This window comes from Actinoplanes sp. NPDC051859 (assembly GCF_044452725.1).
Classification (GTDB): domain Bacteria; phylum Actinomycetota; class Actinomycetes; order Mycobacteriales; family Micromonosporaceae; genus Actinoplanes.
This window is the reverse complement of the sequence record NZ_JBITBX010000001.1, coordinates 272,345-330,015: the sequence shown is the minus strand read 5'-3', so window position 1 is coordinate 330,015 and position 57,671 is coordinate 272,345. Positions and strand designations below refer to the sequence as shown.

The window sequence follows — 57,671 nt, the reverse complement described above, 5'->3', positions numbered from 1 at the left end:
ACAGTCCGGTTTCCGGGTCGGAGTAGCCTGCCTGCCCGGCCGCAAGCGCCGCAGAGTGTGCAGCCAGAATGTCCGATCGGCGCGGATGCCCGGGGGCGAGTCGGGACGGATGCGGCTCGGTGAGGGGTCGTGCCGCCGGCTGGTCCACGGTCCGACCCTAATGGGTGAGCCGATCAGGCTGGCGCCGCGCAGGGCGGTCGCGCCGGCGCCAAGCAGGTCGGTCGCGCCGGCGCCAAGCAGGTCGGCGCACCGCTGCAGCAGCCCGGCGAGCAGCGCGACCGACACCGTCCGCCCATCCGTCGATCTACTTGACATTGCGCGTCAAGTAGTCGAGGGTTGCGGAGTGCCCACCCGCGCAGACCTTGCGGAGCAGATTGTCCGACTGCTGGATATCCGGCTGCTCGACCCGCTCGAGATCCTGCTGGAAGGCGACGACACCGTGCTGGCCTTGCGTGAGATCATCCGCGTGCGCGCCGGCGGCTGGGCTGATCTGCTCCGTTCGGCTGACGATCGAGTCGCTACCGGGACGGTGATCCGCCTGGTCGCCACGCTGTATCCCGGTGACCGCGCCTTCGATCCGCCGGTCGATTGGTGGCGGACCCCGCTGGGGCGGGTGGTGGCGACCAGGGTGGGTCATCCGGCTGCGGAATCGGTGACGTACGCGACGGCGGGAGCAATGCTCGGCATCACCCGTCAGGGAGTGCACGACTTGGTCCGCCGCGGCAAACTGCCCCGACACCCCGACGGTGGCGTGCCGTCTGCCGCCATCCGCGACCGGCTCCGCTCCGCCGCACACCAGAGCGAAGCCGCCGCACACCAGAGCGAAGCCGCCGCGCATCAGAGCGACGCCGCCACACACCAGGGCAAAACCGCCACACACCAAAGCGACGCCGCCACACACCAGGGCAAAACCGCCACACACCAAAGCGACGCCGCCACACACCAGGGCAAAACCGCCACACACCAAAGCGACGCCGCCGCACATCAGAGCGAAGCCGCCGCTCACCTAAGCGACGCCGCCGCACATCAGAGCGAAACGGCCGCGCACCAAAGCGTCCACGACCGTCAGCACCGACGCGACCAGCACACCGACCTCAACGACCAGGGAGAAAATCGATGATCAATGACCGACTGGTCGACGCTGGGGAGCTGCCGGTGGCGGTTCGGGACTTCGGCGGTGATCAGCCTCCGGTGCTGCTCCTGCACGGTGCCGGCGGGAATTTGGCGACGATGACGACGTTGGCGCGGGCGCTGCGGCCGCGGCACCGGGTGATTGCGATGGATTTGCGGGGGCACGGGCGCTCCGGGGATGGCCCTTGGTCGTGGGATGCCGCGCTGGGGGATGTTGCGGCGGTGACCGTACAGCTGGAATTGGATCGTCCTGCGGTTGTTGGGCATTCGCTGGGTGGGATGTTGGCCGTGTTGTGGGGGCAGCGGCATCCGGAGACGCCTGGGGTGGTCAGTTTGGACGGTAATCCGCCGCCGACGCGGGCTGAGCAGCTGCCGGGGTTGGCGCCGGACGAGGCTGCCGCGGAACTTGCCCGGCTGCACGGGGTGTTCACCGCGGTGCAGGCGCAGCTGGCGCAGCCGATCACGGCCACTGAGCTGCCGGATCTGGTGGAGCGGCAGCGGATGGCCGCCCGGGACATGGGTGCCAACGAGAAGGTGTGGATCGAGGGATTTCGGCGCAACCTGGTGCAGAAGGACGGGGAGACGTCGGTGCGACCGGATGCGGGGACGGCTGCTTCGCTGCGTACGCTGATGAATGAACTTGATCTTGGTCCGGTGTTTGCCTCGACGCCCACGCCGACGCTGTCCGTGCTCGCCACGCGAAACCTGCCGGAACAGGAGCCGTTCGCCAAGCTCTATGCCGCGCATCGCCGCTACCTGCTGGAACAGGCGGAAACCGGGGCCAAACTGAATCCGCGGATGAGCCATTTGCAGCTGGCGGACGCGTCGCACGCCATGGTGCTGGAGCGGCCGGACGTTCTCGCATCGGTGATCGGGGACTTTCTACAGCGCTGAGGGTCGGGCGGCGGCCGACGCGAGCACACCGAGTGCGATCGCCGCACCGACCACGAGCAGTGCGCGCAGCACACCGAAATGCTCAGCTAGCAGGCCGATGAGCGGCGGACCGGCTAGGAACGCGCCGTAACCGATGGAACCCGCCACCGACACCCGGATCGCCGCCCGCACCGGGTCGTCGGCCGCGGCGCTCATCCCGATCGGGAAGCCCAGCGACGCACCGCCGCCCCACAGCAGCGCGCCGGCGAGGACCGCCGGCACGCCGAAGCCGGCGACCACCAGGAGCAGACCGGCCAGTGCCGATGCTGCGGTCAGTCGGAGCGTGCGGACGCGACCCCACCGCTCGATCGCCACGCCACCGAACATGCGGCCGAACGTCATCGCCGTCACGAAGAAACCGAAACCGACCGCGCCGACCGTCTCGCTCGCCCCATAGCCATCCACGAGCCCGATAGCGAGCCAGTCGTTCGCCGCGCCCTCCGTGAAGCCGAAGCCGAGCATGATGAGACCGATCAGAAGCGTCCGCGGCTCCCGCCAGGCGTCCCGGACCCGGCCCCCGGCCGGTCGCTCACCGTCCTTCTCGGGTACGGGCAGGAAGCGCCGCACGGTCAGCACCATCACCACCGCCGCCACGGCAGCCATCAGGAAGACCTGCACAGTCACGGTTATGTCGGCGGCGGCCGCACCGGCACTCACCCCCGCCCCGGCCACCGTGCCGAGGCTGAAACCGGCATGAAAGCGTGGCATCAACGTGCGGCCGAGCCGCCGTTCCACGTCCGCGCCCTCGACGTTCATCGCCACGTCCCACGTGCTGTTGCCCATGCCGATGAACACCAGCCCGGCTCCCGCCAGGACCACCGAACCAGCCGCCGCGCCCACGCCGAGCCCCACCAGGCCGAGCACGACGGACATGCTGCCGAGCAGCACCGCCCGCGCCGGACCGATCCGCTGCACCACCGGCCCCGACAACGGAATCGCGGCCACCGCCGCCCCGGACAGACAGAGCAACAACAAACCGAAACCCGCCGGCGAAAGACTCAGATCATCACGTACGGCCGGAGCCCGCGCCAGCCATCCCCCGAACGCCAGCCCGTTCGTAGCGAACGTGACGCCGACAGCAACCTTGGCACGCTCCAGCCGACGGCGATCCAGCACCACGGAGGTCATCACTCGACGGTAATGCGCAACCACCTCCGGCGCCGCCCTTCACTCTGAGGCACCGTCTACGTTCGGCGAATGCGTATCCGATCCGACTATTCCCTGCGCCTGCTCCTCAACAAGTCCATCGATCTCGGGCTCTCGACACATGTCCGGAATTTGGTGGAGGACGTGCTGCGGCACATGGGTGATCGCAGCCCGTATCGCGGCGGCAAGGTACTCACCGATCTGCTGCGCCAAGCACACGCCGCCGCCCGTATGGAAGAGGACGAGGACACTGCCGAACGTCTGGAAGACGCACTCTCCTATGCGATGAACGTCATGCTCAGTCCCGACCTCGAGGTCAAATATCAACTGCTCGGGAACGCACGGCGCAGAAACGGTCAGTTCATCGGTTCGATCGCTACACAGGCCGCGGCCTTCGTCGCCACGGAAGCGCGCTCATTCGTGGCGGAACATTCGCAGGTCTCCGTCGACGAGCTGTTGGCGCACCTCGACAGCCTGCAAGGCTTGGTGGTACGCATGCAACCCGAAGCTCCCGGAGTCTACGAGGCCCTTCGCGGCACTCGCGAGAGAGTCGCTTGGATTGACGAGGTGTTCCGGGACCGTCTCCAAGTCACCGACGCTGACACTGCAGTCCCTGGCGACGACCCGCACATCGGTACAGCTTCCGCCGTGGAACTTGCCGATGCGGTACTGCTGAGGGCCCGCCGCAGCGCGCTGGATGATCTCGCGGCGGTCGTCCTCAACCGCCACAGCAGCGAGCGGGACCTGCAGAGCGCCATCGAAGCTAACCTGTGGATCTTCGGTGGCCGACAGCTGTCAGGTCTCGGTCCTCGCCGGATCAGTCTCGGTATCGAGCTGGACCTCACGCTGCTTCGACCAGACGGCACAGTGCACGTCGTCGAACTCAAGCGAGCCTGCGTGCCGGTGCTCACCCATCAGCGCCGCCGCAACGTCCCGACGAACGACGTCCACCGGGCGGTAACCCAGGCGATGAACTATCTGGTGGTCCTGGACGAGGACCGGGCTCGGCTCGCCGGACTCGGACTCGACGTCCGGCGAGCCTCGGCCACGGTCATCATCGGCCACGCCAGCTTTGAGCGCGGCGCAGGAGAAGCCGAAATCGACGAAGCGCTGCGTGTCTACAACAGACAGCCACCTGTCGCGAGTGGAGGTGGTGACCTACAAACAGGTTCTTGACCGGGCGGCCCGCTCGCTGGATCTCGCCTAAGCCCGGCTCCTACGGCAAGGTGCCTCTACCCGCAGAGAGAGGCACCTTGCAATTCACCGTCAGCTGCAGCCGGAAGTTGAGCCGCAGCCCTCGCACACGTAGCAGCTGCCGGCCGGGCGCATCTTCGTGCCGCAGGTGAAGCACAGCGGCGCGTCCGCGGACGTGCCGAGCACGATCTCGAGCAGCTCGGTCGACGAGTGTGCCGGCTTCTCGACCTCGGCCGCCGGGACCTCGACGGACTTCACCTCGGCCTTGACCTCGGCAACCGGCGCTGACGCGGCCATGCCGGCCAGGTCGACGTTCCCGGCTTCCGCGGCCGCCTCGGCGGCGACCTGGGCCGCGCGCTCCTTGGCGGTGAAGATGCCCAGCTCGGCCCGGGTGTCGTAGGGCAGGAAGTCCAATGCCAGGCGACGGAAGATGTAGTCCATCACCGAGGCGGCCATGCGGACGTCCGGGTCGTCGGTCATGCCGGCCGGCTCGAAGCGCATGTTGGTGAACTTGCTGACGAACGTCTCCAGCGGCACGCCGTACTGGAGCCCTATCGAGATCGCCACCGAGAAGGCGTCCATGACGCCGGCCAGGGTCGAACCCTGCTTCGACATCTTGAGGAAGACCTCGCCGAGACCGTCGTCCGGGTAGGACGACGCGGTGAGGTAGCCCTCGGCGCCGCCGACGGAGAAGGACACCGTCTCCGACGGGCGCTTCTTCGGCAGACGCTTGCGAACCGGCCGGTACTCGACGACCTTCTCCACGACCTTCTCGACCTGCGCCGGCGCCTCGGCCGGGGCCGCCGCCTTGTTCGGCTTGGCCGCGGACAGCGGCTGGCCGACCTTGCAGTTGTCGCGGTAGATCGCGAGCGCCTTGAGGCCCAGCTTCCAGCCCTGGAAGTGGATGTGCTCGATCTCCTCGACGGTCGCCGACTCCGGCATGTTGACCGTCTTGGAGATGGCACCCGAGATGAACGGCTGCACGGCCGCCATCATCCGGACGTGACCCATCGGGGCGATGGTCCGCTCGCCCATGGCGCAGTCGAACACCGGGTAGTGCTCCGGCTTGAGGCCCGGCGCGTCGACGACGTTGCCGTGGTCGGAGATGTGCTCGACGATCGCCTCGACCTGCTCCTCGGGGTAGCCGAGGCTGCGCAGGGCGCGCGGGACCGTCTGGTTGACGATCTGCATCGAGCCGCCGCCGACGAGCTTCTTGAACTTGACCAGGGCCAGGTCGGGCTCGATGCCGGTGGTGTCGCAGTCCATCATCAGGCCGATGGTGCCGGTGGGCGCGAGCACGGACGCCTGGGCGTTACGCCAGCCGTTCTTCTCGCCGATCTTGATGCCGTCCTGCCACTGCTTGGTGGCTTCCTTGACCAGCGCGGTCGCGACCGGACCGTTCGGGCGGATCTCGTCGTTCGCGGCGGCGTGCTTACGCATGACCCGCTTGTGCGCCTCGGCGTTGCGGGCGTACCCGTCGTACGCGCCGACGACCCCGGCGATCTCCGCGGAGCGACGGTAGGCGGTGCCGGTCATCAGCGAGGTGATGGCGGCGGCGACACCCCGGCCGGCCTCCGAGTCGTACGGCTGACCCGACGCCATCAGCAGCGCGCCCAGGTTCGCGTACCCGATGCCCAGCTGGCGGTAGGCCCGCGTGGTCTCGCCGATCTTCGGGGTCGGGAAGTCCGCGAACGCGATGGAGATCTCCATCGCGGTGATGACGAACTCGACGCTCTTGACGAACTTCTGCACCTCGAAGCCGCCGTCGGCGTTGAGGAACTTCATCAGGTTCAGCGAGGCCAGGTTGCAGGACGAGTCGTCCAGCGACATGTACTCCGAGCACGGGTTCGACGCGGTGATCCGGCCGGTCTCGGGGTTGGTGTGCCAGTCGTTGATGGTGTCGTCGTACTGCATGCCCGGGTCCGCGCACTCCCACGCGGCCTTGGCGATCTGCGTGAAGAGCTTCTTCGCGTCGATGGTCTCGATGACCTCGCCGTGCAGGCGGCCGCGCAGGTCGAACGTGCCACCCTCCTCGACGGCGCGCATGAACTCGTCGCTGACCCGCACCGAGTTGTTCGCGTTCTGGTACTGCACGGACACGATGTCGCTGCCGCCGAGGTCCATGTCGAACCCGGCGTCCCGCAGCGCGCGGATCTTGTCCTCTTCGCGGGCCTTGGTGGTGACGAACTCCTCGATGTCCGGGTGGTCGACATCGAGAATGACCATCTTGGCCGCACGCCGGGTGGCGCCACCGGACTTGATCGTCCCGGCGCTCGCGTCGGCGCCGCGCATGAAGCTGACCGGGCCGCTGGCGGTGCCGCCGGACGACAGCAGCTCACGGGAGGAGCGGATCCGGGACAGGTTGACACCGGAGCCGGAGCCGCCCTTGAAGATCAGCCCCTCCTCCTTGTACCAGTCCAGGATGGAGTCCATCGAGTCGTCCACCGACAGGATGAAACACGCGCTGACCTGCTGCGGCGACGTGGTGCCCACGTTGAACCACACCGGCGAGTTGAAGCTGAACACCTGGTGCAGCAGCATCCAGGTCAGCTCGTGCTCGAACACCTCGGCGTCCTCGGGCGAGGCGAAGTACCGGTGGTCCTCGCCGGCCTTGCGGTAGGTCTTCACCACCCGGTCAATGAGCTGCTTGAGCGTCCACTCCCGCTCCGGCGTGCCGACCGCACCCCGGAAGTACTTGGTGGTGACGATGTTCGCGGCGTTGACGCTCCACGACGTCGGATACTCCACCCCACGCTGCTCGAAGTTGATCGAGCCATCCCGCCAGTTCGTCATCACGACGTCGCGGCGTTCCCACTCGACCTCGTCGTAGGGGTGGACACCCTCGGTCGTCCAGACCCGCTCGACGCGCAGTCCGCCGACCGCGGCGCCCCCGCCGCTGCCCGCCCGGCTGCGCTGCCTACCTGCTGTCATGCCGTCACCGGCCATGTTGATGCTCCCCCTCGAACGACCGCGGCTTCCCCACCGCAATCCACTTCCCAATGACTTCAAGCCCGTTTTTCCGTACGCGCGGCGCCCCGTTGCTGCGGTTCGTCTCTCGCGCAAGTCCTTGCCGTGGCAACCCGATGTTTCTGGGCGGCCCACTGTGTTGCTGTCCCGGTCGCCTTGGCCCCGTCCCGGCCATCCGGGCCATCTCGCCTAACTCACCCTCGCTCTGTGCACCGACGCTCCGGCTCGTCGACACTCTCGACGGCTCGTCGGCAGTCTCGAGGGTCGAGGCGCCGGCCGACGCACGGGCGCCGGGCGCTCCGCCTCGCCTCGCTTCGCCTCGCGAGATTGCGCGTTCGCTCCCCCGCTAGTTGGAGCAATCGCCTCCCGCTGGGGACACGATCACCTCCCGCTAGGGGACACGATCACCTCCCGCTAGGGGACAGGGTCGCCTCCCGTCAGGGAGCACGATCGCTGACCTTGGGCGGTCGGCCGCCGGACCGGGGAGCGACGACATGCCGCACCGCCGGCTCCAACTCCTCCAGGGTCGTCGCGGACTCCCGGAGCTCGCTGATCTCCCGCTCGAACTCGTCGAGCGAGTCGAACGCCTTGTAAACGCTGGCGAACCGCAGATAGGCCACCTGGTCCAGTTCGCGCAGCGGAGTGAGGATAGCCAGCCCCACGTCGTGGCTCGGCACCTCGGCCGCGCCCTTGGCCCGCACGGTTTCCTCGACGCGCTGAGCCAGCAACGCGATGGAGTCCTCGTCGACGGGGCGGCCCTGGCAGGCTTTGCGGACCCCACTCATGATCTTGGTCCGGCTGAACGGTTCGGTGACGCCGCTCCGCTTCACCACCGCGAGCACCGCCTCTTCCACGGTGGTGAACCGCTTACTGCACTCCGGGCAGGACCGGCGGCGACGGATCAACTGACCGTCGTCGGCCTCCCGCGAGTCGACCACGCGGGAATCCGCGTGCCGGCAGTAAGGGCACCGCACCGCATACCTCCCTGTCCCCGGGCCGCCGCACACCCTGCGGTCGACCGCGGCCTCCCCGTGATCCAGGCACGCCAAACCCGACCCCGCGGTGATCATTTTCCGCCGCGACGCCGAAGCTGAACCTGTGGAAGACGGTGGGCCAAACCCCAACCAGTGGCGACTTACACCGTTGTAACTACTAGATGTTGGGGTCGACGTTAGGCCGCCACCGACCCCGACGCAAGTTCACCGGCGCGTCGGCGCGCCGCATTTCCTACCTCAACACGACCGGTGCCGCAGCGGTCACGGCCAGCACAGCACCACCTTGATCCACAACGCCGAAAAAGCCGCCCAGACCCCACCAACACCACCACGATCGTGAATGGCATCACCCGCAAGCCGGGCCAATCACCTCGGCCGTCATGCGCCCACCGCACGAGGTGAGGCACAACACCCCGATCACCTCGCCCCCGGCAGCACGCACCGCCACGGCAAGCCGACACCACCTGAACGCAAGCAGACACCGCCTGCAAGGTGACGCGTCCACCCTCCGCGGGACCAGTAACCGGCCGCCCCCGCCCCGGCCGCCCCAACCCCGACCGCCCCGACCCCGACCGCCCCAACCCCAGCCGCCCCAACCCCAGCCGCCCCAACCCCAGCCGCCCCAACCCCAGCCGCCCCAACCCCAGCCGCCCCAACCCCAGCCGCCCCAACCCCGGCCGCCCAAACCCCGGCTGCCCCCACCCTCGCGACACGGGCAGGCGACCGGCACCATCGGCCATCAACCTTTACGAGGCCGACCGCGGTGTCGCGACACCCTCTGATCCATCGCTGAACGCGCCGTCCCCGGCCGAGCGCCACGCGAGGTGATCGCCGAGATTCAAGCAGCCCCGCGCGAGACATTCCATCGCCGAGCTGAGCTGGTCGCGAGCCTGGCGTCGCATCCATGCGAGCGAGGCGTCAACGTTCTCACCGCCGCCGTGGTAGTCACCGACACGGTCGCATCCACGGGTGCCAGGCGTCGGCGATGCTGATGGGGGATGTGCGACGTGGGCGGTCGCATCCATGTGCGCGAGGCGTAGGCAGCGCAGCGGCGACCCCACCACCTGACGGACTGATCGGCGAGGCCGCAGGACGGCCGCGGTGACCTTGCGGCAAGTGGAGGACCGTGGCGGCGGACCTACCAGCCGCAGCGCGCACCTCCGCTCCAGAGAACCCAATACGGCGCACCGTCAGAGGTTGTGGGGAACGGTGAGCTCTTCGCCGGCGTACACATAGCGGTGTTTGATGCCGTTGAGGGCTTGAATCTCGGCGATCACCTCGCGTGGCGCTCGGCCGGGGACGGCGCGTTCGGCGATGGACCAGAGGGTGTCGTGGGGCTGGACTATGACGGTGGGGAGCGGGTGGGCGGGAACGGTCAGCGCGCCGCGGCGATCGTCGGAGGCGGCGCGGGAGGCTGTGGTCCACAACACTGCGCTCGCAACAGATGCCAGCACGAAGAACAGGGTGAGGAGGACGATCCGACCGCGCCGGGTCAACCGGAGTGGGACCGGCTGGGTCGGGCGTACACCGGTTGCGACCACGGCATATTCCTTTCCTGGCACATCGCGTTCGTACGGGCGTTCGATCGAACGCTCGTACGAAGATGTATCAGAACACGCGTACGGAAGTCGAGTACTTCCGAGCGACACGCCGAAGGAATGTCGTACAGATGTTTGAATCTGTCGTACCCCGCCGATACGGTTCTCCGCTAAGAGGGGTCAGCCGGACTGACGTCATCCCCACGGCGCATGGTCCGGCTCCGCGAACACGCCATGGGCCTGTGAGGCCGTGGCCGACGAGGAGGGCGGACGTGTCGACCGACGACCGGACCAGCCGGCAGGATCACCAGGACTCGAAGCCTGAGGCCACGAACGTCAAAGCCGCCCTGCGGCGCCGGAGCCCGGCCCGGGCGCGCAGCGCCGACGCGCCACAGCTCCGCTCGGTCACTCCGGTGGTCAGTCAGTTCCCCGACCAGATCACCGCTGACCTGACCGCCCGGCAGCGACGCATTCTCGAGTTCATCAAGGACTGGGTGGAGCGCTACGGATACCCCCCGAGCGTGCGGGAGATCGGTGAGGCGGTCGGGTTGGTTTCCCCGTCCAGCGTCGCCTACCAGCTGAAGGAGCTCGAGAAGAAGGGCTTCCTGCGCCGCGACCCGAACCGGCCGCGGGCGGTGGACGTCCGCTCGCCGAGCGACATGGTTGACGACGAGGCATTGCGCTCGGCCCGGCCCGCCCCCGCCTACGTGCCCCTGGTCGGCCGGATCGCCGCCGGTGGGCCGATCCTGGCTGAGCAGGCCGTGGAGGACTTTTTCCCGCTGCCCCGCGAGCTGGTCGGCGAGGGCGAGGTTTTCATGCTGGAGGTCAAAGGCGACTCGATGATCGACGCAGCGATCTGCAACGGCGACTGGGTCGTGGTGCGCCAGCAGCCCACGGCGAACGTCGGCGACATCGTCGCGGCGATGATCGACGGCGAGGCGACCGTGAAGCGCTACCGGCAGCGGGACGGGCACGTGTGGCTGATGCCGGCGAACCCGGCCTTCGATCCGATCCCGGGCGATGACGCAACGGTGATGGGCCGGGTCGTGGCGGTGCTGCGGCGGGTGTGACAGCTTCGGCGCCCGGCCGTCGGCGGTGAGAGCCGCGCCGGCGCTCGGACCCTACGGATAAGGCGCCCCGGAAATTCGGAGCGCCTTATCCAGGAAGCCGTTCAGCTGAGCGGTGGCTAGGTGGTGGTGGTCAGTTGCTCTGCGGTGGACGGCCGTAGATCGGGTGGCCCTCGCCGACAGGCTGAGCGCTGGTCATGGCGCCGGCGGGAAGGCCAGGTGTAACCGGCGCACCCGCGAAAGGACCGGTGGGACGGCCAGGCACAACCGGCGCACCTCCGGAAGGACCGGTGGGACGGCCAGGCACGACCGGCGCACCTGCGGAAGGACCCGTGGGACGGCCAGGCACGACAGCCGCACCTGCGGAAGGACCGGTAGGACGGCCAGGCACGACCGCCGCACCTCCGGAAGGACCGGTAGGACGGCCTGGCGCACTTGCGGAGGAGACGGTAGGAAGATTCGGCGCACCGGCCGAGGAGCCGGAAGGACGGCCCGGAGTGACCGGCGCACCGGCGAAGGGGCCGGTGGGGCGTGCCGTTGCGGTCGGGCGGCTGCCCCCGTCGCCGCCTCCGGAAGGAGAGGATGAGGGCGGGGCGCCGTAAACGCCACCGGAGGGCCGAGAGGCGGGTTGACCGCTCTGGACCTGGTGAGCCGGCGCCACAGCTCCTCGTCCGCTCGGCGCAGCGCCTGCGGGACGACCGAGCTGCGCCGCACCAGACGGACGGCCTGACTGTGCGGCATCCGGACCACCAGGCTGAACAGGACCAGAGCGGCCGGGCTGAGCAGGGCGAGAGCGACCGGAGTTGCCGGGCTGAGCAGGGCCAGAGCGACCGGAGCTACCGGGCTGAGCAGGGCGAGAGCGACCGGAGTTGCCGGGCTGGGCCGGGCCAGAGAGACCGGAGTTGCCGGATTGAGCTGGGCCAGAACGGCCAGGCGGCATAGCGGCGGGGTAGCTGGGTTGGGCTGCGCCGGGCGGGCCTGCGGGGACGCCGTTGGGGCGGCCGGGCTGCGCCGATCCGGTCGGCCGGTCGGGTTGGACCCCGCCGGGGCGACCCAGTGGAGCGGAGCCGCCGGGCCGGCCCGGTTGTCCGACACCGGGGCGGTTCGCCGGGGCCCCAGCCGGCCGGCCGGGCTGGCCGCTAGTGGGATGCGCAGGCTGACCGCTGGTGGGGTGCGCAGGCTGACCGCTGGTGGGGTGCGCAAGCTGACCGCTGGTGGGGTGCGTGGGCTGACCGCCCGAGGGCCGGACCGGGACCTGGCCGGGGCGCCCCTGGATGGATTCGCCCGGACGGCCCGGCTGAGCTGCGTTGGGCAGGCCGGGCGCAGCGGCGACACCGGGACGGCCGGCAGAGGCGGAACCGGGTCGGCCGGCAGTGGCGGAACCGGGTCGGCCGGCCTGACCGGGGCGACCCTGGGGACCAGTGTCCGGCGGCCGGGCGGACGCACCGCCATAGACGCCGCCTCGGGCGGGGCTGGCGCCGGGCCGGCCGGCGGCGGCTGCGCCGCTCGTTCCGTAGCCGTGGGGGCCGTCTTGCGGACCGCCGACGGTGAGGAGTTCGGTTTCCGCGTCGGTCGGGTCCGGGCGGGTCGGGTCGGTGCCCTTGCCTACCGGGGTGGGCGGTGGGGGCTTCTTGCGGGAGCGGGCGATGCCGAAGACGCCCGCGCCGACCAGGAGGGCGCCGAGGATGCCGACGCCGCCGACGAGCCAGGTGATGTCGGAGAGGCTGAGGTTGGAATACCAGGCCGGGCTCGACTTGGCCGCCGCGGCGGACTTCACGTTCGCCTGGACGGTCGTGGTGGCCGGCGTGTAGCGCAGGATGTTGTTGACCGCTTCCGGGTCGTCGACCTGGCCGAAGTCGGACACGGTGGCGAAGGACTTGCCGTCGTCGGTGTAGGTGATGGCTTCGCCGAAGGGCTCGTTGGGCAGGCCTGTGTTGCGAGGTTCCTTCTTGAGGGCGGCGATGACGTCACCGTTGGCGACATCCCATTCGAAGGCGTCCAAATACGTCCGGATCACCACCTTTTCGCCACCGGGGGCAACCGCCGCGCCGGTGACGACACTCATGGCGAGGCGGGCGAAGGGGGTGCCTGCGGTGTCTGTCCGCGGCAGTTCGAGCTGGCCGACTTTGGTGAGCGGTACGCCTTCGGTGTTGTTCGTCTTGAGCTCGGCGGCCGGGGTGTAGAGCTGGGCCGCGCCGGTGACCTCTTTGGTGATGATGATGGGTTTGCCGGCGCCATCGATGAGGAGGGCTTCGGCGTCGTGTTTCTGGCCGGCCGGGTAGGCCAGCCGGTGAATCTTGGGCTTCTTGCTGCCGTCCGCGGGCATCGACCAGAGGCTGATCGTGGCCCGGGCTTCGGCCTGCTTGAGGCGGACGCTGTTGTCGCCGATGTCGGCGATCCACAGGGTCTTGCCGTCCGGCGACAGGACCATGTCCTCGGTGTCGCGCGGGCCGTCGCCGCTGTACTCCACCGTGTTGGCGACGGCGCATTCCTTGTCGAGGAAGAAGATTTTGCGGCGCTCCGGGTCGTCGGAGCCGTCGTTGATCACGGCGTAGCCGTCGTTGAGCGCCACGATGCCGGACAACTCGCCCAGCCGCGAGTCGGTGATCTTGCACACCTTCTTGCCGGCCGCGGCCTTCGCCGAGGTAGCCGCGGGGGCTGGTTCGGCGGAGGCGGGCACGGCCCCCACCAGCACCAGCCCGGAGGCCAGGAGGGCCGGGAACACGTAACGCCGCATCCGATCAGTGTCGCATGCGGCGTCGCGAACTGGCGTGACGCGTGGATCACGCCTGGTCAGTCGGGGCGCGCCGCGGAACAGCGAGATCAGCGCGGCGCACCAAGCTGGCTACGGTGCGTGATCATGGCCCGGGGATTCCATCGTGGAACGCCATTGACGATCCGAAATGTCGCGACCCGCACAGCTCGCTCACGCACCCAAAAGTTCACCGATCACGCTCGGAACTGCGCCAGTTCCGCCGCCAACTGCTCGTCGACACGGATGCGAAGCTCGGTGCCCTCCTCGGTGTGCCGGGTGTCCAGCACCTGGCCCTTGCGGTGGATCCGCGCCACCAGGTCACCCCGGTCGTACGGCAGCAGCACCCGCAGGTCGACGGCCGGACGCGGCAGCCGCTCGGCGATGGCCGCGTGGAGGCCGTCGATGCCCTGACCTGAGCGGGCCGAGACGAACACGGCGTCGGGCCAGATCCGTTTGAGCCGCAGGATCGTCTCCTCGTCGGCCGCGTCGGTCTTGTTGACCACGAGCAGTTCGGGCAACCGGTCGGCGCCGACCTCGCCCAGCACCTCGCGAACCGCGGCGACCTGGCCCTCCGGGTCGGGGTGGGCGCCGTCGACCACGTGCACCAGGAGGTCGGCGTACGAGACCTCCTCCAGGGTCGAGCGGAACGCCTCGACGATCTGGTGCGGGAGGTGGCGAACGAAGCCGACCGTGTCGGAGAGGGTGAAGACGCGACCGTCCTCGGCCGCGGTGCGCCGGGTTGTCGGGTCGAGGGTGGCGAACAGCGCGTCCTCGACCAGGACACCCGCCGAGGTCAGCCGGTTGAGCAGGCTGGACTTGCCCGCGTTGGTGTAACCGGCGATAGCCACGGCCGGGATGCCGCTGCTGGCGCGGCGGGACCGCTTCGTCTGGCGTACGGTGCGCATGGCTTTGATCTCACGACGCAGCTTGGCGATCCGCTGGTTGATCCGCCGCCGGTCGGTTTCCAGCTTCGTCTCACCGGGACCACGCGTGCCCACACCGCCACCGGAGCCGCCGCCGGCGCCACCGCCCTGCCGGGAGAGCGAGTCACCCCAGCCGCGCAGTCGCGGGAGCAGGTATTGCAGCTGGGCCAGCTCGACCTGCGCCTTACCTTCCTTGCTCTTCGCGTGCTGGGCGAAGATGTCGAGGATCAGCGCGGTCCGGTCGACGACCTTGACCTTGGTCTGCTGCTCCAGGTTGCGCAGCTGGGACGGGGACAGCTCGCCGTCGCAGATGACGGTGTCCGCGCCGGTGGAAATGACCACGTCGCGCAGTTCCTCGACCTTGCCGCGGCCGATGAAGGTGGCCGAGTCGGGGCGGGAGCGGCGCTGGATGAGGCCTTCGAGCACCTCGGAGCCGGCGGTCTCGGCCAGGGCGGCGAGCTCGGTCAACGAGTTCTCCGCGTCGGAGACGCTGCCCTCGGTCCAGACGCCGACCAGGACGACGCGCTCGAGCCGCAGCTGCCTGTACTCGACCTCGGTGACATCGGTGAGCTCGGTGGACAGGCCCGCGACCCGCCGCAGCGAGTGACGTTCCTGAAGTTCCAGCTCGCCGGTGGTGACGTCGGATTCGAAAAGCTCTGTTCGCAAAAGGTGACCCTCCTCAGCCCGATCGTGACACGCCGGGCGTGCCGGCCGCATCCACATAACCCGGCTGAGCGTTGTCGTACGGTGCCTGACTCACCAGTAACCACCGCGACGACCGCCGAGATTCCCGAAGCGGAAGAATACGGGTACTCACCCGCCAACGACGGAGGGATTCCCGTGGTGACCACCCGCCTGCCCAGCGCAGGATTCTCGATCACGATCCGCATCGCCGTGACCGCCGACGCCTCGTCCATCGGCCGGCTCACCACCTGCGTAGGTGAGGCGGGCGCGATCGTGACCGCGCTCGACGTGGTGGACTCCGACCCCACCCGCGTCCTCGTCGACCTCACCTGCGACACCGCCGACTCGACGCACGCCGACCAGGTCGTCAAGAACCTGGAGGAGCAGGACGGCGTCGACGTCCGCAAGGTCTCCGACCGCACCTTCCTGCTGCACCTGGGCGGCAAGATCGAAGTTTCCTCGAAGGTCGCCCTGCGCAACCGCGACGAGCTGTCCCGGGCGTACACGCCGGGTGTGGCTCGGGTCTGCATGGCGATCGCGGAGAACCCGAAGGACGCGCGGCGGCTGACTATCAAGCGCAACACGGTTGCCGTGGTCAGCGACGGCTCGGCCGTGCTCGGCCTGGGCAACATCGGCCCGGCGGCCGCCATGCCGGTCATGGAGGGCAAGGCTGCGTTGTTCAAGCGGTTCGGCGGCGTCGACGCCTGGCCGGTCGTGCTCGACACCCAGGACACCGACGAGATCGTCGCCATCGTGAAGGCGATCGCGCCGGCGTACGGCGGCATCAACCTCGAGGACATCGCGGCGCCGCGCTGCTTCGAGATCGAGTCGCGGCTGCGCGAGCTGCTGGACATCCCGGTCTTCCACGACGACCAGCACGGGACCGCGATCTGCGTGCTGGCGGCGCTGACGAACGCGCTGCGGGTCGTGGGCAAGGACCTGGCGGACGTCAAGGTTGTCGTCTCCGGCGCGGGGGCCGCGGGTACGGCGATCATGAAACTGCTGCTGCGCCAGGGCGTGGGCGACATCATCGCGTACGACCGGAAGGGTGCCCTGCACCGTGGCATGGCCGAGCTGACCCCGACCTGGGAGTGGCTGGCCGAGCACACGAACAAGGAGAACTACTCGGGCGACCTGCCCGGCGCGATCGTCGGTGCGGACGTGTTCATCGGGGTCAGCGCCCCGAACCTACTGACCGGTGACGACATCGCCAAGATGGCCGACAAGTCGATCGTGTTCGCGCTGGCCAACCCGGACCCCGAGGTGGACCCGCGGGAGGCCCGGCAGCATGCGGCGATCGTGGCGACCGGCCGCTCCGACCAGCCCAACCAGATCAACAACGTGCTGGCGTTCCCCGGCGTGTTCCGCGGCATGCTCGACGTGAGCGCCGAGGAGTTCACCGAGGAGATGGCGTTGGCTGCAGCGATGGCCATCGCCAACACCGTCGGCGAGGACAAGATCAACCCGACCGTGATCATCCCCAGCGTGTTCGACGCCCGGGTGACGCCCGCGGTGGCGGCGGCGATCCGCGCCACGGTCAAGGGCACTCCCCCGCCGCAGAACGCGGCCGCGGTGCCCGCCACCGAGATGGATCAGGCACCCGAGGTGACCTACTAGCTGTCGCGCGGCCGCGGAACGTTCAGCGGTGGCGGGCCCAGCCGGTCAGCTCTCCGGTGTGGTCGGTGATCAAACCGGCCACACCGGCCCGGACCAGGTCGGGCCAGAGCGTCAGGTCGTTGGCGGTCCACGGCATGACCGCCACCCCCGCATCCGCGAGGGCCGCGACGGTCTCCGGCGAGCCGAGGACCGCGTTCACCGACGGGTTGCAGTAGCCGACGCCCAGCTCCGCGGCCACCTCGACCTGCGCCGGGTCGAAAGCGTCCCGCAGGAAACCCCGGCGCACGTCGGGGGCGGCCTCAGCGACCAGGCACACGATCGCGGGATCAAAACTCTGCACGACGGTACGGTCCAGCAGCCCGGCATCCGCCACCTGGCCGATGATGTTCTTGACCTGCGCAAGGTCGGCCGGCGGCTTGATCTCCAGCAGCACCTCGACGCGGGGCGCCGCCACTGGCACGATCCCGGCGGCCCCGGCCGAGTCTGCGAGGACGGCGTGCGGGTGGAGCAACGCCAGCGCATCGGTGAGGCGGGGCACCCGGACTCCGGTGAAGGCCGGGGAGAACCAGGATCCCGCGTCCAACCCCGCGATCTCGTCGAAGGCCAGCTCCCAGACCTTGCCGGAGCCATCCGTGGTCCGATCGACAGTGCGGTCGTGGATGACCACCGGCACGCCGTCCGCGGTGGTACGCACGTCGAACTCGATGAAGGTGGCTCCCGAGAGAACACCGGCGGCGAAGGCGGGCAGCGTGTTCTCGGGCGCGACGGCGGAGTAGCCACGGTGAGCGACGCGGTGCAGCGCGGCCTTGCCGTGCATGCCAGCGACAGCTGCCTTGTCGTGCGTGCCCGCCATCAGCTGAGCGCCGCCACGTCGATCTCGCCGGTAGCCACGAGAACCGCCGGGCCGGCGAGGAACCATCGGCCGTGCTCGTCGGCGGTCACGAGCAGACGACCGCCGGGGACGTCCACCGCGACCATGCCTGTCGCCAGGCCCGCGTCGCGCAGAGCCACCGCGCCGACAGCCAACGCACCCGAGCCGCAGGACAGGGTCTCGGCCGAGCCGCGCTCGTACACCCGCATGTGGACGTGCAGGTCGGCGCCGGTGACCGGGTCACCGGGGATGGTGAATTCGACATTCACCCCGTCGGGGAACAGGCCGGTGTCGTGGCCCGGTGCCACGGTCAGGTCCAGGGTGGCGAGGTCAACGCCGTCGTGCAGGCCGGTGACCAGGTGCGGGTTGCCGCAGTCCACGGCCACGCCGGGCATGGTGAGGGGGCCGATGGTGGCAATGCTGGCCGCGTACACCCGGGGGGTGGTCATGTGGACCGAGATGAGCGAGTCGCTGACGACCGCTCGCACGACGCCGGCTCGCGTCGCCACCGGAAGGCCCTCGGGGCCGGCGGTCGCAAGGCCGCGGGTGAGCAGGTAGCGGGTGAAGACCCGCACGCCGTTGCCGCACATCTCGGCGGACGAGCCGTCGGCGTTCCAGTAGTCCATGAACCACTCGGCGTCGTCCGCGAAGTCGGCGCCGTCGGGGTGCTTGGCACTGCGCACGACTCGGAGAACGCCGTCTGCGCCGAGGCCCCGGCGGCGATCGCACAGGGCAGCGACCAGCGCGGGCGTCAGATCGAGCGCGCCGTCGGGGTCGGGCAGGATGACGAAGTCGTTGCCGGTGCCGTGGCCCTTGGTGAACAACACGCGGTCCATCATCGCGCAAGCACGCCGCAGGCCGACAACGCGTCCTCCATCAGAGTGCTCGACGCGCCGTCCAGCCAGGTGATCCGCGGATCGCGCCGGAACCAGGATCGCTGCCGACGGACGAACCGGCGGGTGCCCTGCACCGTGTCGGCCTTGGCCTCGTCCTCGGTCAGTGCGCCGTCGAGCTGCGCGAGGGCCTGCTGGTAACCGAGGGCGCGGCTCGCCGTCCGCCCCTCGCGCAGGCCTTCGGCGTCGAGCTGGCGTGCCTCGTCGATCAGACCGGCCGCCCACATGAGGTCGACCCGGTCGGCGATCCGCTGGTCGAGCTCGGCGGTGTCCCGATCGACGCCGATCTGCACGCTGGCGTAGTACGGGATTGGCTCGGGCAGGGCCGCCGTGAACGACGCGCCGGTCAGCTCGATGACCTCCAACGCCCGCACGATGCGCCGCCCGTTCGACGGCAGGATCTTCTCGGCGGCGGCCGGGTCGGCCTGTCGCAGCCGCTCATGCAGCTCTGCGGGGCCGGATTCGGCCAGCTCAGCCTCCAGACGTTCCCGAATGACGGGATCGGTACCCGGAAAGGCGAAATCTTCGAGTACGGCGCGTACGTACAACCCCGAACCGCCCACCAGGATGGGTACGCGTCCCCGCCCCGCGATCTCGTCGACGGCCGCCCGGGCCCGCTCCTGATACTCCGCGACATTCGCCGGAAAGGTGACATCCCACAGGTCGAGGACGTGGTGCGGGACCCCGTCGCGTTCGTGGGCTGGGAGTTTGGCCGTACCGATGTCCATGCCCCGATAGAGCTGCATCGAATCGGCGTTGACGACCTCCCCGTCGAGGGCGTGGGCGAGGGCGAGACTGAGCGCGGTTTTCCCGGCGGCGGTCGGCCCGACCACGGCGACGACTCCGGGGGGTGGGAGCAATGGCACGGAGCCACCGTAACGGGCTGGTCACGGTCATCCGTGGGCGCTTCCCCGGAACCGGGTTGGACCTGTGACAATGCGCGAGAAAGAATGCCGATGGAAAGATGGCATTCGACTGCGCTATGGCGGCGGTCGCGGGCATCGAGGCTCGGCGACGCCGGGAGAACGAGGATGGGCTCATGATTGACTGGACGACCTTCGGGCGCGTGGATGCCGACGGCACCGTTTATGTGAAGACGGCCGAGGGCGACCGGGTGGTCGGCTCATGGCAGGCGGGCACCCCCGAGGAGGGCCTGGCCCACTTCGCCCGCCGCTTCGCCGACCTGGTCACCGAGGTCGACCTCGTGGAAGCCCGGCTCAAGTCCGGCGCGGCCGACGCGGCGCACTCCCTGACCACCATCAAGCGGCTGCGGACCACCCTCGACGAGGCCCACGTCGTCGGCGACATCGACGGTCTCGCCGCCCGGCTGGACCGGCTCACCGCGATCGCCGACGAGAAAGCCGGCGAGGCCAAGGCCGCCCGCGAGGTGGCGCGCACCGAGGCGCTGGCCCGCAAGACCGCCCTGGTCGAGGAGGCCGAGACGATCGCCGCCGAGGCGACCGGCTGGAAGACCGCGGGCGACCGGCTCAAGGAGATCCTCGACGAGTGGAAGACGATCCGCGGCGTCGACAAGAAGACCGACGGTGAGCTGTGGAAGCGCTTCGCCACCGCCCGGGACGGCTTCACTCGCCGCCGCGGCGCCCACTTCGCCACCCTCGACGGCCAGCGCAAGCAGGCGCAGACCGCCAAGGAAGACCTGGTCAAGGAGGCGGAAACGCTCGCCGAGTCCAGCGAGTGGGGCCCGACCGCGGCCCGGCTCAAGGAGCTGATGAACGAGTGGAAGGCGGCGCCGCGCGCCGCGAAGGAGGCCGAGCAGCGCCTCTGGGAACGCTTCCGTGCCGCACAGGACAGCTTCTTCACCCGCCGCAGCGAGGTCTTCTCGGCCCGGGACGCCGAATACAAGGGCAACCTTGAGAAGAAGCAGGCCGTCCTCGCCGAGCTCGAAGCGGTCGACGTCGACGCCGACCCGCGCGGCGCGCAGAACAAGTTGCGGGACCTTCAGGCCGCCTGGCACGACGCGGGTCGGGTGCCGCGCGAGTCGGCGGCTTCCCTCGACCGGCGCTGGCGTGCGGCTGAGGAGCGCATCCGGATCGCGATGGATTCGGCGTGGCGCAAGACCACCCCGCAGGACAACCCGCTGCTCAAGCAGATGCGCGAGCAGGTCGCCGAGGCGGAGGCACGACTCGCCCGCGCCCAGGCGGCCGGCGACAGCCGCCGGGTCAAGGAGGCCGAGCAGGCCCTCGCGACCAAAAAGCAGTTCTTGGCGCTGGCCGAGCAGGCCAACTGACGGTTTCTTTCGTACGGCCCCGTCTGGTCGGCGGGGCCGTACTCATGCGTGGGCGAGGCTGAGCTCACCCACCGCCTTCGACTGTTTGGCCTGGTACATGGCGAGGTCAGCACGGTTGATCAGCTCGTCGGTCGTGGCATCCGGCCCGGCGAAGGCGACGCCCACGCTGAGCCCGACCCGGACCAGCTCACCGGCAACCTGGATGGGCTCACGCACCACCCGACGGATCCGGTCACACACCGCCTCGACGGCCTCGCGCGGATCGTCGCCGTGGCAGATCACCACGAACTCGTCGCCGCCGAACCGGCTCACCAGGTCGCACTCGCGGACCGAGGCGCGCAGGCGGGCAGCGACCGCGATGAGTAGCGCGTCGCCGGCGGCGTGACCGAGCCGGTCGTTGACCGGCTTGAAGCCGTCGAGGTCGCAGAAGAGCACCGCCTGCCGGCCCGGATCGGCGGCCAACTCGGCGGTGAGCCGGTCCAGGCAGGCGGCCCGGTTCGGCAGCCCGGTCAGCGGATCGGCGGTGGCGAGCCGCAGCAATTCCTGCTCGGCTCGCCGGCGTTGCGCCGACAGCCGGCCGACCCGGAGCATCACCAGGGGCACCAAAACGGCCGAGCCGAGCGCGATCAGGACCCCGTCGGTGGGCAGTCCGAGCACCGCCCGGCCGCCGCCGACCACCGGGATCGACGCCATCATCAAGCCCAGGAACAGCAACCGGCCCGGGGTCAGGTCATCGGCAGGCTCCGGGCCCGGTTCCGTGATCAGCACCGCGGTCGGGTGCAGCGCGGCAGCGCCGAGGCACACGTACCCGATGAGGAACGGCAGGTTGGCCCAGTCGGGCACGGCTCCGGTGACCGGATCGGTGATCACCACTGCCAGGACGTTCGCCAGCACGCCGGTGGCGAGCCCGCCAGCGAGCAACCACACCGCGACGAGATGCCGGGAAACCAACGCGACCCGGACCAGAGCGCCGAGGATGCCCATCATGACGAAGACGTCGATGAACAGGAAGCCCTGGTCCATCGGCGGCACATCGGCAGCCTGGTGGAACGGCAGAAACACCACGTCCCACAGCAGCCCGCCAAGGGCCAGCGAGGTGATCGCCGCGTCGATGACCCCACCAAGATCGCGGCGGCCCCGACGCAGCACCACCAGCACGGCGTCGCCGAGCAGGAACAGGTAGCCGGTGGCGTAGAGAGCGGCCGACACCATGTCGTCCCGGACCGGCTCGGGCGGCGCATAGATGTTCCACGCCCAGACCACGTTGCCCGCGTTGAGGAAGCCCACCGCGACCAGCAGCAGCCACCACGGCAGCCGCGTGCCCACCGGGCTACGGCTCAACCCGATCGCCACGGCCGGGATGACCGCGCCGGACACCAACAGGTACGGCAGCCAGCGCAGCTCCGCCGGGAACGCGAAGTACGCCAGGATGAGGCCGATGGAGGCCACGGCGTACCCACGAGACTTCACAGCGACTCCCATCGGTCGCACCGGTCGGGAGTTGAGGCAACCTAGAGCGAGCAGCCGCCCGCGGTCGAGGCGGGCAGCGGCGGAGGCACACCGACACTCGGCAGCCCCAGCGAGACGCCAGGGAGGCGCGGGGTACGCCCAGCCTCGTACGCGTCACCAGCCCGCGTACGCCGGTGGCTGAGCGGGTCGCCGTCCGCGTTGAGGTGGTGCGGGGCGGCGTACGTGATCACCGTCTCCACCACGTCGCCGGGGCGCGGGGTGAGGCCACCGGTGGCGAAGTGCACGAGGCGACCATCCCGGGCCCGGCCGCTCAGCCGGCCGGTGCGCTCGTCCTTGCGACCTTCGCCGACCGCGACCAGGACCTCGACCCGCTCCCCCACCAGCCGCTTGTTCTCGGCCCAGCTGATCTCCTCCAGGGTGGCGATCAGCCGCTCGTAACGCTCCTGAACGACCTGCTTCGGCAGCTGCTCGTCCATCGTCGCGGCGGGCGTGCCGGGTCGCTTCGAGTACTGGAAGGTGAAGGCGCTGGAGAAGCGGGCCTGGCGAACCACATCGAGGGTCTGGACGAAATCTTCTTCGGTCTCGCCGGGGAAGCCCACGATGATGTCGGTCGTGATCGCCGCGTCTGGCATGGCAGCTCGAACCTTGTCGATGATGCCGAGGTACTTCTCCGAGCGGTAGCTGCGGCGCATCGCCTTGAGCACCCGGTCGGAGCCGGACTGCAGCGGCATGTGCAGCGAGTGGCACACGTTCGGGGTCTCGGCCATCGCCGCGATCACGTCGTCGGTGAAGTCCTTGGGGTGCGGGCTGGTGAACCGAACCCGCTCCAGGCCGTCGATCTCCCCGCAGGCGCGCAGCAGTTTGCCGAAGGCCAGCCGGTCACCGAACTCGACGCCGTACGAGTTGACGTTCTGGCCGAGCAGGGTGACCTCGAGGACGCCCTCGGCGGCGAGAGCCTGCACCTCGGCCAGGATCTCGCCCGGACGACGGTCCTTCTCCTTGCCGCGCAGCGACGGCACGATGCAGAAGGTGCAGGTGTTGTTGCAGCCGACCGAGATCGACACCCAGCCCGCGTAGGTCGATTCGCGCTTGGTGGGCAGGGTCGACGGGAAGACCTCGAGCGACTCGAGGATCTCGACCTCTGCCTCCTGGTTGTGCCGGGCCCGTTCGAGCAGGGTGGGCAGGGAGCCGATGTTGTGCGTCCCGAAGACGACATCGACCCAGGGCGCGCGCTTGACGATGTCGCCGCGGTCTTTCTGGGCGAGGCAGCCGCCGACGGCGATCTGCATGCCGGGGTGCTTGAGCTTCGTGGGGCGCAGATGGCCCAGGTTGCCGTAGAGGCGGTTGTCGGCGTTTTCCCGCACCGCGCAGGTGTTGAAGACGACGACGTCGGCAGCGTCGGCCTCGGTGGCACGGACGTAGCCCGCGTCCTCCATCAGGCCGGAGATGCGCTCGCTGTCGTGCACGTTCATCTGGCAGCCGTAGGTCCGCACGTCGTAGGTGCGGGCGGCGCTCGGCAAAGCCTCAGGCAGGGTCTCAGTCATGGCAATTGACCAGGGTAGTCCTTCGCGGCCGGCAGGCCTAAGCCGCTTCAGGCCAGGGACGGGGTTTCCACCTCGAGCGGGAGCAGCCGGGTGCGGGCGCGCAGGCCGGGTCGGCGCCGGTGCAGGGGCGTAGGTGGCGGCGTTCCGTACCCTCGTCGGTTTCGATCTCGTCGACGTGCACGGCCCGCAGCGTGCCGTCGGGCTCGGCCAGGACGTAGCGCGTGGGATTGAGGGTGTCGTCCGGAAGCAGCACGTCGGCGCCGAGCCGGACGGCCACGGCGCTGGCGATGGTTGCCTCGGGGAGATCACTGGGAGTGAGGTAACAGTCGATCACTGTCGGGAACTCACCGCCCACGTGCCACACATCACAAAGCACTGCGCCGTGCACCGGTTCGTCCAGAGTCGTCACTGGTCGTTGCAGCGCGCCCGCCACCGCAGCGTGGATCTTGGAGGCAGCAATTGTTGCCCTTACGCACCAATTCCACAGGCCGTCTGCCGGATCGTCGTGCGCCATACCGCTCATCGTGGACATCCTTTTCCGTTTTCACCCCCGGTGTTACTGCTCCGTGACCATTCTCGGCGTGATCCGATACCGCCGCCCCCCTAGAGTGACCCCATCCGAGTGAAGCCCAACGACGGGACGGTGGTCAGACGGTGACGACGAGTGAGCCTCTCATCGTCCTCGAGCAGGTCAACAAATACTTTGGCCCGCTGCACGTCCTGCAGGATGTCAGCCTCACCGTGGACCGCGGCGAGGTCGTCGTCGTGATCGGACCGTCCGGGTCGGGCAAGTCGACGCTGTGTCGCGCGATCAATCGCCTCGAGCCGATCAACTCCGGCACGATCACCTTCGACGGTCGCCAGTTGCCCGCCGAAGGCAAGGCCCTCGCGCAGTTGCGCAGCGAGGTGGGAATGGTTTTCCAGTCCTTCAACCTCTTCGCGCACAAGACGATCCTGCAAAACGTCACGCTCGGGCCGGTCAAGGTCAAGGGCGAGAAGCCCGCAGCCGTGCGCGAGCGGGCCCTGAAGCTGCTGGACCGGGTCGGCATCGCGAGCCAGGCGGACAAGTACCCTGCCCAGCTCTCCGGCGGTCAGCAGCAGCGGGTCGCCATCGCACGAGCGCTGGCGATGCAGCCGAAGGCTCTGCTCTTCGACGAGCCGACCAGCGCCCTCGACCCGGAGATGGTCGGCGAGGTCCTCGACGTCATGACATCGCTCGCCAAGGACGGCATGACGATGGTCGTGGTCACCCACGAGATGGGCTTCGCCCGGCACGCCGCCGACCGCGTCGTCTTCATGGCCGACGGTCAGCTCGTCGAGCAGTCGACCCCGGCCGATTTCTTCGAGAACCCGAAGAGCGATCGCGCCAAGGACTTCCTTTCGAAGATCCTGACCCACTGACCCGGTCCTGATCCGATGTCATGGTCCCGACTCCCTGACATCAGTCCAATCCGGACGCCATTTTCGAATTGTGTTTTTCCCCAGTAGGAGGAGCGAGACGATGCGCATCACCCGAATGACGGCCGTAGCCGGGGCCTTCGCCCTGGCAATGGCCGCGGCAGCGTGCGGCGGGGGCGACGACAGCGGCTCGGGTAAGGCCAGCGGCATCATCGGCAAGGCGAGCAGCGACAAGAAGCTCGTCGTGGGCGTCAAGGCCGACCAGCCGGGTCTCGGCCTGCTGACCGGCAGCACCTACACCGGTTTCGACATCGAGATCGCGAAGATCATCGCCAAGGGCCTCGGCGTGCCGGAGACCGGCATCGAGTACAAGACCACGGTGTCCTCCAACCGCGAGCCCTTCATCCAGCAGGGCCAGGTCGACATCGTCGTCGCGACGTACACGATCAACGACGACCGCAAGAAGGTCGTCAACTTCGGTGGCCCGTACTACGTCGCCGGCCAGGACCTGCTGGTCCCGATCGCGTCGACGATCACCGGCGTCGAGGCCATCGCCGGCAAGAAGGTCTGCTCCGTCTCCGGCTCCACGCCGGCCAAGCGGATCCAGACCGAGCACAAGACCGCCCAGCTCCAGCAGTTCGACTCGTACTCGAAGTGCGTGCAGGCGCTGGCCGACGGCACCGTGGACGCGGTCACCACCGACGACATCATCCTCGCCGGCTACGCCGCCCAGGACCAGTACGCCGGCAAGTTCAAGGTCGTCGGCAAGAAGTTCAGCGAGGAGCCGTACGGCATCGGTCTGAAGAAGACCGACAAGGACGGCTGCAACAAGATCAACGACATCCTGAAGGCCGCAGCCTCGGACGGCTCCTACAAGGCCGCCTGGGACAACTCGCTCGGCAAGAGCGGCACCGCGGCTCCCACCCTGGACGTCACCAAGCTGACGAACTGCAGCTGACCTAGCGCGTACGCGGGCGGGGCCGGTGTGACTGCCGGCCCCGCCCGCTGCTGCAGAGCCCTACCACGATAGAGCCCTACCACGATTGACCGGCGCCGCTGCCGCGACGCCTTCCTGTTCCTTCGGCGTCGCGAGGAAGCGAGGGTGATGGACGTCTTCTCCGATCCCACCAACATCGACACGTACGTCACCGGGTTTCTCTGGATTCTGAAACTCACCGCGGCCGCAACGGTCGGCTCCGTGGTCCTCGGCGTCGTGCTCGCCGCGATGCGGGTTTCACCGGTCCCGGTGCTGCGCGGCTTCGGTGCGTCCTGGGTCAACATCTTTCGAAACACGCCGCTGACGCTGATCATCGTCTTCTGCTACTTCGGCCTGTACTCAGCGCTCGGGCTGTCGCTGTCGGACAACCTGGACAGCAACAACTACTGGCTCGGCGTGATCGGCCTGTCGGTCTACACCGCCGCGTTCGTGTGCGAGGCCATCCGCTCCGGCATCAACACCGTGCCGGCCGGGCAGGCCGAGGCCGCCCGCGCCATCGGCATGTCGTTCCTGCAGACCCTTACGGTCATCATCCTGCCGCAGGCGGGACGTGCCGTGATCGCGCCGCTGGGCAGCATCTTCATCGCCCTGGCGAAGAACTCCACCATCGTCGGCATCATCGGCCTGATGGAGTCCTCCAGCGCGATGAAGGACCTGATCAACGCGAACGGCGACGCGGTCATCCCGATCTTCCTGGTGTTCGCCGGCACCTTCGCCGCCGTTCTGATCCCCACCGGCTACCTCTTCGGCTGGCTGGCTAACCGTCTGGCGGTGAAGCGGTGAGCGCCAACACCGACGCTGTCCTCTACGACCACCCCGGGCCGCGGTCCAAGATCCGCAACGCGGTGCTGACCGTCATCTTCGGCCTGGCAGTCGTGGGCTTGCTGTGGTGGATCTACCGCAAGTTCGATGAGAAAGGCCAGTGGGAAGGCCCGCTGTGGCGGCCCTTCCTGGAGAGCTCGACCTGGGTCGACTACATCCTGCCGGGTCTGTGGTCCACGGTCAGCGCGGCCGCCGTCGCCATGGTGCTGTCGCTGGTCTTCGGCCTGATCTTCTCGGTCGGCCGACTCTCGGACCACTGGTGGCTGCGCATCCCGGCCGGCGCGGTGGTGGAGTTCTTCCGCGCCGTGCCACTGCTGCTGCTGATCTTCTTCATCTTCTACGGGATCCCGTTCCTCACCGAGGAGCCGATGCCGCCGTTCTGGGCGGTCGTTGCGGGTCTCACCCTCTACAACGGGTCTGTGCTGGCCGAAGCGTTCCGCGCCGGCATTCACGCGGTGCCGCGCGGGCAGAGCGAAGCCGGCTACGCGATCGGCATGCGCAAGTACCAGGTGATGAGCGAAATCCTCATGCCGCAGGCGGCCCGGGCGATGCTGCCGGTCATCGTCAGCCAGCTCGTCGTCCTGGTGAAGGACACAGCGCTCGGCTACATCATCGGCTACACCGAGCTGCTGCAACTCGGCGTCAACACGCTCAGCGCCAACTATGGCAACCTCGTCGCGGCGGCCATTGTGGCAGCGATCATCTACGTGCTGCTCAACGCCTCGCTGACGTACTTCGCCGGGGTGCTGGAACGCCGGACCCGCCGCAGTGGCAAGGCCCCGCGGATCAAACAGATCACGGTCGCGGACGGCGCGGACGCCTCCGCGGCTGTGTAACGGATTGAAGCGGGACCACTCACGCAGCTTGAAGGGTGTGGGGAGCTGATCTGGAGCGCCAGCTCCTCGGCTCCCCACGCCCGGCTCGGCGGGAGCGGCGGTCCGCACCACCCACCGAGCTACGACATGCAGCTCTTGATCTTCTAGCTCTTACGCTTCTAGCTCTTGATCGTCAGCGGGCGAGTTCCGTGACCCGCGACTCGCGCACGACCGTCACCCGGATTTGGCCCGGGTAGGTCAGCTCCTCCTCGATCTGCTTCGCGACATCGCGCGCCAGCACCGCAGCCGAAATGTCGTCCACGTCCTCGGGGCGGACCATCACCCGGATCTCGCGGCCAGCCTGCATGGCAAAAACCTTGTCGACCCCCGACTTGCCGCCGGCGATCTCCTCGATCCGCTCCAGCCGCTTCACGTACGCCTCCAGACTCTCCCGACGCGCGCCCGGCCGCCCACCGGAACACGCATCCGCGGCCTGCGTCAGCACCGCTTCGACAGTCTGCGGCGGCACCTCGTTGTGATGCGCCTCGATCGCGTGTACGACATCCTCCGACTCACCAAACTTGCGAGCCAGATCCGCGCCGATCAACGCGTGACTGCCCTCCACCTCGTGGGTGAGCGCCTTGCCGATGTCGTGCAGGAACGCCGACCGTTTCATCGTCGGCACGTCCAAGCCCAGCTCGGCCGCCATGATCCCGGCGATATGCGCGGTCTCCACCAGATGCTTCAGCACGTTCTGCCCGTAGCTCGTGCGATAGCGCAGCCGACCCAGCAACGTCGCCAGCTCCGGATGAATGTCGGTGATGCCGACATCGACCAGGGCCTCCTCGGCGGCGCGCTCGCAGAGCAGATCCACCTCGCTCTTCGCACCCTCGAAGACCTCCTCGATCCGGTGCGGATGGATCCGGCCGTCGAGCACCAGCTTCTCCAGCGTCAGCCGGCCCACCTCGCGGCGCACCGGGTCGAAGCACGACAGCAGCACCGCCTCCGGGGTGTCGTCGATGATCAGATTGACCCCGGTGGTCGACTCGAACGCCCGGATGTTGCGGCCCTCACGGCCGATGATCCGGCCCTTCATCTCATCACTCGGCAGATGCAGCACACTGACCACGCTTTCCGCGGTCTGCTCGCTGGCAATCCGCTGGATCGCGTCCACGACGATGTGCCGAGCTCGGGTATCCGCAGTGCGCTTGGCATCCGATTCGATGTCCCGGACCAGGATCGCCGCCTCCCGCTTCGCCTGGCCCTCGATGTTCTCGATCAGCTCGGACCGCGCCTGCTCGGCAGTCAAACTCGCAATCCGCTCCAGCTCCTGGCGCCGACGTTCCTCGGCCTCGGCAACCGCAGCTTCGCGGTCGGTCAACGCCGACTCGCGGGCCGCAAGGTCAGCGTCCATCGCGGACAGCCGCCGCTCGCGGTCCACCAGCCGCTCGACCTCCTCGCCGTGCAGACGCTCCCGCTCGTCGATCCGAGCAGCCCGCCGCTCCACCTCGGCCGCGTGTTCCTTCGCGGTCGTGTTCAGCAGCGCCACCTCGCGTTCGCCGCTCCGCCGGGCAGCCGCGCGCACCTGCTCCGCATCCGACTCCGCCTGGCGGTGCGCATGCTCGAGAATCGTGTCGGCTTCCTCGTGCGCCGACTCCAAAACCCGCCGGGCCTCGGCCCGAGCGGCAGTGGCCTCGGCTTTGGCGGCGGCAACTTCCGCGCGTACGGAAGCAGCTTTGGCATTGGCATCATCGACCTTGGCCTTGGCGCGCTGCAGGGTGCGCTCACGGTTCTCCTGGTCCACGGCCCGGCTCTGCTGATCGGCGAGCCGGCTCTCCTGCAGGCGGCGCAGCGCTCGAGCACCGAAGATCAGGCCAGTTATGACCGCGGTGGCAAGAATGATGACCGCCACCATGAGCACCCATACCAGGGCCGTCATCTCGCCGATTCTCCCTTCGCCACCGCGCGGGTGGTTTTCGTTCAGCGTCAGGGAAGCCCGACCGCGTTCTGCATGTTCCTAGGGTGGTGCGACTGCACGCCTGGTAAGCCTGCCACGCTCGGCTTGCCTGGTGTGTCCGCGCGCATTGCCTGACGTGCCGTGCCAAAGGCTGAGGTGAGTGAGCGGGCGCGCCCTCTGCGCCCCCTTGAGTCCGCTCTGTTGCCGAGCCGCTGAGGTGGGTATACCGCCACGCGGTGTTGACCGTGCTACGTCAGTCGGGCGGTACAAGGCGCAGCTGTTGCTCACTCCCCTGCCGGGTGGCCTGGGCATGCGGACGGCGGGCATCGCCGGGCGGTGGGCCACCGGACGCCAAGACGTCCGGCTTACCGGTGCAGCCCGGTCAACTACGTCGATCCGCGGAGCGCGGCCGTTCCCGCCGGCGCTTTCCGAATGCACCGCCGCTTCCCCGATGCATTCGTCGTGCCGACCCCTGCCCATGGTGCTGGCCGGCATCCCGGATTCCCGGCTTTCGCCGTGGGCCGATGCGCGCGGCCAGAGCTGCTCAGTCTCCGGTCGCAGGAGACGCACCAGCGGCGACGCTGCCGCAGGAGCCGCCTGCCATGGGTGTGCGCCGCCGCGACGCAGACGCCGCTGGGCGAACCGCTGCTCCGGGCGGGCCTCACCGTCTCGCGACGGAAAGACCCCCAGTGCGGTGCACCAGGCGGTGGCTATGCCGGGCGGGCCGCTCCTCCATCGGGTGCGTACCCGTGCACCGGGTGCGACGACCGCCGGAGAAGCGGATGCGCTGACGGCGATGGCCTCGCCGGGCGCCCCTTCCCAGAACCGAAGTGATGCCGAAAAGTCATGCGATCTATGTTGTGCGCTTAGCCTGCAATTAGTCGTACAAACCTTACGTAACGCGAGGCTAGGTCGCGAGAGCCGGTTCGGTCAAGGACTCATGATTCGGCTGTGGACGGGACGTTCCGCACGCACCCGCACGTGCCCAGCTCACGCGTAGCGGGACCAGATGTCGCGGATCGGTTCCCACTTCTCGTCCACGCCTTCCTTCCAGTACGCAAGCAGATAGGCCCCCACCGGGGTCCGGCTGTTGTCCCACCAGATGCCCGCGACCGTGCGGTCGTCGGCCCGGTAGGCGTGCTCAGCGTAGTAACCATTGACGCGACCGGACGGCGTCACCCGCTCGCCGGAAGGCTCCACCCCCGGGGCGAACGACGCAGCGTCGTGGGCTTGGCCGATCACCACGTTCCGGGCTTTGTCGCGATCCGCGAACGTGGCGTACTCGACGAAGACCACACTCATCGCATCCATCTCGCAGCGCACCCTGACCCTCTCGCCCTTGTTCAGCGCCGGGCCGTCCTTGTCACCGTTACGCGCGCAACCGGAAATGTGCGGCAGCCAACCCTCCGCCACCGGACTCAGCAGGCCCGCGAATTTCGGCCGGTTGATGGAGATCTGTGAGCGCTCGTACACCCCGGAAGCACTTGGTGTCGGAGTGGGCTGGGCCACCACCGTGGGGGTGGGGTCTGGGTCCGGGGCGTTGGAGCGGCCGAGGAACCAGCCGCCCGTACCAAAGAGGAGCAGGCCGACCACCAGCCCGGCGAGGATGGGGATGACGAAACGGCTCCGAGGCTGTTTCGGGGTCGGCACGATCCGCGGGCCTCGGCTCGGGCCACCGTCAAGCCCGAAGGGGTCTGCGCCGCCGGAAGTCGGGAGCAGGTAGGGGTTCGCGGCTGGACTGCCAGGGTCCACCGGGCTGTTCGGCGCCGGCGGGCTGCCCGGGCCTGCCGGGCCACCGGAGGCTGGGGCGGGGTAACCGGAGGCCGGAGCCGGGAAGGCCGGGTAGCCGGAGGTCGGGGCGGGGTAGCCGGAGGTCGAGGCCGGGTAACCGGAGGTCGGGGCCGGGGCCGGGGCCGGGTAGCCGGAGATCGGCGCCGGGTAGCCGGAGCCGGGGGCAGGGTAACCGGGGGCCGGAGCTGGATAGCCAGACGTCGGGGCCGGGTAGCCGGAAGTTGGGGCCGGGTAGGCGGAAGCCCCGGGGTAGCCGGCAGCGTGGGGGTAACCGGAGGCAGCGGGGTAAACAGACGGGCCGGAGAAACCCGTCGCAGCGGGGTGATCCGGCACGCCTGGGTAGGCCGGCGCAGCTGGGTTACCTGCCGTCGGGCTGCCCGGCACGGGCGGTGCGGGCGGTGCGGGCACAGGGCCGGAGCTGCCAGGCGCTGGGTTCGCTGCAGTCGGGCTGCCGAATGTCGGGCTTCCCTCCAGCGGACTGCCGAGCGCTATCGGACTGCCGGGAGCCGGTGTGGGGCTTGGTCCCGGCGGCGTTGACGTCAGGCCCGGCGGCGTTGGCCCCTGCGGCGTTGGCCCCTGCGGCGTTGACATTGGCCCCGGGCCCGGCGGCGTCGACGTTGGGTCTGGTCCTGCCGGCGCCGATGCGGGGTTGGTCGAGAGTGGGCTGTCGGGGATCGCGGTGGGCTGCGTTCTGTCGTAGCTGCCATCGTCGGTAGGGGCGCCGCCGAAGTACTGCGGGCCGCCGATGCCCAGACCGTACTGGTCAAATCCGGCACCCGAGGTGGGGGCGGCCCAACCGGGCGAGGTGGGGCCGGCGTCGGAGTGCGGCGCGTCTTGCCAAGGGGCGCCGCCGGACACCGGATAGGCACCCTCGGCTGCACTCCGCTGCTGCGGAACTCCCGGGAACGGCGAGGTCACGGGTGCCGCGCCGGCCTCCCCGGATGGGGGCAAATCGTCGCGTTGAGTGCCGCGGGAGTCGTCTGTCACGACGATGCAGGTTACCAGTTCAGCGGGATTGGCGACGCCCCGCACACATGGACGAGAAAGAATGGATCCGCGGCCTGGGAGGGCCACGGATCCAATCTCAGAGCCATTCCACCGTACGGCCAAAGCACCGCAATGCCGGACGAAGGGGATCAGTCTTCAGCGCCCTCGGAGCGGCGACGCCGCGTTACGCGCATCAGCCCCACGCCACCGGCGACGATGGCGGCTCCGATTCCGGCGATGGTGACGATGTCCACACCGGTGGCCGGAAGGCTGCTCGGGCTACCGCCACCTGCAGTGTTGACGACAGTCCGTGTTCCCGCTCTGGACTGCGGCGCCGCCGCCGTTGCCCGTGCTGCCGACCTTGCCCCTGCCGGCGCCGCCGACCTCACCCTGCCGGCGCCGCCGACCTCACCCCTACCGGCGCCGCCGACCTCACCCCTACCGGCACCGCCGCCCTCAGCCGCGCCACTGCCTGCGCCGGCTCCCGTTCCAGGCGGGGCCGGGCTTGCCGGGCTGCCCGGTTTGCCGCCGCCAGGGATCTCACCCCCGCCACCCGCGCCCGCCGCAAAACCCCGCAATGACAGCACCCCCGTCCGCGGTCAGCTAGTGAGATGTGTCGCTGTCGTCAGCCATAGCGTCGGCGTCGATCTGCTCGGCGAACTCCGCGGCTTCAGCGTCCCGGGCGGCGAGAGCGTCCTTGACTGCCCGAACAGCCACGCCGGCGGTGTAGCCCTTCCGGGCCAACATGCCGACCAACCGACGAAATACCTGATCCGGCGTTCCAGAAGCAGCACGAAGCTTGCGGTCTACCAGCGCGCGAGCGGTCGCCGCTTCCTCGTCTTCGTCGAGAGCTTCCAAGGCTTCGGTCGCTACCTCGGCGTCGACGCCCCGCTGTCGTAGCTCATTGGCTAAAGCCCGGCGGGCCAGGCCCCGCACGTAGTGACGGCTGGCTACCCACGCCCTGGAAAATGCGGCGTCGTCGATGATTCCGACCTCGTCGTACCGGTCGAGCACCTCTGCGATGACTTCTGCAGAAATCTCTTTCCGAGCGAGAGCTTTGGCGAGCTCGGCTCTGGTTCGCGGACGTACGGCTAGCTGCCGCAGACAGATTTCCCGCGCCGTTTCGGACTCCGACTTGGGCGGCTGATCGGGATTCTCACTCCGGCGCGTCCGACCGCCCCGACCCGCCCGCGCGGTCAGATCCGTCGCTGAGGAAGACTTTTCCCCGATGCCGCCGCGCTCAGTGGAATCCGGCCCGCCAGACCGAGGCGGAATTGCATCCCAGCCTCGCCCAGACCGTGCACCACGTCTCCCCGCCACAGTCCCGATGCCTCCCGACCATCAAGAGCTCGCTACCCGGCCAGTCCCGAGTCCCGCTCGCTTCCAGCGTCAGCCCAGCCCAATCTGCGTTCCCGCCGATTCCATTCCGCTCGCTTCGACCCCAGATTCGCCTGCTCTCCACATCAGACGGGACGGCGTCAAGAAACGTTCTTGCCAGGGTGCCTGCCAGTCAGCGTGTGCCGCAGAATCGCGTTGAATGGGCGAGCCCCGCGACGAACTCGGCAGCCGGTTCCACTGACACCGACTCCGCTCCCCCCGGCCCACCCGCGAAAGAAACCTCGCCCTCGCGCAACCTTGCGCATCCGATCCGGCTACCCGCGCGGAAGAAACCCTGCCCCGCGCGACATTACGGATCCGACCCGGCCTACCCGCGCGGAAGAAGCCTTGCCCCGACATTGCGCATCCCGACCTACCCACGCGGAAGAAGTCTTGCCCCGATATTGCGCATCCGACCTACCCCGCGCGGAAGAGATTCTTCCCGCCGACGCTTCTCCCCGCCCGTCCCGCCTCCCCAGCCGAAGCCGGGGAGAGAGGACGAGTACTGCCCGGAGGGTGAGCCCGGCAGTGGAATGTGGCGAGGCGAACCGATCAGAAGTCGACCGGCGGAAGGTCCGGGCCGCCCGCAGCGTCACCGGTGGTCTGTCCGACGCCGAGCTTCTCGAGGATCTTCTTCTCGATCTCGGCGGCGACGTCCGGGTTCTCCTTCATGAACTCGCGGGCTTTCTCCTTGCCCTGACCGAGCTGGTCACCGTCGTACGTGTACCAGGCGCCGGACTTGCGAATGATGCTCTGCTCGACACCCACGTCGATCAGCGAGCCCTCGCGGGAGATGCCCTTGCCGTACATGATGTCGAATTCGGCCTGCTTGAACGGGGCCGCGACCTTGTTCTTGACGACCTTGACACGGGTGCGGTTGCCGACCACGTCCGTGCCGTCCTTAAGGCTCTCGATGCGGCGCACGTCGAGGCGCACCGACGAGTAGAACTTCAGCGCACGGCCACCCGTTGTCGTCTCGGGCGAGCCGAACATGACGCCGATCTTCTCGCGAAGCTGGTTGATGAAGATGGCGGTCGTGCCGGAGTTGTTGAGGATGCCGGTGATCTTTCGCAGTGCCTGGCTCATGAGGCGGGCCTGCAGGCCGACGTGACTGTCACCCATCTCACCCTCGATCTCGGCGCGGGGCACGAGGGCGGCTACCGAGTCGATGACGATGATGTCGAGCGCGCCGGAGCGGATCAGCATGTCCGCGATCTCGAGCGCCTGCTCACCGGTGTCGGGCTGCGACACGAGAAGAGCGTCCGTGTCCACACCGAGGGCGCGGGCATACTCCGGGTCGAGCGCGTGCTCGGCGTCGATGAAGGCCGCGATGCCGCCGCCGCGCTGAGCGTTAGCCACCGCGTGCAGGGCAACCGTCGTCTTACCGCTGGACTCGGGGCCGTAGACCTCGATGACGCGGCCGCGCGGCAGACCGCCGACGCCGAGCGCCACGTCCAGAGCGATGGAGCCGGTCGGGATGACAGCGGTCTGCACGACCGGCCGCTCCCCCAGCCGCATCACGGATCCCTTGCCAAACTGCTTGTCGATCTGTGCCAATGCCAGATCGAGAGCTTTGTCCCGGTCAGGTCCTGCCACCATGTCCGCCACCCCTGTACTCGACTTCGCAGGCGTCTTCGCCGATGAGCTTCTGTTCACCACGCCGGTCACGCTAGACGTTGGGTCTGACAGAAAACGACCGCCGGGTCGTGAGCTGTGGATGACCACGCCGCTGAGGACAATAGCCGAACACTTGTACGACAATCGAGCGACACGCAAGAACAAACGTACGAATGCACTCAGCGCAGTCGGGCAGGCACCCGATCGGAGTACTCCGCCACCACCGCGCGCCAGATCGTAGCCGTCTCGATACCGCGAGTAATTGCTTCGTCGATCGTCCGTCCACCGAGGTCCGCAAAGGTGTGATCGGCCGCGAGACTACGCGCATAGGCGGGTCCGAAAGCCTGCTCAAGGCGTTGCCAAAGGTCCGTCAATCGCACGAGATGAGCCTACTCGCGAGAACCGAGGGTCCGAAAAGTTGTCCGATGGCTCGGGAGACGTACATCACTGGCGGCAATATCGGCGGAGCCGACATCACGCCAGCGCTGTCGCAGCAACCTTGAGATCGTCTACCAGTCCCGCGTAGGCGGCATCCCGGTCGTCGGCCCGCAATACGGCTGAGGGGTGAATGGTCGCCAGCGCCTGAAGCTGCGCCGCGGGAAAATCCTCGGGATGCTGCGCCGACGCCGGCCACGGCATGAGCTGACCGCGCGACCGGGTGACCCGGAAGGAGGGTCCAAGCAGCGACTTGGCCGCCGTGGCGCCGAGCACGACCACAAGCTCGGGCCTGAGCAGGGCGAACTCCGCCACCAACCAGGGATGGCAGGCCGTAATGTGCGCCGGACCCGGGCTTTGATGAATGCGGCGCTGCCCGCGCCACTCGAATCGAAAATGCTTGACTGCATTGGTGATGTAGACGCTACTTGCATCGATTCCGGCATCGTCGACCGCGTCTCGCAGCAGGCGACCAGCAGGTCCGACGAAGGGCAGGCCCTTCTGGTCCTCGACATCCCCCGGCTGCTCGCCGACGAAGACCACCCGCGCATGGGCGTTGCCTCGGCCGAACACCGTCTGTGTGGCGTCCCGATGGAGCTCGCAACCTGTGCAGTGGGCGGCAGCGGCTTTGAACTCGTCGAGCTCGCGCGCGTTCGACGGAACGAATTGCTGCGCCCCGATGGGAGCTTCGGTCCTCGGCATCCCCCCGTTCTACCCCTTCGCGTGCGCCCCACGCCCGCCGGCCTCACCTGAACGAGGTCGGCCCACCTCTGCAACACGGCCCGTCGACCTCGCATGGTCGCTGGGTTTCGTCCTCTCCGGCCAGGTCGTGCAGGACAGGCATGATCCGGTCAACGCGCGAGCGCGTCATCGGCCGACGATGCTGACCCCGGGTGGGTATGCCGCTGCCGCCACGACGGTGGCAAGTGGCTCGATGAGGTCGTCGTCAAGCGAGCTGACGGTGATCCGTACGCCAGGAGGAGCGTCGACGCGGAACAGGCTTCCTGGTGCTACCGCATATCCGGCGTCTCGTAGTGCGGTTATCAGCCGGGTCTCGTCGGGTGTGCGTACCCAAAGGTTGATGCCCGTGGTGCCGTAGGCCTTGACTCCGCGAGCGGTCAGGGCATCGCGAAGGGCGTCCCGCCGCCGGTCATAACTTTTGCCGGCAGTGACGACTTGAGTAGCGACGTCGTCGTCCTGCCAGAGCCGCAGCAGGAGGCGTTGCAGCACTGTGGAAACCCATCCGGTGCCAATGCGCATGCGGCCGGCCACGCGCGCAATCGTCGCCTCGTCACCCGCCAGCACGGCGATGCGGAGGTCAGGGCCGAAAGGCTTGGAGGCGGAGCGAACGAACGCCCAGGAATGGGTGACGCCGCCCAGGCAATGCAACGGCACTCCGGAGAGCTCGGCGGCGTGGTCGTCCTCAATGAGGAGCACCTCCGGCCGGATGGCAAGCACCTCCCGCAGTGCTGCCGCCCGCTCGGCGGTCACCGCCGCACCGGTGGGATTCTGGGCACGAGTGGTGATGATGGCGGCGCGCGCACCGGCCAGGACGGCGCCGAGCAGCCGGTCGGGAAGCGGACCCTCGTCGTCCATCGGCACCGGCACCGGCGTCAGGCCGAGCGCGGCGATCAGGTCGAGAAGGTTCGCCCAGCCCGGATCTTCGACCGCCACCGCGTCGCCCGGCCGTAGGTGGGTGGTGAGCAGCCGCTCGATCGCGTCGAGCGTGCCGCTGGTGACGCTCATCGCGGCATCACCCACCGGCACGCCGTCAGCCGCCAGCCGCAAACGCGCCGCCTCCATCAGCTCCGGAATCGCCTCGGCGGCCGCATAACCCGAAGGCGACCCCATCGCATCGGACACCGCCCGCAGGTGCGGACCCAATGCCGGCAGCAGTCGCACATCAGGATCACCGGAGGACAGGTCACAGGCACCCGAAGGAACGGGGAGTCGCAGGTCGGCCCGCGAACCGGCGATCGGTGGACGGGCGCGAATGCGCGTGCCGCGCCGACCCGACGTCTCGACGATGCCGCGTTGCCGCAGGTCCGCATAAGCCTTCGAGACCGTGGCGGGACTGACATGCAGCTCGTCGGCGAGGACTCGGATCGCCGGCAGCGCATCACCCCAGACCCAGTCGCCCCGCCGGACCCCCGCCTCGATGCTCTCGGAAATCGAGGCGGCGGTCGAGCCCATCACCTGATATTGTTCTGGCACAACCTCGATTCTGTACTAGTACAGTGATCTTCGCAAGGGGGACCCGGTGACTGATCTCTACCAGCCCACCGCCCGCACCACGGCGACTCGCAGCCGTGACCGCATGCGTTACGACCTCGAGTCCGCGCACGCGATCCTCGACGAGGCCTACAGCTGCGCGGTGGCGTTCGTCGTCGACGGCGAGCCCCGAGTGCTACCCACGATGCACGTCCGCGTCGAGAACACGATCTATCTCCACGCTTCGTCCGGCAGCCACCTGGGCCTCGTCGCGCGCGCTGACGGCGTGCGGGTGTGCGTCTCAGTGACCTTGCTGGACGGCCTGGTCTACGGACGCTCGCAGTTCCATCACAGCGCCAACTACCGCTCGTTGGTCGCCCACGGCATCGCGCGGCCAGTCAGCGGGGAAAGCGAACAGCGGGCCGCCATGACCGCCCTGGTGGAACGGCTAGGAGCGGGTCGTGCGGCCGAAAGCCGCCCGCCCTCAACCCGAGAGCTGGCCCAGACCGTTGTCCTCGCCCTGCCGCTAACCGAATTTTCCGTACGGGCACGGCAAGGCGGAGTGGTCGACGAGCCGGCAGATCTCACGCTGCCCCACTGGGCGGGCGTCCTACCGCTGCAGAACATGGCCGGCCCACCCCAGCCGGATGCGGGAGTGGATTCGCCGACTCCGACATATCTCCCGGATGCGCCCACCTCTCCGTGGCTGACGGCGGCGCCCATGGTCGGCAAGCACGTCTCGCTCGAGCCGCTGTCGCCATCGCACGTGGACGGCCTCCTGGCGGCCCTCGCCGACGAGGAGACGTGGCAGTTTCTGCCGACCGTGCGCCCGCAGACCCGCGCAGCGATGGCAGAGCACGTCGCCACCGCCCTGCGCCAACAATGGGCCGGCGAGCGCGTGACCTGGGCGCAAGGCGACCCGGCCACCGGCGAGATCGTGGGCATGACGAGTTACCACGACGTGGACGAGCCGGGTGGCGCCTTGGCCATCGGCCACACCATCGTCGGCCGCCGCTGGTGGCGCACCGGCGTCAACACGGAAGCCAAGCTCCTGCTTCTCGAGCGCGCCTTCGACGTCCTCGGCGCGGGCCGAGTCTTCTGGTACACGGACATTCGCAATGACCGTTCCCAGCGAGCCATCGCCCGCCTCGGCGCCACCCGCGACGGCGTGATCCGCCGCCACCGCCGCCGTCCCGACGGCACCTGGCGCGACACCGTGCTGTTCGCCATGACGGTCGAGGAATGGCCGGCGGCCAAAGCCCGGCTCTTGAACCGGCTCCGCAGCCTCGACCCGCTTGATGCAGACGAGCAAGCGCAAGCAGACCGACAAGCGCAAGCAGACCGACAAGCGCAATAGGGAGCCTGCGCCCTGCGTTCTGCGTTCGGCGTTCGGCGTTCGGCGTTCGGCGTTCGGCGTTCGGCGTTCGGCGTTCGGCACAGCGTGTCCACCCAGAGGGCGTGGCGTGGTCATCGTGCAGTTATCGCCGTTCGGAGCCGAAGAGTACGACAACGTGCTCAGCCTCTCCGCCGGTGCCCTCGGTGCCCGCCACGGAGCAACGGGGCTGGCGACACGGTGGGCAAGGCCACACGTTCTTGTCCTTCCGGGGGCTGCCCCTCACCACGTCAGCGAACTGAGGATGACATCGTGCTAGGGATTACCGACTTCTGGACCTACGTGCTGGGCACCGTAGCTATCGTCCTGTTGCCCGGGCCCAATTCGATCTTCGTGCTATCCGTGGCCGCGCAACGGGGTGTCCGAGCCGGGTATCGGGCTGCGTCGGGCGTCTTCCTCGGCGATACGGTGCTGATGGTGCTGGCCGCCGCCGGGGTGGCATCACTGCTCCAGGCGTACCCACCGGTGTTCGTGGTCATCAAGTACGTGGGCGGTGCCTACCTGGCCTGGGTCGGGTTCGGCATCATCCGCAGCGTTTGGGCCAAGCGGCGGCAGCGCGGCGGCCCTGCGTCACCCCGGCAGGAACACGGTGAGCACGTCGTGCTGCCGAACGTCGAGGGGGCGCAGGTCACGGATGCTGACCTCGCCGCTCAACCCTGGTTTGGTCCGAAGCGCACCCAAGGCGGGCCGATGGGTGGAGTGCAGTCGGGTGCTGAGATACCTGCGGGAATGCGGCGACCGTTCCGGAAAGCGCTCGTGGTCAGCCTGCTCAATCCGAAGGCCATCCTGTTCATCGTCTCGTTCCTCATCCAGTTCGTTCAACCGGGATACCAATACCCCGCCTTGTCGTTCCTCGTCCTTGGCGCCGTGCTCCAGCTCTTCAGCGCGATCTACCTCAGCGGATTGATCTTCGGAGGTCAGTACCTGGCCGGACAGTTCCGACGCCGACGGCGGTTGTCGGCCGTCGCTTCCACCGGCATCGGCATGCTCTTCGTCGGATTCGGCATCAAGCTCGCCACCGCCACCGCGGGATAGCGACCACCGCCCCACAGGCCTTCACGCCGTGCCGAGAGAGCACCGGGCAGAAGAGCACCCGCGACAGCTCAGCAGACGGTCACGGGCGCGAAGCACGGAGGCAGGCCACAGGACGGAGGCAGGCCACAGGACGGAGACGGGCACAGGCGCGGGGCACAAGCACGGGGACAGGGCACGAACACGGGACCGGGCACGAACACGGGACCGGGCACGAACACGGGACCGGGCACAGGCGCGGCGACCGGAGATGGACACACGGGCCCGGGCGCGAGCACAGGGCGCAAGCACAGGGATGGGGTCCGGAGACGGGCGCGGGCGCGAGCACAGGGCGCAAGCACAGGGATGGGGTCCGGAGACGGGCGCGGGGACCGGAAACGGACGCGGAGACCGGAAACGGACGCTCGGATCGAAAACGGACGCGGGGACCGGAAACGGACGCGGGGATCGGAAACGAGCGCGGGAACCGGAAACGGGCGCGGAGACCTAGGACGGGCAGAGCACGGGGTCGGGGAGCGGGGACAGGACATCGACCCAGCCTCGGGCGGTCGCAGCTGACAGCGCCCCCGTCTGGAGCTTGTCATTCACTCCCGGGCGTGCGGGCTCGGGGAGTGTTCAGGAAGCGTGCAAACCGCCCGTACGGGGCAGGTTGGCGAGGGGGTCGCCGTCCCGCAACGCTTCTGTGATGACGTCCTCCAGCGCCCTGGCGCAGTTCCATGCTGGCGGTTCGGCGTGGGATACCTGGAGGCGGGCGTATCTGTCGCGAGGCCGGCGCAGGAGTCCGCCGTGCTTCTCCATTTCGAGGATGACTTCTACGCCGTCGGGGTCGGTGATGAAGGTCAGTTCCAGTTCGTCCATGTCGCGGGCGAAGGCAGCGGGCGGCGTGAACTCGATTTCTTGGTAGAACGGCAGTTCTTGGCGAACTCCGTAAATCGCCCCGCGTTCCACGTCGGCGTGCCGGAACTGAAAGCCGAGCTGAGCGATTGCTTCCAAGACTTCCTGCTGGGCCGGGAGGGGATGGACAGCGAGGATGTCCACGTCGCCGCTGTCGACGGCTTCTTCCAGGTTCAGCTCGGTGCGCAGGCCGAGCGACATTCCGGCGAGTTTCCTTCCGTACGCGTGGGTTAGCGGGGATTCCCAGGGCAGGGTGATCGAGAAGGGCAGGTCTTGTCGCTCGCCCGCCGCCAGGGTGAACCCTGCTGCAATCCACGCCCGGTGGAACTCGATGAGGGCGTCGCCGTCCTCGGCTTCCACCCGGGTGACCAGCCCCACCGCCACGGTTTCGACCGCCACGTCGTATTCGCCGCCGGTGAGGCGAACGGCGCCGAGGAGCTCGCTGCCTGGGTGGGTGTCGGGGCTCGACAGGATCGTGTCGACGGTGGGGCCGCCGACCCCGAACGCCTGCAGAACCTTTCCGAACTCCATCCCGTGCCCCTCTCGGTGCCGCGCCGGCATCAGCTTCGACGACAACACAAGCACTAAAGAGCCGTGCCGGTGCGGGGTACAGCGCAAAACGCTTGCCGATCCGCACCGGCACGGCTGGTGGAACACCCGGGCAGGGGCGATGGTCAGCGCATTCGCCGACCGACCGGTACGGGGTCGGTCTCGTCGTCGAATTCGCCGATCACCTGTTCCAGCAGGTCCTCCAGGGCGACGAATCCCACCCGTTCTCCGCCTCGGGTCACCATGGCCAGTTGGGCGCGCGCGCCCCGCATCTGGGTGACGGCGTCGGTTAGGGGCATGGCGTGGTCGAGGGTGAACGGCCGGTCCATCAGTTCCGCAGCCGTCGCCGGCATCCCGGCCGTTGTCGCCCGTACCGCCTCCCGCACATGCACAACCCCGACGACCTCACCCGACGAAAAGCCCCGCGAAGAAGCCGGCAACGAGCCCGACGAAGAGCCCCGCGAAGAAGCCGGCAACGAGCCCGGCGAAGAGGCAGGCGAAGAGGCAGGCGAGGAAGCCGGCATCGAGCCCAACGAGGAGCCCGAAAAGGAAGCCGGCGAAGAGGCGGGCGAGCCCGAGGGGGAAGCGGGCGAGGAGGCCGGGGACACCACTGCAAGCCGGGAGCGGCCGCTACGCAATGACGCCTCTTCCACATCGCGGGCCGTTGCGTTGGCCGCCACGGTGACCAGTTGGTCGTCCGGGATCAGCAGGTCGCTGACCTTCATCTCCTGGAGCTTGAGCATGCTGGTCAGCAGCTCGGTCTGTTCCGCACCGATGAGGCCCTCGGCCCGGGAGCGTTCCAGCAGGATGTGCATCTCTTCCGGGCCGTGTGCCTGGGCGAGCTGATCCTGCGGATGCACGCCGAACGGCTTGAGGGCCGCGTTGGCGAGGCCGTTCAGTCCGACCAGGGCGGGCCGGACGACGCGGACGAAGCCGCGGAACGGGAGGGCCAGCAGGATGGCCGAGCGTTCCGGGTCGGTGATGGCCCAGGACTTGGGCATCATTTCGCCGATGACCAGGTGCAGGAACGTCACGATCGCCAGCGCCACCAGCAGGGCGATGATCGAGCTGGGGACGTCGGGGAGGCCGATGGCGTGCAGCAGCGGGTGGAGCAGGTGTTCGAGGGCCGGTTCGGCGAGGGCGCCGAGGCCGAGCGAGCACAGGGTGATGCCGAGCTGTGCGCCCGCCAGCATGAGGGACAGTTCGCGGCTGCCTTCGAGGGCGGCGCGGGCGGCCCGGCTGCCTTCGGTGGCGGCGTGTTCGAGGCGGTAGCGCTTGCTCGCGACCAGAGCGAATTCGGCGGCGACGAAGAACCCGTTGCCGATCAGCAACAGCACCGACACGATGCCGGCCCAGGTGGGGCTCATCGCGACACCTCCGGAGACGACGAAGATGCAGCGGACGAAGATGCAGCGGACGAGGACGACGCAGACGAGGATGTGGGCGGCGAGGCGCCGGGCGCAGAGGAGGCGGGCAATGAGGTGACGCGCACCGACTCGGGCACGTGCCGGTCGACGGAGAGCACGGACAGCACCGCCAGCCCCGAGCCGAACTCGAGAGACACCTCGTCGCCGACCTTTGGCACTCGGCCGAGCTGGGCCATGACCAGCCCGGAGACCGTGTCGTAGTCCTCGCCTTCGGGCAGGTCCACGCCGGTGGCGTCGGTCACCTCGTCGATCCGCCAGCGGGCCGGGACGATCCAGGAGCCGTCGTCCTGCTGGGCCGGGGCGGGCTCGGGCAGGTCGTCTTCGTCGCGGATCGGGCCGACGAGCTCCTCGGCGATGTCTTCGAGGGTGATGATGCCGGCGAAGCCGCCGTACTCGTCGGCGACGCAGGCGAGCTGGCGGTGCCCGGCGCGGAGCCGGTCCAGGACGGCGGGGAGGCGCACCGAAGCCGGCACGAACAGGGGCGCCACAGCGACGTCCGAGATGGGCACGGTGGCCCGGTCGGCGGGCGGTACGGCCAACAGGTCCGCGATCCCCACGATGCCGACGATCTCGTCGACCCCGTTGCCCGAGCGGACTGGGAACCGGGAGCGACCGGTTTCCAACAACGTGACCACCTGAGAGACGGGGTCGGTCGCCTGCACGGTGTGCACGTCCACGCGCGGCACCATGACCTCGGAGGCGGTCCGGCGACGAAAGTCGAGGCCCCGGTCGAGCAGCAGGGACAGCTCCGGGTCGAGGTGACCCTCGGCGCGGGATTCCGCGATGATCTGCTCGAGGTCTTCCTCGGTGGCGCCTTCGGGCAGCTCCTCGATGGGCTCGATCCCGACCCGGCGCAGCAGCCGGGCCGCGGCCACGTCGAAGAGTCGGATGATCGGGCCGAAGACGGCCAGGTAGAGCAGCGTGGTGCGGCTCAGGGCCTTGGCGACCAGTTCGGCGCGGGCGATGGCGAGGTTTTTCGGGGCCAGCTCGCCGAGGACCATCTGCACGACGGTCGCGACGAGCAGGGCCAGCACGATCGACAGCGGCAGGCTGACACCGGTGGGTACGCCGGCCGTGCCGAGCAGGTCGGCCAGGCCTTCGCCGAGGAACGGTTCGGCGACGTAGCCGACGATCAGGGCGGTCACGGTGATACCGAGTTGGGCACCGGACAGCACGAAGGAGAGGCGTTCGGTGACGGTGAGGGCGCGTTGGGCGGCTTTGTCGCCGCTTTCCGCCTCTTGCCGCAGACGGCCGCGGTCGACCGCGACGTAACCGAATTCCTGGGCGACGAAGTAGCCGGTCACGGCCGTCACCACGATGACAAGGAGCAGGCCGACCAGGATCAACACTGGGGGGCCGCCGGGGATGCGAAAGGCCGGGCCAAGCCCGGCCGGATACTGCCACTCATCCGCAAAACGTTAGCAGCGCCCGCTGAAGGTCCGCTGGGAGAACCCCGGGCGGAACGGGAAGGCCGCGGGAATGGGACCGGGCGGAACGGAAGGCCGCGGGGATGAGCCCGGGCGGAACGGGAGAGTCCCGCCCGGGTTCTGCCGAGGAAGCTCAGGAGCGGGTGATGACCACGTCGTCCACCGCGGCCTCGATGAGGCTGGCTGTGCCGGTGTCCGCCGCCTCGACCTGGAGGCGGATGGTCTGCCCGGCGTACGCGGAAAGGTTGACCGTGGCTTTCGCCCAGGCCGCGGCCTTGTTGCTGGCCGCGCCCGCCTGGTTGAACACCGTGGTCGTGGTGCCGCCGGCGACCACGCGGACCCGGAAGTAGTCGGCGCTGGTGGCGTTGTTGAGGTGGGCGAGGTACCAGGAGAAGGACAGCGAGACCGTGCCGGTGGGCAGGGTGATCTCGGGTGACCGGATCGTCGTGGCGCCGCCGTCGACGTCGTTGGCGCCGGCGCTGCTGCCGGCCGTGGCGCCGGTGACCAGGTCGTTGCTGCCGCTCACCGTGGTGCCGAGCTGGGTGGCGACGCCCGAGGAGGTGGCAGCCGGGTCACCGCGCTGCCAGGCGCCGGAGGTGGCCGTGTCGCCGCCGCCGCCGTTGGTGGTCCAGCCTTTGGCGGTTTCGAAGTCGTCGCTGAACACGGTGTCGCCGGGTGGCGGGGTGCCGCTGTCGTCGGCGAGCTTCCAGACCGCGTACGCGATGGCGTCGGAGTTGCGGTCCAGCGCGGTGTCGTTGACGTTGGTGATGGTGTCGCAGGCGCGGTGGTAGCAGGGGTCGAACGCGCCGGTCGTGCCACCCCAGAGCTGCACCTGGGCGGAGGTCTTGCGGCCTTCGGCGCCGGTGAAGATGCCGCCGGCGGGGATGCCGTTGGCGATGAACGGGCCGTAGTCGCTGCGGCCGTCGAAGTCGGTGCCGCGGACCGGGACGTTGATCGAGGTGAAGTATTCCTCGAGGGTGTCCTCGATCTCGGCGGAGCCGGCGGGGCCGGGGCCGGACCCGGTGCCGTCGGAGTTGTCGCCGTCGTAGAGGAAGTAGCCGGGGTTGGGTGAGCCGACCATGTCGAAGTTGAGGTATCCGCCGATGGCCGCCTTCTGGGCCGCGCTCAGCGAGTTGACGTAGTAGGTCGAGCCGCGCAGGCCGAGCTCCTCGGCGCCCCACCAGCCGAACCGGAGGTGCCGGGTGGGCTGGAAGTTGGTGCGGGCCACGGCCAGGGCGACCTCGAGGTTGGCGGCCGAGCCGGTGCCGTTGTCGTTGATGCCGGGTCCCGCGGTCACGCTGTCGAGGTGCGCGCCGATCATCAGCGTGTCGTTGGTGTCGCCGCCCGGCCAGTCCGCGATGAGGTTGTACCCGGTCGCTCCGCCGTACGTGAAGGACTGCTGCGTGGTCTGGAAGCCGGCGGCGTCGAGCAGGCCCTTGACGTAGGTCACCGAAGCCAGATAGCCGGGACGACCGTGCGCGCGGTTGCCGCCGTTGGCGGTGGCGATCGACTGCAGCTGGGTGAGGTGGTTCTTGACGTTGGCGAGCGGGATGTCGGGCGCGGCCACGGCGGCAGCCTGCGCCGGGGCCGCGGCGGCGATGCTGAGCAGCAGGGCCGTCGCGCCGATCAGGGGGAGTGCTCTCACGGGTGTCCTCCGCGGGACTCGGGTTCGCCGTCACCGAGGGTGTGGTGACAGGTACGCCGAGCATTACAGAGGCAGGCGTCGATATGTTCATACCGACTGACCCATATTTCTAGCCGTCGGTATGGAAGGTGCTGACGATCATCCCCCAGGTGGCGAAGTTCGCCGGCCAGTCGAGTTCCCGGGTCAGCAGACCGAAGGCGTATCCGCTGCCGTCGGACGCCAGCCACCGGGTCATGGCGTGCATCCGCTCACCGGTCGGGGCGTCGTAGGCGTACTCCCAGTCCGCGGCCCTGGTCAGCGCGGGTACGCGGGTGATGGCGAACTGTTCGTACCCGGGTAGCCGGCCGGCGGCGCGCAGCCGGGCTGCCTCGTCGCGGCAGGCCTTGACCGGGTCGCCTTTGGCGTCGCGCGCCGGGTCGATGCTCAGCACCCGCAGGTTGCGCGGGTCGCGGAAGCAGAGCGTCGTGCCGATCCTTTCGTACGTCCAGCCGTCCGGCACCGCGATATGAAAGTCACGCTCGGTGAAATATGACCAGCCCTGGTAGAGCGCCCAGCCGTCGCGCAGCTTCTTCGCCCCGGGCTGCGGCGTGCGCCGGGCGGTCGTCGATGTGGCGCCGAGGCAGTCGACGGGGCTGAAGCCACCCGCGCCGCCCCCGGCACCGGACTCCGGGGCCGGGCTGGTCGAGCTGGGCGAGCGATGCGGAGCGGCGCTTTTCTGGTCCCGCAAGGACAGACCCGTGGCGACCCCGCCCGCACCGAGCAACGCCATGGCCGCGACGCCAGCGACCAGCAGCCGTGATCGGGACCGCCGCGGCGTCCCGCCCACCGCAGGAGGCTGGGAGGGCAGGGCAGCCCTGCCGCGCGCTGTCGGTGCCGAGGAAGCCCGGTGCCGAGCCGCGGGCGCATCGTCGGGAGCCCGCCGTGGGGACGGCACGGCGCTACCCGCGACGACAGCCCGCAGCCGGCGAGCCGCTTCCGCGCCGGTCAGCCGCTCCCCCGGTTCCCGCTGCAGCAGCCCGAGCAACACGGGAGCCAGCGGTCCCGCCCGGGTGGGTGGGTCGGGCTCCTCGGTGGCGAGCGCCGTCAGCGTCGCCATCGCGCTTTCCCGGGCGAACGGCGAACGCCCCTCGACCGCGGTGTAGAGCGTGGCGCCGAACGACCACAGGTCCGACTCCACGGTGGACGCGCCGTCGCGGGCCCGCTCCGGCGACACGTACTGCGGGGAGCCCACGATGAGGCCGGGCCCGGTCACCGAGCCGTCGTCGACGAAGGTGGCGAGGCCGAAGTCGGTGAGGACCACCCGGCCGTCGGTGCCGATCAGGACGTTGTGCGGCTTGACGTCGCGGTGCAGGACTCCCGCGCGGTGCGCGGCGGTGATGGCCTCCAGCACGTCGAGGCCGATCCGGGCGGCGCCGCGCGGCGAGTACGGCCCGTCCTCGCGAACCACCTGGTACAGCGAGCGGGACGGGACGTACTCCATGACGATCCAGGGCTGGTCGACGGCGTGCACCACGTCGTAGATCTTGACCACGTGCGGGTGGTTGAGCCGGGCCGCGCTGCGGGCCTCGCGCAGTGTGCGGATGCGCAGGCGGGACTTCTCGTCGTCGGACATCCACTCCGGGGGGACGAACTCCTTGACCGCCACGTCCCGGTCGAGCATCTCGTCCCGGGCGACCCAGACGCGACCCATGCCGCCGACGCCGACCGGCTCGCGCAGACGATACCGACCGGCGATGAGCATCCGCCTGACCGCCATCGGCCCCCACCCGTCGTTTCATCGAGAAGAATAGTCGTGCACTTACCCCGCGAGAACCGTCGTCACCCGGTCGCCGCGTAGACCACCAGATTGTCCCGATAGGACCGCAGACTCCGGTCGAACACACCGCCGCAGGTGATCAGCCGCAACTGCCGGTCCGGCGTCGGACCGTAAACCCGCTCGGCCGGGAACGCATCCTTCGGATACCAGGCTGTCGCGGTCACGGTGAAGACGAGTTTCCGGCCGCCGCGGGTCACCTCGATCCGGTCACCCACCCGGATCTCGCGCAGCCGGTAGAAGACCGCCGGGCCGTCGACCGAATCGACATGCCCGGCGAGGACCGCCGGGCCGATGTCGCCGGGCGCGGTGCCGGCCGCGTACCAGCCGGCGCGGTCGTCGGCCCGGGGCGGCACCAGTTCGCCGTCCGGGCCGAGCCGCAGGGTTTCCAGCGCGGTGTCGATGCCCGCGGCCGCAACCCGCAGCCGGGTGGGTGGTCCGCTCGCTGTCGGCCGTGCGGTCCCGAAGGGGTCCGGGTCATTTGACGGTACGGGCACAGCAACCGCGACGCCCTCAGGAGCGGCAGCGGGGCGACTGTGCCACGCCAGGTATCCCGCCCCGACGACGACCGCCGTCAGCGCCGACACCGCTGCCGGTAGGAACGCGCGGCGGAGTTTCGCCCGTACCGTCATCAGCGGGTCGGGAATCGCCGCCTGAGCGCGACCACCAGGGCCGCACTGCCCACAGCTGCGAGCCCGGCCAGCACCAAAGCCGCAGGTAGCGGGCTTTCCGGCGCGGTGCCGCCGCGTCCGGTAGCCACGCCGCCCTGCGGGATTCCGCCCTGGCGGGCCGCGTCGATGTGCAGCTCGGGTTTGAGGCCACCGTTCTCGTCATCGAGCACCAGCAGCGAGTAGACGTTGCCTGCGCCGAGCGTGCACGGCAGGTCGCTGGACTCGCCGCCGCCGGTGGGCTGCACCTGGACCGTCCAGGGTCCGGGGCGCACCGCGGAATAGCCGGTGGTGGTGGCGAACGCGACCCGGTCGGCGATGACCCTGCCGTCGGCGCCGCCCACATCGAGCACGGGGGCGCGTACGGAAGCCTGAATGATCCTGATCTTGGACTGGTTCGCGCCTGGCAGCCGCAGATCGTCCTCGAGCACCCGCAGCCCCAGATCCGCATACCGGCCGACCCCCGCCACCGTGTACGCCGCGCCGTCCTTGACGGTCACCTGCGTGGTCAGCACCGGCGGAGTGCTCTCGGCAGCGCCCGCCTTGCGCATAGCCACCGAGTAGGTGCCGGCGGGCAGGCGCAGGTAGTCGGACATGGCGCCGTACGCAACGCCGTCGAATCGTTGGGGATCGACCGCCGCGCTGGTGGACCGGAGATAGACGTCGACGGCCGGGGTGTCGGGCGACAGGTGCGCGAGGCGCACATAACCCGCCTCCGCAGCCTGGGCTGGGGATGCGGTGAGCGTCACCGCGGCCAGCGCAGCGAGCGCCGCAACGATACGAGTCAGCATGACGCCTCCTATCGGCTTCAATGTCCCGCACCGCGCCGGACCAGCACCATGGTCCGTCCGGTCCGGGCCGTCCGCTGACTCGGCGTCCGGCCTGTGGTCCAACGTCCGATTAGCCGCTGGTCCGGACCGCGCATTTCTGTCACACCCCCGGGGCACCATGGGAAACGTGCCTGATGTCCTGGAGCAGTTCGGCCTCGCCACCCGCGAGTGGTTCAAGGCGGCGTTCGCCGCACCCACAGCTGCCCAGGCCGGCGCGTGGCGAGCGATCGGCGCCGGCCGCAATGCACTCGTGGTCGCCCCCACCGGATCCGGCAAAACCCTCGCCGCGTTCCTGTGGTCGCTCGACCGACTCGCGCACGAGACCGCACCGGAGAATCCCCAGCACCGCTGCCGGGTGCTCTACATCAGCCCACTCAAGGCGCTCGCGGTCGACGTCGAGCGCAACCTGCGCGCCCCGCTGACCGGCATCCGACAGGCCTCGGGGCGCCTCGGCGTGCCGCCGCCCGACATCACCGTCGGCATGCGCACCGGCGACACGCCCGCCGACGAGCGCCGCAGCTTCGCGCGTACCCCGCCGGACATTCTCATCACCACGCCCGAGTCGCTGTTCCTGCTGCTGACCTCCGCCGCCCGCGAGTCTTTGCGCGGCGTGGAGACGGTCATCATCGACGAGGTGCACGCCGTGGCTGCCACCAAGCGCGGCGCCCACCTGGCCCTCTCGCTGGAACGCCTCGACGCGCTCCTCGGCCGACCGGCTCAGCGCGTGGGACTGTCCGCGACCGTGCGCCCCATCGAGGACACCGCGCGGTTCCTCGGCGGCGCCCACGACGTCGAGATCGTCCAGCCGAAGAGTGCCAAGACCATCGAGGTCAGCGTCGAGGTCCCGGTCGAGGACATGACCCGGCTCGACGAGCAGCCCGCCACCGATCCGGACGACCCGGGCGCAGGCCGCAATTCCCCGTCGATTTGGCCCGCCGTCGAGGAACGGGTGCTCGATCTGATCCAGGCGCACCGGTCCACGATCGTCTTCACCAACTCCCGGCGCGGCGCTGAACGCCTCTGCGCACGGATCAACGAGCTGGCACTCGAACGCGCCGAAGGGGCGCCGGCACCCGCGACCAAGCCACCCGCACAGATCATGGCCCAGTCCGGCGAGGCGGGTGGCGCGCCGCCAGTCGTCGCCCGGGCGCACCATGGCAGCGTCTCCCGTGAGGAACGCAAGCAGATCGAAGAGGCCCTCAAGTCCGGGCAGCTACCCGCCGTGGTCGCCACCTCCAGCCTCGAGCTCGGCATCGACATGGGTGCCGTCGATCTCGTCGTGCAGATCGAAGCGCCGCCGTCGGTCTCCGCAGGGCTGCAGCGCATCGGCCGGGCCGGACACCAGGTCGGGGCGATCTCCCGCGGTGTCGTGTTCCCGAAGCACCGCGGCGACCTCGTCTCCTGCGCGGTCGTGGCCGAACGGATGGGTGAAGGTTCCATCGAGGAGCTGCGCTACCTGCGCAATCCCCTCGACGTGCTGGCCCAGCAGATCGTGGCCATGGTGGCCCTCGACGAGTGGCACGTCGATGAGCTGGCCGCCCTGGTGCGCCGCTCCGCGCCGTACTCGGAGCTGCCCGACTCCGCACTGCACGCGGTGCTGGACATGCTGTCCGGGCGCTACCCCTCCACCGCCTTTGCCGAGCTCCGCCCGCGGCTGGTCTGGGACCGGACGACCGACCAGCTCACCGGCCGCCCCGGCGCGCAGCGACTCGCCGTCACCAGCGGCGGCACCATCCCGGACCGCGGCATGTTCGGCGTGTTCCTGGCCGGGTCGGAGCGTGCCTCCCGGGTTGGCGAGCTCGACGAGGAAATGGTCTACGAGTCCCGCGTCGGTGACGTCTTCCTGCTCGGCTCCACGTCCTGGCGCATCGAGGACATCACGCCCGACCGGGTGCTGGTCTCCCCCGCACCCGGAGCGCCCGCGCGGATGCCGTTCTGGAAAGGCGACGCGCTCGGCCGCCCGATCGAGCTGGGCCGAGCCATTGGCGCCCGGTTGCGCGGGCTGGTCCGCGCCGGCGACGACACCGCCACCGCCTCATTACGCGAGTCCGGGCTGGACGAGTGGGCGGCCAACAACCTCGTCGCCTATCTGCGGGAGCAGAAGGAGTCCACCCGCAGCCTGCCCGACGACCGGACGATCGTGGTCGAACGCTTCCGCGATGAGCTGGGCGACTGGCGGATGACCGTCCACTGCGTCCTCGGCGCCCGGGTCAACGCACCCTGGGCACTCGCCATCGGCCGCCGCCTCGGCGAGCGGTACGGCGTCGACGGCCAGGTCATGCCCTCCGACGACGGCATCGTGATCCGCCTGCCCGACACCGCGGAGGAGCCCCCCGGCGCCGACCTGGTCGCCTTCGACCCCGAGGAAATCGCGCAGATCGTCGAGGAATCGGTCGGCACCTCCGCGCTGTTCGCCTCCCGCTTCCGTGAGTGTGCCGCCCGGTCGTTGCTGCTGCCCCGCCGCGACCCGCGCCGCCGCCAGCCCCTCTGGCAGCAACGTCAACGCTCAGCCCAACTCCTCGACGTGGCCCGCGAGTACGCCGACTTTCCCGTGACGTTGGAGGCCGCCCGCGAATGCCTCCAGGACGTGTTCGACGTGCCCGGCCTGGTCGGTCTCATGCGCGAGCTCGGCAGCCGCAAGGTCCGCCTGGTCGAAGCGGAGACACCACGCCCGTCGCCGTTCGCCCGGTCGCTGCTCTTCGGCTACGTCGGCGCGTTCCTCTACGAAGGCGACGCACCGCTGGCCGAGCGCCGAGCCGCCGCCCTCGCCCTGGACTCCACGCTGCTCGGCGAGCTGCTCGGCCGGGTCGACCTGCGCGAGCTGCTCGACCCGGAGGTCGTCACCGAAAGCGAGAGCCAGCTGCAATGGCTGACCTCGCAACGCTCGCCCCGCGACGCCGAGGACGCCGCCGAACTGCTGCGCCTGCTGGGCGACCTGTCGCCGGACGAACTGACCGCACGCTCGGTCGACCCCGCCTGGGCGGAAGAGCTGGCCGCCGCCCGCCGCGCCATCCGGGTGCGCATCGCCGGCGAGGAACGCTGGATCGGTGTCGAGGACGCCGGCCGCTACCGGGACGCGCTCGGCGTCGCCCTGCCCGTCGGCGTGCCCGAGGCCTACCTCGAACCGGTCACCGACCCCCTCGGCGACCTCGTCGCCCGGTACGCCCGCACCCACGGCCCGTTCGCGGCAGCCACCTGCGCCGCCCGCTTCGGCCTCGGCATTTTCGTGGTCGAACAGGCCCTCAAGCGGCTCAGCGCCACCGGCCGGGTGGTCTCCGGCGAGTTCTCCCCCGGCGGCGCGGGCACCGAGTGGTGCGACGCCGAGGTGCTTCGCCTGCTGCGCCGCCGATCCCTGGCCGCCCTCCGCCGCGAGATCGAGCCGGTGCCGCCCCGGGTCCTGGCCGCGTTCCTGCCGCGCTGGCACCAGATCGCCGGCAACGCTCGCGGCGTCGACGCGCTCGCGGCCAGCATCGAGCAGCTGCAAGGCGTCGCGGCTCCCGCCTCCGCCTGGGAGCGGCTCATCCTGCCCGCCCGAGTCTCCGACTATGCGCCGCCGCTGCTCGACGAGCTCTGCGCCAGCGGCGAAGTGCTGTGGGCCGGCTCCGGCAGCATCACCGGTGGGGACGGCTGGATCACCCTCGCGTACGCCGACAGCGCGCCGCTGCTGCTGCCCGCCCCGGACGACGAGATGGCGCTGACTCCGCTGCACCAGGCGGTGCTCGACGCCCTCGGGGACGGACAGGCGCTGTTCTTCCGCAACCTCTCCGATCGGGTGGGCTCGACCGACGACACTGCCTTGGCCGCCGCGGTCTGGGACCTGGTCTGGGCAGGCCAGCTCACCAACGACACCCTCGCCCCCGTACGCGCCCTGCTCGGTGGCAGCGGCGCCCACCGCGCCAAGGCCGCCCCGGCCCGTACCCGCTATCGCCGCCCCGGCCGCCCGGTCATGCCCGCCCGCGGTGGGCCACCGTCCATGGCCGGCCGCTGGTCCCGCCTCCCCGACCGCGACCTCGACCCGACCAGACGCGCCGCCGCCCTCGCCGACCTTCTGCTCGAACGCCACGGCGTCGTCACCCGCGGCGCGGTCATGGCTGAGGGCGTTGTCGGAGGCTTCGCGGCCGTCTACCCGGTCCTCGGCGCCCTCGAAGAACGCGGCGCGGCCCGGCGCGGCTATTTCGTCGAAGGACTCGGCGCGGCCCAGTTCGCGGTGCCCGGCGCGGTCGACCGCCTCCGCGCCCTGGCCGAGCCCGCCGAGCTCACCAAGCGCGCCGGCAGCACCGCCGTCGTGCTGGCCGCCACCGATCCGGCCAACCCGTACGGCGCGGCACTGCCCTGGCCGGACCGAGTCGTCGACAGCGGTAACGGCGAAACCGCCCCGGCCACCGGTCACCGCGCGGGCCGCAAAGCCGGCGCCCTCGTCGTCCTCGTCGGCGGCGACCTCATCCTCTACGTCGAACGCGGCGGTCGCACCCTGCTCTCCTTCACCGACGACACCGACGCGCTGGTGGCGGCTGGCCAGGCCCTAGCCGGCTCGGTGCGTTCCGGCGCCCTCGGCGCAATGTCGGTGGAACGCGCAGACGGCGAATCGGTGCACTCCTCACCGCTGCGGGACGCGCTGACGGCGGCGGGCTTCCGCGCCACTCCCCGCGGTCTGCGCCTCCGCGGCTGAGCAGGGCGGCAGACGCGGGGCGGCCCGCGGCAAGCACGGCTCGGCCCGCGGCAAGCACGGCTCGGCCCGCGGCAAGCACCGCTCGGCCCGCGGCAAGCACAGCGCGCGGGCGCTGCAAGCACGGCTCGGCGTCTTAGGCGAGCCGGACGGGCCGCTTCATGCGGGGGTGGGGGGCGGCCAGCGGAGGGAAAACATCCAGTCGGGGCCGTCCTCGCCGGGCCCGTCGAGGGATTCTGCGCGGGTGAGGCCTGCGCGCTGGGCCACCGTCTGGGAGGCAACGTTCTCGGGGCGGACCCGGGCGATGATCGCCCAGTCCGGCAAGTGCTGCCCGGCCCACTCCACCACGGCGGTCGCCGCCTCGGTGGCTGTGCCGGTGCCCCAAGCTCGCGGGTCGAGGCGGTAGAAGAGGTTGAGCACCTCCCGGTCGCGGAACCGCACGAACTTCAGGCCGCAGAAGCCCAGCGTGGACTTGTCCGCTCGGTCGGTCACCACCCAGTAGCCAAAGCTGTGCCGGCGCCAGTGCTCGTCCCAGCGGGCGTACAGGTCTTCGGCGTCGGGGCGATCGGCGAGGAGGTCGGACGGGTTGTGCCGGCACGCCTCAGTGTCGTAGTGAATTTCATAGATCGCGTCGATATCGCCGACGGTCGGCCGGCGGAGGCGGAGGCGTGCGGTGACGATTTCCACGGTTTGCGAGTTTACGAGCTCGTTCGGCAGCCTCGCCAACCGCGACATACCAGCCCCGTCCGGCCTGACCGCCCGAACGGGGCCCCATTGCCTCCACTCAGGACAGTTGCGGCGCTACCGCGGTGGCGACGAGCTCGAGGTGGTGCAGGTCGCTCAGGTCCAGGGTCTGCAGATAGATGCGCGAGGCGCCAGCGTCCGCGTACTGGCCGATGATGTCGACCGCCTGGTCCGGGGTGCCCACGATGCCGCCGTTGCCGCGCATCTCCTCGACGTCTCGGCCGATCGCCGCGGCCCGGCGGGCCACCTCGGCGTCGTCGCGGCCGACGCAGAGGACCGCAGCCGACGAGAACGCCAGCGGGGTGCTGCGGCCGGCAACCTGGGCGGCGGTACGGACCCGGTCGTACATGGCGGGCAGATCGGCGAGCTTCGCGAACGGGGTGTTGAACTCGTCCGCGTACTTGGCGGCCAGGGCCGGCGTGCGCTTCTTGCCCGCACCGCCCACGATGATCGGCGGGCGCGGGGACTGGGTCGGCTTCGGCAGCGCCGGCGAGTTCGCGACCTGGTAGTGCTTGCCGGCGAAGTCGTACTTCTCGCCCTGCGGGGTCGCCCACAGGCCGGTGATGATCTCGAGCTGTTCTTCGAGGCGGTCGAAACGTTCGCCGAGCGGCGGGAACGGGATGCCGTAACCGGTGTGCTCCGCCTCGAACCAGCCGCCGCCCAGGCCGAGCTCGATCCGTCCGCCGCTCATCGCGTCGACCTGGGCGACGCTGACCGCCAGCGGGCCGGGCAGCCGGAACGTCGCGGAGGTGACCAGGGTGCCGAGCCGGATCCGGGAGGTTTGCACGGCGAGGCCGGCCAGCGTCACCCACGCGTCGGTCGGCCCGGGCAGCCCATCGGTGCCCATCGCGAGGTAATGATCGGAGCGGAAGAAGCCGTCGTATCCGGCCTCCTCGGCGAACTGGGCCACCCGGCGCAGGTCGTCGTAGGTGGCGCCCTGCTGAGGTTCGGTGAAGATGACGAGACGCATGGATCAACCCTGCCAGATGGCGCGACGCGCCCGTCGGACCCGGCGCACACCCAGCGTGCCGGGGCAGTAACGTAACTTCCATGGGCACCTATGGATGGATCAGCCTCACCACCGACTACGGCACCTTCGACGGATTCGCCGCCGCCTGCCACGGGGTGATCGCGCGTTTCGCTCCCGCCGTACGTGTCATCGACGTCACCCATCACGTGCCGCCGGCCGACGTCGCCCGCGGTGCCGCGGTGCTGGCGCAGACGGCGCCGCACCTGCCGCCGTCGGTGCACGTTGCCGTGGTCGACCCGGGCGTCGGCACCGAGCGCCGCGGGATAGCCATCGAGACCCCGAACGGCCTGCTCGTCGGCCCGGACAACGGCCTGCTGGTGTGGGCGGCCGAGGCGCTGGGCGGACTGGACACGGTGGTCGAGCTGACCAACACCGACTGGTTCCTCGGCGACGTCTCGCGGACGTTCCACGGCCGCGACATCTTCTCGCCGGTGGCGGCCCGGCTCGCCCTCGGCGCACCGCTGACCGAGGCCGGGCCGACCATCGATGCGAAGTCGGTGGTCCGGTTGCCTGACCCGATCGTCGCGCTGGGCGACGGCTGGATCGAAGCCGAGGTGGTCACGGTCGACCGGTTCGGCAACGTCCAGCTCGCCGCGGGCGGCACGATGCTGTCCGGCCTCGGCCCGGATCTGGTGGTCTGCGGCGTCAAGGCCCGCCGGGCACAGACCTTCGGCGAAGCCGGTCCCGGCGAACTGATCGTCTATGAAGACTCGGCCGGTCGGGTCGCCATCGCGGTCAACGGCGGCCGCGCGGTCGTCGTCCTCTCGGTCCGCCCCGGCGACGTGGTCCGCGTCGCCGAACGCTGACCAACCCGGCATTTGCTGGCCGGCTCGACGTGTGCCGGCCGCCTCAGGATTGCCGAGCGCGGCTCAGGGCAGGATGGAAGGCATGCCCGAGGGTGACACCGTCTGGAACACTGCCCGCGTCCTGGAGCGCGCCCTCACCGGCGACGTGCTCACCGGGTCGGACTTCCGGGTGCCCGCCCTCGCCACCACCGACCTGGCCGGGTGGACCGTCACCGAGTCGGCCAGCCGCGGCAAGCACCTCCTGCTCCGGCTGACCCACGCTGACGAGGCCATGACCCTGCACTCGCATCTGCGCATGGATGGCGCCTGGCGGGCGTACGCCCCGGGGGAACGCTGGACCGGCCGACCCGCGCACCTGATCCGC

Annotated in this window: 43 protein-coding genes and 1 pseudogene (2 of these 44 running past the window's edge); 15 read left to right on the top strand and 29 right to left on the bottom strand. The window is 69.6% G+C overall.

Annotated elements, in window-relative coordinates:
- On the bottom strand, positions 1 to 148 hold the 5' portion of the coding sequence (locus tag ACIA1L_RS01505) for a DUF5522 domain-containing protein (protein WP_396070365.1). Its footprint begins 86 nt before the window's first position; the window shows 148 of its 234 coding nt (coding positions 1-148); the start codon lies at positions 146 to 148; its stop codon lies off the left edge, out of view.
- A gap of 195 nt (positions 149 to 343) precedes the next feature.
- On the opposite strand from ACIA1L_RS01505, the gene ACIA1L_RS01500 reads away from it, so the two are divergent.
- Together ACIA1L_RS01500 and ACIA1L_RS01495 are read left to right on the top strand one after the other, a co-directional pair.
- On the top strand, positions 344 to 1,120 hold the full coding sequence (locus ACIA1L_RS01500) for a hypothetical protein (RefSeq protein ID WP_396070363.1): 777 nt from the start codon (positions 344 to 346) through the stop codon (positions 1,118 to 1,120).
- 71 nt (positions 1,121 to 1,191) lie between these two features.
- Positions 1,192 to 2,025 (top strand): alpha/beta fold hydrolase, encoded by an 834-nt coding sequence (locus ACIA1L_RS01495; RefSeq protein WP_396070361.1) that lies wholly within the window; start codon positions 1,192 to 1,194, stop codon positions 2,023 to 2,025.
- Here ACIA1L_RS01495 and ACIA1L_RS01490 read toward each other — a convergent pair.
- The gene (locus tag ACIA1L_RS01490) at positions 2,014 to 3,192 is read right to left on the bottom strand and encodes an MFS transporter (protein WP_396070359.1); all 1,179 of its coding nucleotides are present in this window, start codon (positions 3,190 to 3,192) and stop codon (positions 2,014 to 2,016) included. The genes ACIA1L_RS01495 and ACIA1L_RS01490 overlap by 12 nt on opposite strands.
- 69 nt (positions 3,193 to 3,261) lie before the next feature.
- Here ACIA1L_RS01490 and ACIA1L_RS01485 point away from each other — a divergent pair, with 69 nt between their 5' ends.
- Positions 3,262 to 4,386: a Shedu anti-phage system protein SduA domain-containing protein gene (locus ACIA1L_RS01485; RefSeq protein ID WP_396070357.1), complete on the top strand. Its 1,125-nt coding sequence runs from the start codon at positions 3,262 to 3,264 to the stop codon at positions 4,384 to 4,386.
- Between the two features lie 90 nt (positions 4,387 to 4,476).
- Here the strand turns inward: ACIA1L_RS01485 and ACIA1L_RS01480 are convergent, their stop codons facing one another.
- From ACIA1L_RS01480 to ACIA1L_RS01470, 3 genes are all read right to left on the bottom strand, one after another.
- The gene (locus tag ACIA1L_RS01480; protein ID WP_396070355.1) at positions 4,477 to 7,350 is read right to left on the bottom strand and encodes a vitamin B12-dependent ribonucleotide reductase; all 2,874 of its coding nucleotides are present in this window, start codon (positions 7,348 to 7,350) and stop codon (positions 4,477 to 4,479) included.
- Positions 7,351 to 7,808: 458 nt separating this feature from the next.
- Positions 7,809 to 8,345 carry a transcriptional regulator NrdR gene (gene nrdR, locus ACIA1L_RS01475; RefSeq protein ID WP_396070353.1) on the bottom strand — a complete coding sequence of 179 codons (537 nt, stop codon included), beginning with the start codon at positions 8,343 to 8,345 and terminating at the stop codon, positions 7,809 to 7,811.
- A gap of 1,211 nt (positions 8,346 to 9,556) precedes the next feature.
- On the bottom strand, positions 9,557 to 9,907 hold the full coding sequence (locus ACIA1L_RS01470; RefSeq protein ID WP_396070351.1) for a LysM peptidoglycan-binding domain-containing protein: 351 nt from the start codon (positions 9,905 to 9,907) through the stop codon (positions 9,557 to 9,559).
- 269 nt (positions 9,908 to 10,176) lie between these two features.
- On the opposite strand from ACIA1L_RS01470, the gene lexA reads away from it, so the two are divergent.
- Positions 10,177 to 10,974 (top strand): transcriptional repressor LexA, encoded by a 798-nt coding sequence (gene lexA / locus ACIA1L_RS01465; RefSeq protein WP_396070349.1) that lies wholly within the window; start codon positions 10,177 to 10,179, stop codon positions 10,972 to 10,974.
- 130 nt (positions 10,975 to 11,104) lie between these two features.
- Here lexA and ACIA1L_RS01460 read toward each other — a convergent pair whose 3' ends face one another.
- Together ACIA1L_RS01460 and hflX are read right to left on the bottom strand one after the other, a co-directional pair.
- Positions 11,105 to 13,708 (bottom strand): hypothetical protein, encoded by a 2,604-nt coding sequence (locus ACIA1L_RS01460; RefSeq protein ID WP_396070347.1) that lies wholly within the window; start codon positions 13,706 to 13,708, stop codon positions 11,105 to 11,107.
- Positions 13,709 to 13,920: 212 nt separating this feature from the next.
- On the bottom strand, positions 13,921 to 15,315 hold the full coding sequence (gene hflX / locus ACIA1L_RS01455; RefSeq protein WP_396070345.1) for a GTPase HflX: 1,395 nt from the start codon (positions 15,313 to 15,315) through the stop codon (positions 13,921 to 13,923).
- Between the two features lie 174 nt (positions 15,316 to 15,489).
- On the opposite strand from hflX, the gene ACIA1L_RS01450 reads away from it, so the two are divergent.
- Entirely contained in the window at positions 15,490 to 16,950 is a 1,461-nt protein-coding gene (locus ACIA1L_RS01450; RefSeq protein ID WP_396070979.1) for an NAD-dependent malic enzyme, read from the top strand.
- Positions 16,951 to 16,972: 22 nt separating this feature from the next.
- Here the strand turns inward: ACIA1L_RS01450 and ACIA1L_RS01445 are convergent, their stop codons facing one another.
- The 3 genes from ACIA1L_RS01445 to miaA are packed head-to-tail and all read right to left on the bottom strand — an operon-like array spanning position 16,973 to position 19,580.
- Positions 16,973 to 17,803 (bottom strand): glycerophosphodiester phosphodiesterase, encoded by an 831-nt coding sequence (locus ACIA1L_RS01445; protein WP_396070343.1) that lies wholly within the window; start codon positions 17,801 to 17,803, stop codon positions 16,973 to 16,975.
- Positions 17,803 to 18,648, bottom strand: a complete 846-nt coding sequence (dapF, locus tag ACIA1L_RS01440; RefSeq protein ID WP_396070341.1) for a diaminopimelate epimerase — start codon at positions 18,646 to 18,648, stop codon at positions 17,803 to 17,805. Before dapF ends, ACIA1L_RS01445 begins: the two co-directional genes overlap by 1 nt.
- A gap of 8 nt (positions 18,649 to 18,656) precedes the next feature.
- Entirely contained in the window at positions 18,657 to 19,580 is a 924-nt protein-coding gene (gene miaA, locus ACIA1L_RS01435; RefSeq protein ID WP_396070340.1) for a tRNA (adenosine(37)-N6)-dimethylallyltransferase MiaA, read from the bottom strand.
- A 173-nt stretch (positions 19,581 to 19,753) separates the two neighbouring features.
- On the opposite strand from miaA, the gene ACIA1L_RS01430 reads away from it, so the two are divergent.
- On the top strand, positions 19,754 to 20,962 hold the full coding sequence (locus ACIA1L_RS01430; RefSeq protein WP_396070338.1) for a DUF349 domain-containing protein: 1,209 nt from the start codon (positions 19,754 to 19,756) through the stop codon (positions 20,960 to 20,962).
- 42 nt (positions 20,963 to 21,004) lie between these two features.
- Here ACIA1L_RS01430 and ACIA1L_RS01425 read toward each other — a convergent pair whose 3' ends face one another.
- From ACIA1L_RS01425 to ACIA1L_RS01415, 3 genes are read right to left on the bottom strand one after another with little or no spacing between them, the layout of a single operon-like run.
- Positions 21,005 to 22,444, bottom strand: coding sequence for a diguanylate cyclase (locus ACIA1L_RS01425; RefSeq protein WP_396070336.1), 1,440 nt, complete (start codon positions 22,442 to 22,444; stop codon positions 21,005 to 21,007).
- A gap of 29 nt (positions 22,445 to 22,473) precedes the next feature.
- Positions 22,474 to 23,976: a tRNA (N6-isopentenyl adenosine(37)-C2)-methylthiotransferase MiaB gene (gene miaB / locus ACIA1L_RS01420; RefSeq protein ID WP_396070334.1), complete on the bottom strand. Its 1,503-nt coding sequence runs from the start codon at positions 23,974 to 23,976 to the stop codon at positions 22,474 to 22,476.
- 37 nt (positions 23,977 to 24,013) lie between these two features.
- Positions 24,014 to 24,499: a hypothetical protein gene (locus ACIA1L_RS01415; protein ID WP_396070332.1), complete on the bottom strand. Its 486-nt coding sequence runs from the start codon at positions 24,497 to 24,499 to the stop codon at positions 24,014 to 24,016.
- A 131-nt stretch (positions 24,500 to 24,630) separates the two neighbouring features.
- On the opposite strand from ACIA1L_RS01415, the gene ACIA1L_RS01410 reads away from it, so the two are divergent.
- From ACIA1L_RS01410 to ACIA1L_RS01395, 4 genes are all read left to right on the top strand, one after another.
- Positions 24,631 to 25,377 (top strand): amino acid ABC transporter ATP-binding protein, encoded by a 747-nt coding sequence (locus ACIA1L_RS01410; protein ID WP_396070331.1) that lies wholly within the window; start codon positions 24,631 to 24,633, stop codon positions 25,375 to 25,377.
- A 100-nt stretch (positions 25,378 to 25,477) separates the two neighbouring features.
- Positions 25,478 to 26,332, top strand: a complete 855-nt coding sequence (locus tag ACIA1L_RS01405; RefSeq protein ID WP_396070330.1) for a glutamate ABC transporter substrate-binding protein — start codon at positions 25,478 to 25,480, stop codon at positions 26,330 to 26,332.
- A 147-nt stretch (positions 26,333 to 26,479) separates the two neighbouring features.
- A complete protein-coding gene (locus ACIA1L_RS01400; protein WP_396070328.1) occupies positions 26,480 to 27,154 on the top strand; it encodes an amino acid ABC transporter permease in 675 nt (224 codons plus the stop codon).
- Positions 27,151 to 28,029, top strand: coding sequence for an amino acid ABC transporter permease (locus tag ACIA1L_RS01395; RefSeq protein ID WP_396070327.1), 879 nt, complete (start codon positions 27,151 to 27,153; stop codon positions 28,027 to 28,029). Before ACIA1L_RS01400 ends, ACIA1L_RS01395 begins: the two co-directional genes overlap by 4 nt.
- Positions 28,030 to 28,201: 172 nt before the next feature.
- Here ACIA1L_RS01395 and rny read toward each other — a convergent pair.
- From rny to ACIA1L_RS01360, 7 genes and pseudogenes are all read right to left on the bottom strand, one after another.
- Positions 28,202 to 29,743, bottom strand: a pseudogene (gene rny / locus ACIA1L_RS01390) (ribonuclease Y); the annotation flags it as partial.
- Positions 29,744 to 30,955: 1,212 nt separating this feature from the next.
- Positions 30,956 to 31,615 (bottom strand): hypothetical protein, encoded by a 660-nt coding sequence (locus ACIA1L_RS01385; RefSeq protein WP_396070325.1) that lies wholly within the window; start codon positions 31,613 to 31,615, stop codon positions 30,956 to 30,958.
- 1,731 nt (positions 31,616 to 33,346) lie between these two features.
- Entirely contained in the window at positions 33,347 to 34,063 is a 717-nt protein-coding gene (locus tag ACIA1L_RS01380) for a regulatory protein RecX (RefSeq protein ID WP_396070324.1), read from the bottom strand.
- 609 nt (positions 34,064 to 34,672) lie between these two features.
- A complete protein-coding gene (gene recA / locus ACIA1L_RS01375; RefSeq protein ID WP_396070323.1) occupies positions 34,673 to 35,719 on the bottom strand; it encodes a recombinase RecA in 1,047 nt (348 codons plus the stop codon).
- A 197-nt stretch (positions 35,720 to 35,916) separates the two neighbouring features.
- Positions 35,917 to 36,117, bottom strand: a complete 201-nt coding sequence (locus ACIA1L_RS01370) for a DUF3046 domain-containing protein (protein WP_396070321.1) — start codon at positions 36,115 to 36,117, stop codon at positions 35,917 to 35,919.
- A gap of 94 nt (positions 36,118 to 36,211) precedes the next feature.
- Positions 36,212 to 36,874, bottom strand: coding sequence for a UdgX family uracil-DNA binding protein (locus ACIA1L_RS01365; RefSeq protein ID WP_396070319.1), 663 nt, complete (start codon positions 36,872 to 36,874; stop codon positions 36,212 to 36,214).
- A gap of 165 nt (positions 36,875 to 37,039) precedes the next feature.
- Positions 37,040 to 38,386: an aminotransferase class I/II-fold pyridoxal phosphate-dependent enzyme gene (locus ACIA1L_RS01360; RefSeq protein ID WP_396070317.1), complete on the bottom strand. Its 1,347-nt coding sequence runs from the start codon at positions 38,384 to 38,386 to the stop codon at positions 37,040 to 37,042.
- Positions 38,387 to 38,432: 46 nt separating this feature from the next.
- Here ACIA1L_RS01360 and ACIA1L_RS01355 point away from each other — a divergent pair, with 46 nt between their 5' ends.
- Both ACIA1L_RS01355 and leuE read left to right on the top strand, forming a co-directional pair.
- Positions 38,433 to 39,740, top strand: a complete 1,308-nt coding sequence (locus tag ACIA1L_RS01355) for a bifunctional pyridoxamine 5'-phosphate oxidase family protein/GNAT family N-acetyltransferase (protein WP_396070316.1) — start codon at positions 38,433 to 38,435, stop codon at positions 39,738 to 39,740.
- 288 nt (positions 39,741 to 40,028) lie between these two features.
- A complete protein-coding gene (gene leuE, locus ACIA1L_RS01350) occupies positions 40,029 to 40,811 on the top strand; it encodes a leucine efflux protein LeuE (RefSeq protein WP_396070314.1) in 783 nt (260 codons plus the stop codon).
- Positions 40,812 to 41,423: 612 nt separating this feature from the next.
- On the opposite strand, the gene ACIA1L_RS01345 is transcribed toward leuE, so the two are convergent.
- From ACIA1L_RS01345 to ACIA1L_RS01315, 7 genes are all read right to left on the bottom strand, one after another.
- The gene (locus tag ACIA1L_RS01345; protein WP_396070313.1) at positions 41,424 to 42,233 is read right to left on the bottom strand and encodes a sporulation protein; all 810 of its coding nucleotides are present in this window, start codon (positions 42,231 to 42,233) and stop codon (positions 41,424 to 41,426) included.
- Positions 42,234 to 42,376: 143 nt separating this feature from the next.
- Positions 42,377 to 43,618, bottom strand: coding sequence for a hemolysin family protein (locus ACIA1L_RS01340; RefSeq protein ID WP_396070312.1), 1,242 nt, complete (start codon positions 43,616 to 43,618; stop codon positions 42,377 to 42,379).
- The gene (locus ACIA1L_RS01335) at positions 43,615 to 45,027 is read right to left on the bottom strand and encodes a hemolysin family protein (protein WP_396070311.1); all 1,413 of its coding nucleotides are present in this window, start codon (positions 45,025 to 45,027) and stop codon (positions 43,615 to 43,617) included. Before ACIA1L_RS01335 ends, ACIA1L_RS01340 begins: the two co-directional genes overlap by 4 nt.
- A 211-nt stretch (positions 45,028 to 45,238) precedes the next feature.
- Entirely contained in the window at positions 45,239 to 46,750 is a 1,512-nt protein-coding gene (locus ACIA1L_RS01330; RefSeq protein ID WP_396070310.1) for a M28 family peptidase, read from the bottom strand.
- A 109-nt stretch (positions 46,751 to 46,859) separates the two neighbouring features.
- Entirely contained in the window at positions 46,860 to 48,506 is a 1,647-nt protein-coding gene (locus ACIA1L_RS01325) for a protein kinase (protein ID WP_396070309.1), read from the bottom strand.
- Between the two features lie 62 nt (positions 48,507 to 48,568).
- A complete protein-coding gene (locus ACIA1L_RS01320; protein WP_396070308.1) occupies positions 48,569 to 49,195 on the bottom strand; it encodes a class F sortase in 627 nt (208 codons plus the stop codon).
- Complete coding sequence (locus ACIA1L_RS01315) at positions 49,195 to 50,022, bottom strand: DUF4397 domain-containing protein (RefSeq protein WP_396070307.1); 828 nt, start codon at positions 50,020 to 50,022, stop codon at positions 49,195 to 49,197. The genes ACIA1L_RS01320 and ACIA1L_RS01315 overlap by 1 nt, the downstream gene beginning before the upstream one ends.
- Before the next feature lie 157 nt (positions 50,023 to 50,179).
- Between ACIA1L_RS01315 and ACIA1L_RS01310 the strand changes: the two genes are divergently transcribed.
- Positions 50,180 to 54,730 (top strand): ATP-dependent helicase, encoded by a 4,551-nt coding sequence (locus ACIA1L_RS01310; protein WP_396070305.1) that lies wholly within the window; start codon positions 50,180 to 50,182, stop codon positions 54,728 to 54,730.
- A 156-nt stretch (positions 54,731 to 54,886) separates the two neighbouring features.
- Here ACIA1L_RS01310 and ACIA1L_RS01305 read toward each other — a convergent pair whose 3' ends face one another.
- Together ACIA1L_RS01305 and ACIA1L_RS01300 are read right to left on the bottom strand one after the other, a co-directional pair.
- Complete coding sequence (locus ACIA1L_RS01305; RefSeq protein WP_396070303.1) at positions 54,887 to 55,414, bottom strand: GNAT family N-acetyltransferase; 528 nt, start codon at positions 55,412 to 55,414, stop codon at positions 54,887 to 54,889.
- 97 nt (positions 55,415 to 55,511) lie between these two features.
- Entirely contained in the window at positions 55,512 to 56,441 is a 930-nt protein-coding gene (locus ACIA1L_RS01300; protein WP_396070302.1) for an LLM class F420-dependent oxidoreductase, read from the bottom strand.
- 80 nt (positions 56,442 to 56,521) lie between these two features.
- Between ACIA1L_RS01300 and ACIA1L_RS01295 the strand changes: the two genes are divergently transcribed.
- On the top strand, positions 56,522 to 57,307 hold the full coding sequence (locus ACIA1L_RS01295) for an S-adenosyl-l-methionine hydroxide adenosyltransferase family protein (protein WP_396070300.1): 786 nt from the start codon (positions 56,522 to 56,524) through the stop codon (positions 57,305 to 57,307).
- Between the two features lie 82 nt (positions 57,308 to 57,389).
- Positions 57,390 to 57,671, top strand: the start of a protein-coding gene (locus tag ACIA1L_RS01290; protein ID WP_396070298.1) for a DNA-formamidopyrimidine glycosylase family protein. Its footprint extends 504 nt past the window's final position; only the first 282 of its 786 coding nucleotides appear in the window; it begins with the start codon at positions 57,390 to 57,392; the stop codon falls past the right edge of the window.

Bases quoted from the DNA above. Each gene is read 5' to 3' on its own strand.
- ACIA1L_RS01490 (WP_396070359.1), bottom strand. From the start codon at position 3,192: ATGACCTCCGTGGTGCTGGATCGCCGTCGGCTGGAGCGTGCCAAGGTT.
- ACIA1L_RS01485 (WP_396070357.1), top strand. From the start codon at position 3,262: ATGCGTATCCGATCCGACTATTCCCTGCGCCTGCTCCTCAACAAGTCC.
- ACIA1L_RS01480 (WP_396070355.1), bottom strand. From the start codon at position 7,350: ATGGCCGGTGACGGCATGACAGCAGGTAGGCAGCGCAGCCGGGCGGGC.
- ACIA1L_RS01460 (WP_396070347.1), bottom strand. From the start codon at position 13,708: ATGCGGCGTTACGTGTTCCCGGCCCTCCTGGCCTCCGGGCTGGTGCTG.
- ACIA1L_RS01445 (WP_396070343.1), bottom strand. From the start codon at position 17,803: ATGGCGGGCACGCACGACAAGGCAGCTGTCGCTGGCATGCACGGCAAG.
- ACIA1L_RS01430 (WP_396070338.1), top strand. From the start codon at position 19,754: ATGATTGACTGGACGACCTTCGGGCGCGTGGATGCCGACGGCACCGTT.
- ACIA1L_RS01425 (WP_396070336.1), bottom strand. From the start codon at position 22,444: ATGGGAGTCGCTGTGAAGTCTCGTGGGTACGCCGTGGCCTCCATCGGC.
- miaB (WP_396070334.1), bottom strand. From the start codon at position 23,976: ATGACTGAGACCCTGCCTGAGGCTTTGCCGAGCGCCGCCCGCACCTAC.
- ACIA1L_RS01415 (WP_396070332.1), bottom strand. From the start codon at position 24,499: ATGAGCGGTATGGCGCACGACGATCCGGCAGACGGCCTGTGGAATTGG.
- ACIA1L_RS01405 (WP_396070330.1), top strand. From the start codon at position 25,478: ATGCGCATCACCCGAATGACGGCCGTAGCCGGGGCCTTCGCCCTGGCA.
- ACIA1L_RS01400 (WP_396070328.1), top strand. From the start codon at position 26,480: ATGGACGTCTTCTCCGATCCCACCAACATCGACACGTACGTCACCGGG.
- recA (WP_396070323.1), bottom strand. From the start codon at position 35,719: ATGGTGGCAGGACCTGACCGGGACAAAGCTCTCGATCTGGCATTGGCA.
- ACIA1L_RS01365 (WP_396070319.1), bottom strand. From the start codon at position 36,874: ATGCCGAGGACCGAAGCTCCCATCGGGGCGCAGCAATTCGTTCCGTCG.
- ACIA1L_RS01345 (WP_396070313.1), bottom strand. From the start codon at position 42,233: ATGGAGTTCGGAAAGGTTCTGCAGGCGTTCGGGGTCGGCGGCCCCACC.
- ACIA1L_RS01340 (WP_396070312.1), bottom strand. From the start codon at position 43,618: ATGAGCCCCACCTGGGCCGGCATCGTGTCGGTGCTGTTGCTGATCGGC.
- ACIA1L_RS01325 (WP_396070309.1), bottom strand. From the start codon at position 48,506: ATGGCGGTCAGGCGGATGCTCATCGCCGGTCGGTATCGTCTGCGCGAG.
- ACIA1L_RS01320 (WP_396070308.1), bottom strand. From the start codon at position 49,195: ATGACGGTACGGGCGAAACTCCGCCGCGCGTTCCTACCGGCAGCGGTG.
- ACIA1L_RS01315 (WP_396070307.1), bottom strand. From the start codon at position 50,022: ATGCTGACTCGTATCGTTGCGGCGCTCGCTGCGCTGGCCGCGGTGACG.
- ACIA1L_RS01310 (WP_396070305.1), top strand. From the start codon at position 50,180: ATGGGAAACGTGCCTGATGTCCTGGAGCAGTTCGGCCTCGCCACCCGC.
- ACIA1L_RS01300 (WP_396070302.1), bottom strand. From the start codon at position 56,441: ATGCGTCTCGTCATCTTCACCGAACCTCAGCAGGGCGCCACCTACGAC.
- ACIA1L_RS01295 (WP_396070300.1), top strand. From the start codon at position 56,522: ATGGGCACCTATGGATGGATCAGCCTCACCACCGACTACGGCACCTTC.